The organism is Massilia solisilvae (assembly GCF_024753215.1).
Taxonomy (GTDB): Bacteria; Pseudomonadota; Gammaproteobacteria; order Burkholderiales; family Burkholderiaceae_D; genus Telluria; species Telluria solisilvae.
The window spans coordinates 1-57,671 of the sequence record NZ_JANUGV010000012.1; the positions used below are offsets into that span (position 1 = coordinate 1).

At 66.9% G+C, this 57,671-nt stretch carries 47 protein-coding genes and 2 tRNA genes (1 of these 49 running past the window's edge); 29 read left to right on the plus strand and 20 right to left on the minus strand.

The genetic code is table 11. The annotated features are described in order from the left end of the window. Positions 1-418 precede the first annotated feature (418 nt). Positions 419-1,195 carry an enoyl-CoA hydratase gene (locus NX773_RS22830; protein WP_258858534.1) on the minus strand — a complete coding sequence of 259 codons (777 nt, stop codon included), beginning with the start codon at positions 1,193-1,195 and terminating at the stop codon, positions 419-421. Positions 1,196-1,309: 114 nt separating this feature from the next. Between NX773_RS22830 and NX773_RS22835 the strand changes: the two genes are divergently transcribed. After that, positions 1,310-2,566 carry an MFS transporter gene (locus tag NX773_RS22835; protein ID WP_258858535.1) on the plus strand — a complete coding sequence of 419 codons (1,257 nt, stop codon included), beginning with the start codon at positions 1,310-1,312 and terminating at the stop codon, positions 2,564-2,566. On the opposite strand, the gene mltA is transcribed toward NX773_RS22835, so the two are convergent. Continuing rightward, entirely contained in the window at positions 2,563-3,792 is a 1,230-nt protein-coding gene (gene mltA / locus NX773_RS22840; protein ID WP_258858536.1) for a murein transglycosylase A, read from the minus strand. The genes NX773_RS22835 and mltA overlap by 4 nt on opposite strands. A gap of 18 nt (positions 3,793-3,810) precedes the next feature. Here mltA and NX773_RS22845 point away from each other — a divergent pair, with 18 nt between their 5' ends. Then, a complete protein-coding gene (locus NX773_RS22845) occupies positions 3,811-3,951 on the plus strand; it encodes a hypothetical protein (RefSeq protein ID WP_258858537.1) in 141 nt (46 codons plus the stop codon). On the opposite strand, the gene apaG is transcribed toward NX773_RS22845, so the two are convergent. After that, a complete protein-coding gene (gene apaG, locus NX773_RS22850; RefSeq protein ID WP_258858538.1) occupies positions 3,952-4,326 on the minus strand; it encodes a Co2+/Mg2+ efflux facilitator ApaG/CorD in 375 nt (124 codons plus the stop codon). A 163-nt stretch (positions 4,327-4,489) separates the two neighbouring features. Here apaG and rpe point away from each other — a divergent pair, with 163 nt between their 5' ends. The 8 genes from rpe to NX773_RS22890 all read left to right on the plus strand — a co-directional run bounded on the left by rpe (position 4,490) and on the right by NX773_RS22890 (position 11,222). After that, positions 4,490-5,161 carry a ribulose-phosphate 3-epimerase gene (gene rpe, locus NX773_RS22855; protein ID WP_258824660.1) on the plus strand — a complete coding sequence of 224 codons (672 nt, stop codon included), beginning with the start codon at positions 4,490-4,492 and terminating at the stop codon, positions 5,159-5,161. Further along, positions 5,161-5,859, plus strand: a complete 699-nt coding sequence (locus tag NX773_RS22860; protein WP_258858539.1) for a phosphoglycolate phosphatase — start codon at positions 5,161-5,163, stop codon at positions 5,857-5,859. Before rpe ends, NX773_RS22860 begins: the two co-directional genes overlap by 1 nt. A gap of 193 nt (positions 5,860-6,052) precedes the next feature. Beyond that, positions 6,053-7,549 carry an anthranilate synthase component I gene (trpE, locus tag NX773_RS22865; RefSeq protein WP_258858540.1) on the plus strand — a complete coding sequence of 499 codons (1,497 nt, stop codon included), beginning with the start codon at positions 6,053-6,055 and terminating at the stop codon, positions 7,547-7,549. Position 7,550: 1 nt separating this feature from the next. Further along, a complete protein-coding gene (locus NX773_RS22870; protein ID WP_258858541.1) occupies positions 7,551-8,114 on the plus strand; it encodes an anthranilate synthase component II in 564 nt (187 codons plus the stop codon). A gap of 134 nt (positions 8,115-8,248) precedes the next feature. Further along, positions 8,249-9,286: an anthranilate phosphoribosyltransferase gene (gene trpD, locus NX773_RS22875; RefSeq protein WP_258858542.1), complete on the plus strand. Its 1,038-nt coding sequence runs from the start codon at positions 8,249-8,251 to the stop codon at positions 9,284-9,286. A 9-nt stretch (positions 9,287-9,295) separates the two neighbouring features. Next, entirely contained in the window at positions 9,296-9,931 is a 636-nt protein-coding gene (locus NX773_RS22880) for a LysE family translocator (protein ID WP_258858543.1), read from the plus strand. Between the two features lie 8 nt (positions 9,932-9,939). Further along, positions 9,940-10,731, plus strand: coding sequence for an indole-3-glycerol phosphate synthase TrpC (trpC, locus tag NX773_RS22885; RefSeq protein WP_258858544.1), 792 nt, complete (start codon positions 9,940-9,942; stop codon positions 10,729-10,731). 200 nt (positions 10,732-10,931) lie between these two features. Continuing rightward, positions 10,932-11,222 (plus strand): energy transducer TonB, encoded by a 291-nt coding sequence (locus NX773_RS22890; RefSeq protein ID WP_258858545.1) that lies wholly within the window; start codon positions 10,932-10,934, stop codon positions 11,220-11,222. Between the two features lie 100 nt (positions 11,223-11,322). Here NX773_RS22890 and NX773_RS22895 read toward each other — a convergent pair whose 3' ends face one another. From NX773_RS22895 to NX773_RS22920, 6 genes are all read right to left on the minus strand, one after another. Continuing rightward, a complete protein-coding gene (locus NX773_RS22895) occupies positions 11,323-13,146 on the minus strand; it encodes a M61 family metallopeptidase (RefSeq protein WP_258858546.1) in 1,824 nt (607 codons plus the stop codon). A gap of 84 nt (positions 13,147-13,230) precedes the next feature. Then, positions 13,231-13,821, minus strand: coding sequence for a nucleotidyltransferase family protein (locus NX773_RS22900; protein ID WP_258858547.1), 591 nt, complete (start codon positions 13,819-13,821; stop codon positions 13,231-13,233). Between the two features lie 10 nt (positions 13,822-13,831). Then, positions 13,832-16,045 (minus strand): xanthine dehydrogenase family protein molybdopterin-binding subunit, encoded by a 2,214-nt coding sequence (locus tag NX773_RS22905; protein WP_258858548.1) that lies wholly within the window; start codon positions 16,043-16,045, stop codon positions 13,832-13,834. A 9-nt stretch (positions 16,046-16,054) separates the two neighbouring features. Further along, positions 16,055-16,513, minus strand: a complete 459-nt coding sequence (locus tag NX773_RS22910) for a (2Fe-2S)-binding protein (RefSeq protein WP_258858549.1) — start codon at positions 16,511-16,513, stop codon at positions 16,055-16,057. Between the two features lie 28 nt (positions 16,514-16,541). Next, the gene (locus NX773_RS22915) at positions 16,542-17,261 is read right to left on the minus strand and encodes a DsbC family protein (RefSeq protein ID WP_258824624.1); all 720 of its coding nucleotides are present in this window, start codon (positions 17,259-17,261) and stop codon (positions 16,542-16,544) included. A gap of 21 nt (positions 17,262-17,282) precedes the next feature. Continuing rightward, complete coding sequence (locus NX773_RS22920; protein WP_258858550.1) at positions 17,283-18,515, minus strand: UbiH/UbiF family hydroxylase; 1,233 nt, start codon at positions 18,513-18,515, stop codon at positions 17,283-17,285. Between the two features lie 110 nt (positions 18,516-18,625). On the opposite strand from NX773_RS22920, the gene NX773_RS22925 reads away from it, so the two are divergent. Next, positions 18,626-18,701: transfer RNA gene (locus NX773_RS22925), tRNA-Phe, on the plus strand. Between the two features lie 48 nt (positions 18,702-18,749). On the opposite strand, the gene NX773_RS22930 is transcribed toward NX773_RS22925, so the two are convergent. Then, positions 18,750-19,745, minus strand: coding sequence for an extracellular catalytic domain type 1 short-chain-length polyhydroxyalkanoate depolymerase (locus NX773_RS22930; RefSeq protein WP_258858551.1), 996 nt, complete (start codon positions 19,743-19,745; stop codon positions 18,750-18,752). Positions 19,746-19,837: 92 nt separating this feature from the next. Between NX773_RS22930 and NX773_RS22935 the strand changes: the two genes are divergently transcribed. Both NX773_RS22935 and NX773_RS22940 read left to right on the plus strand, forming a co-directional pair. After that, complete coding sequence (locus NX773_RS22935; RefSeq protein WP_258858552.1) at positions 19,838-21,358, plus strand: M48 family metallopeptidase; 1,521 nt, start codon at positions 19,838-19,840, stop codon at positions 21,356-21,358. A gap of 115 nt (positions 21,359-21,473) precedes the next feature. Further along, on the plus strand, positions 21,474-22,271 hold the full coding sequence (locus tag NX773_RS22940) for a mechanosensitive ion channel family protein (protein WP_258858553.1): 798 nt from the start codon (positions 21,474-21,476) through the stop codon (positions 22,269-22,271). 1 nt (position 22,272) lies between these two features. On the opposite strand, the gene NX773_RS22945 is transcribed toward NX773_RS22940, so the two are convergent. Next, the gene (locus NX773_RS22945) at positions 22,273-22,833 is read right to left on the minus strand and encodes a hypothetical protein (RefSeq protein ID WP_258858554.1); all 561 of its coding nucleotides are present in this window, start codon (positions 22,831-22,833) and stop codon (positions 22,273-22,275) included. 240 nt (positions 22,834-23,073) lie between these two features. Here NX773_RS22945 and NX773_RS22950 point away from each other — a divergent pair, with 240 nt between their 5' ends. Further along, entirely contained in the window at positions 23,074-23,814 is a 741-nt protein-coding gene (locus NX773_RS22950; protein WP_258858555.1) for a hypothetical protein, read from the plus strand. A 61-nt stretch (positions 23,815-23,875) separates the two neighbouring features. On the opposite strand, the gene NX773_RS22955 is transcribed toward NX773_RS22950, so the two are convergent. Beyond that, entirely contained in the window at positions 23,876-25,948 is a 2,073-nt protein-coding gene (locus NX773_RS22955) for a M13 family metallopeptidase (protein WP_258858556.1), read from the minus strand. A gap of 140 nt (positions 25,949-26,088) precedes the next feature. Between NX773_RS22955 and NX773_RS22960 the strand changes: the two genes are divergently transcribed. The 3 genes from NX773_RS22960 to kefC all read left to right on the plus strand — a co-directional run bounded on the left by NX773_RS22960 (position 26,089) and on the right by kefC (position 28,743). After that, positions 26,089-26,541 (plus strand): MerR family transcriptional regulator, encoded by a 453-nt coding sequence (locus tag NX773_RS22960; protein ID WP_258858557.1) that lies wholly within the window; start codon positions 26,089-26,091, stop codon positions 26,539-26,541. Next, positions 26,480-26,851 (plus strand): carboxymuconolactone decarboxylase family protein, encoded by a 372-nt coding sequence (locus NX773_RS22965; RefSeq protein ID WP_258858558.1) that lies wholly within the window; start codon positions 26,480-26,482, stop codon positions 26,849-26,851. The genes NX773_RS22960 and NX773_RS22965 overlap by 62 nt, the downstream gene beginning before the upstream one ends. Positions 26,852-26,961: 110 nt before the next feature. Then, positions 26,962-28,743 (plus strand): glutathione-regulated potassium-efflux system protein KefC, encoded by a 1,782-nt coding sequence (gene kefC / locus NX773_RS22970; RefSeq protein WP_258858559.1) that lies wholly within the window; start codon positions 26,962-26,964, stop codon positions 28,741-28,743. A gap of 12 nt (positions 28,744-28,755) precedes the next feature. Here kefC and NX773_RS22975 read toward each other — a convergent pair whose 3' ends face one another. The 3 genes from NX773_RS22975 to NX773_RS23590 all read right to left on the minus strand — a co-directional run bounded on the left by NX773_RS22975 (position 28,756) and on the right by NX773_RS23590 (position 35,563). Beyond that, on the minus strand, positions 28,756-29,937 hold the full coding sequence (locus tag NX773_RS22975) for a hypothetical protein (protein WP_258858560.1): 1,182 nt from the start codon (positions 29,935-29,937) through the stop codon (positions 28,756-28,758). Between the two features lie 150 nt (positions 29,938-30,087). Next, positions 30,088-33,819, minus strand: coding sequence for a bifunctional diguanylate cyclase/phosphodiesterase (locus NX773_RS22980; protein ID WP_258858561.1), 3,732 nt, complete (start codon positions 33,817-33,819; stop codon positions 30,088-30,090). An 85-nt stretch (positions 33,820-33,904) separates the two neighbouring features. Next, the gene (locus NX773_RS23590; protein ID WP_307728779.1) at positions 33,905-35,563 is read right to left on the minus strand and encodes a methyl-accepting chemotaxis protein; all 1,659 of its coding nucleotides are present in this window, start codon (positions 35,561-35,563) and stop codon (positions 33,905-33,907) included. Positions 35,564-36,065: 502 nt separating this feature from the next. Here NX773_RS23590 and NX773_RS22995 point away from each other — a divergent pair. Beyond that, a tRNA-Phe gene (locus NX773_RS22995) sits at positions 36,066-36,141 on the plus strand. A 72-nt stretch (positions 36,142-36,213) separates the two neighbouring features. Next, entirely contained in the window at positions 36,214-36,558 is a 345-nt protein-coding gene (locus NX773_RS23000) for a zinc ribbon domain-containing protein YjdM (protein ID WP_258824637.1), read from the plus strand. Between the two features lie 265 nt (positions 36,559-36,823). Here NX773_RS23000 and NX773_RS23005 read toward each other — a convergent pair whose 3' ends face one another. Then, positions 36,824-38,401, minus strand: coding sequence for an EAL domain-containing protein (locus NX773_RS23005; protein WP_258858562.1), 1,578 nt, complete (start codon positions 38,399-38,401; stop codon positions 36,824-36,826). Positions 38,402-38,559: 158 nt separating this feature from the next. Between NX773_RS23005 and uvsE the strand changes: the two genes are divergently transcribed. Both uvsE and NX773_RS23015 read left to right on the plus strand, forming a co-directional pair. Further along, positions 38,560-39,453 (plus strand): UV DNA damage repair endonuclease UvsE, encoded by an 894-nt coding sequence (gene uvsE, locus NX773_RS23010; RefSeq protein ID WP_258858563.1) that lies wholly within the window; start codon positions 38,560-38,562, stop codon positions 39,451-39,453. Then, the gene (locus NX773_RS23015) at positions 39,450-40,346 is read left to right on the plus strand and encodes a CAP domain-containing protein (RefSeq protein WP_258858564.1); all 897 of its coding nucleotides are present in this window, start codon (positions 39,450-39,452) and stop codon (positions 40,344-40,346) included. Before uvsE ends, NX773_RS23015 begins: the two co-directional genes overlap by 4 nt. A gap of 4 nt (positions 40,347-40,350) precedes the next feature. On the opposite strand, the gene NX773_RS23020 is transcribed toward NX773_RS23015, so the two are convergent. Next, complete coding sequence (locus tag NX773_RS23020) at positions 40,351-40,551, minus strand: DUF2905 domain-containing protein (protein WP_258858565.1); 201 nt, start codon at positions 40,549-40,551, stop codon at positions 40,351-40,353. A 166-nt stretch (positions 40,552-40,717) separates the two neighbouring features. Here NX773_RS23020 and NX773_RS23025 point away from each other — a divergent pair, with 166 nt between their 5' ends. From NX773_RS23025 to scpC, 7 genes are all read left to right on the plus strand, one after another. Then, positions 40,718-41,926 carry an ABC transporter substrate-binding protein gene (locus tag NX773_RS23025; RefSeq protein ID WP_258858566.1) on the plus strand — a complete coding sequence of 403 codons (1,209 nt, stop codon included), beginning with the start codon at positions 40,718-40,720 and terminating at the stop codon, positions 41,924-41,926. Positions 41,927-41,929: 3 nt separating this feature from the next. Continuing rightward, the gene (locus NX773_RS23030) at positions 41,930-44,365 is read left to right on the plus strand and encodes a sensor histidine kinase (protein WP_258858567.1); all 2,436 of its coding nucleotides are present in this window, start codon (positions 41,930-41,932) and stop codon (positions 44,363-44,365) included. 83 nt (positions 44,366-44,448) lie between these two features. Further along, complete coding sequence (locus tag NX773_RS23035) at positions 44,449-45,915, plus strand: amidohydrolase family protein (RefSeq protein ID WP_258858568.1); 1,467 nt, start codon at positions 44,449-44,451, stop codon at positions 45,913-45,915. Positions 45,916-45,951: 36 nt separating this feature from the next. Further along, positions 45,952-47,664: a ClcB-like voltage-gated chloride channel protein gene (locus NX773_RS23040; protein ID WP_258858569.1), complete on the plus strand. Its 1,713-nt coding sequence runs from the start codon at positions 45,952-45,954 to the stop codon at positions 47,662-47,664. An 86-nt stretch (positions 47,665-47,750) separates the two neighbouring features. After that, the gene (locus tag NX773_RS23045; RefSeq protein ID WP_258858570.1) at positions 47,751-48,851 is read left to right on the plus strand and encodes an alkene reductase; all 1,101 of its coding nucleotides are present in this window, start codon (positions 47,751-47,753) and stop codon (positions 48,849-48,851) included. A 217-nt stretch (positions 48,852-49,068) separates the two neighbouring features. Then, the gene (locus NX773_RS23050; protein ID WP_258858571.1) at positions 49,069-50,004 is read left to right on the plus strand and encodes a bestrophin family protein; all 936 of its coding nucleotides are present in this window, start codon (positions 49,069-49,071) and stop codon (positions 50,002-50,004) included. A 34-nt stretch (positions 50,005-50,038) separates the two neighbouring features. Continuing rightward, complete coding sequence (scpC, locus tag NX773_RS23055; protein WP_258858572.1) at positions 50,039-51,544, plus strand: succinyl-CoA:acetate CoA-transferase ScpC; 1,506 nt, start codon at positions 50,039-50,041, stop codon at positions 51,542-51,544. Positions 51,545-51,696: 152 nt separating this feature from the next. Here scpC and NX773_RS23060 read toward each other — a convergent pair whose 3' ends face one another. Beyond that, positions 51,697-54,219, minus strand: a complete 2,523-nt coding sequence (locus NX773_RS23060; protein ID WP_258858573.1) for a bifunctional diguanylate cyclase/phosphodiesterase — start codon at positions 54,217-54,219, stop codon at positions 51,697-51,699. 235 nt (positions 54,220-54,454) lie between these two features. On the opposite strand from NX773_RS23060, the gene NX773_RS23065 reads away from it, so the two are divergent. Further along, positions 54,455-54,853 (plus strand): group III truncated hemoglobin, encoded by a 399-nt coding sequence (locus tag NX773_RS23065; protein ID WP_258858574.1) that lies wholly within the window; start codon positions 54,455-54,457, stop codon positions 54,851-54,853. A 19-nt stretch (positions 54,854-54,872) separates the two neighbouring features. Here NX773_RS23065 and NX773_RS23070 read toward each other — a convergent pair whose 3' ends face one another. Further along, entirely contained in the window at positions 54,873-56,987 is a 2,115-nt protein-coding gene (locus tag NX773_RS23070) for a site-2 protease family protein (RefSeq protein WP_258858575.1), read from the minus strand. 2 nt (positions 56,988-56,989) lie between these two features. After that, positions 56,990-57,671 carry the end of an efflux RND transporter periplasmic adaptor subunit gene (locus NX773_RS23075; protein ID WP_258858576.1) on the minus strand. 689 nt of this gene lie beyond the right edge of the window, so the window shows 682 of its 1,371 coding nt (coding positions 690-1,371); its start codon lies beyond the right edge, outside the window — the gene reads right to left on this strand; the stop codon is at positions 56,990-56,992.

The window sequence follows — 57,671 nt, forward strand, 5'->3', positions numbered from 1 at the left end:
AACCGAAGTCGGAGTCGCTCACTCAAAATACTGACGAATCACTTCTTGCGAAGTGTTCATATTTTTTGTGAACATTTGATTTTTTAAGTAATCAGCTAACCGAAGTCAGCTGGCACCTTCATCAAACGCCCACACTTATCGACTGTTTGTTGTTAAAGAACAGGCAGATCATGCTGCCTTGCTGCATCGTGCGAATCGTTTTGTTCGTCAGCAGCAGAGAAGTGAGATTATGCAGTGTTTCGCGCTCGTCGTCAACTTCTTTTTTACATCGTGTCATTCAGACACTACCTCACAAGTCCTTCGCAACCGGTTGATTTGCTGCGTGTTTCTCGCGAGGGACCGAACTATAGCAAAGCGCCGCGGTGCTGCGCAAGGGCTTTTTTCAGGCTTGCATTCCTGGCAAGCACCGCGGCATCCATCACTTGCCCTCGAAGTTGGGTGCGCGCTTTTCCAGGAAAGCAGACATGCCCTCTTTCTGGGCCTCGGTGCCGAAGCCCGCGTGGAAGTAGCGGCGTTCGTAACGCACGCCTTCGGTCAGCGTGGTTTCGAACGCGCGGTTGACCGAATCCTTGATCGCCATTGCCACCGAGACCGACATGCCCGCGATGCTGTTAGCGATTGCCAGCGCCTCTTCCATGACCTTGTCCGCCGGAAAGACGCGCGACACCAGGCCATTGCGCTCGGCCTCGGCAGCATCGATCATGCGGCAGGTCAGCAGCATGTCCATTGCCTTGTACTTGCCGATCGTGCGCGGCAGGCGCTGGGTGCCGCCGGCACCCGGGGTGACGCCCACCTTGATTTCGGGCTGGCCGAACTTGGCGCTGTCGGCCGCAATCAGCATGTCGCACATCATCGCCAGCTCGCAGCCGCCACCCAGGGCGTAGCCGGCAACCACCCCGATCACCGGCTTGCGCACGTTCAGGATGTGCTCCCAATTGCGGCCAATATAGTTGCCCGGGTAAGTGTCGGCGTAGGTGTAGTTCGCCATGGCAGCAATGTCGGCGCCGGCGGCGAAGACCTTCTCGCTGCCGGTCAGGACGATGACGTTCACGGACGGGTCCGCGTCGAACTTGTACAGGGCGTCGCCCAGCTCGTTCATCATGTTGTCGTTCAGCGCGTTCATCGCCTTGGGGCGATTCAGGCGAATCACCACGACTTTGCCGTGGTTTTCGATCAGCAGGTCTGCGTATTGCATGGGACACCCTTTCGTAAGTTGTCGAACTAAGCGATTGTAGCGCCTCCCCTGTTAAAAAAGGCAACGCGCGCTGCTATCATTGCTCTCTTATTAACATGCGCGAGCTCCCGGCCCATGACCACCGTGACCTCTGAAGCCGATGCCGCCAACGACAAGCTGCGTAGCCGCGACTTCCGCCACCTGTGGCTCAGCAATGCGCTGACCAACTTCGGCGCCCAGATCACGATGCTGGCCCTGCCGGTCTGCGCCGCCTTGTTGCTACATGCCTCGTCCAGCCAGATGGGCGTGCTCGCCGCTTGCGAGACCCTGCCGTTCCTGCTGTTCGACCTTCCGGTCGGCGTGCTGCTCGACCGGCACCGGCGCCTCCCCGTCATGCTGTGCAGCGATACGCTGGTCGGCATTGCGCTGGCGAGCGTGCCGCTTGCGTGGTGGTTCGGCGCCCTTTCCATTCATTGGCTGTATGCCGTCGGCTTCGTGATCGGGACCGGCTATGTGGTTGGCGGCGGCGCGGAGCAGGTGTTCCTGACCTTTATCGTCGGCCGCGACAAGCTGGTGGATGCCCAGGCGCGCTTTGCATCGACTGAGTCGGCCGCCCGCCTGCTCGGCCCGGGCATCGCCGGCACGCTGGTGCAGGTGGTGGGCGCGCCGCTTGCGGTGCTGTGTAACGCAGCCGGATTTGCGGTGTCGCTCCTGAACCTGCGCATGATCCGTTCGCGCGAACCGCAGCCGGAACGCAAGGACACGCACCCGGTGCGCGAGATGATCGACGGCCTGGCTTTCGTCTGGAACCACCGCCTGCTGCGCAAGCTCGCGTGGGTGTCCGGCGGCTGGCACCTGATGTTCTTCGGCTTTAACGCGCTGCAGGTGCTGTTCGCCCTGCGCGTGCTGGGCCTGCCGCCCGGCGTGATGGGCACCGCGCAGATGCTGGGCGGCGTTGGCGTGCTGGCGGGTTCGCTGCTCGTCAAGCCGCTGACGCTGCGCTTTGGCGTGGGCCCGGTGCTGCTGCTGGGCCAGATCGGCTCGGCGATCGGCTGGGTACTGATGCCGGCGATTCCCGCGGCGCTGTGGGGCAGCGTCACCGCGACGGCCGGCGTGTATGCGGTGGCGATGTTCTGGGTGGACTTTGGCGCCACCCTGTTCTACATCCCCTACGGCGCGCTGCGCCAGAAGGTCACGCCGGACCCGATGCTGGGCCGGATGATCGCGACCATGCGCTTTTTAACCGTGGCGATGGCGCCAGTCGGTTCCATGCTCGCGGGCCTGCTGGGCGAACGATTTGGCGTGCGCACGGGGCTGGCCTGCGTTGGCGTGGGCGCGCTGGCCCTGGTGCTGGCCGCCTCGGCGGGCGACCTGCGCAAGGTAAGGGATTAAGGCTGGCGCGGGGCCGGCTGGGGCAGCAGCACCCAGAGCGAACCGCGCTGCTTCATCAGGCCCGCCTTGTCGGCCGCGCCGTCGCCAAAGCCGAAGAAAAAATCGGCCCGCACCTCGCCCCGGATGGCGCCGCCGGTATCCTGCCCCATCACCAGGCGGCGCATCGGCGCCTCGCTACCCGGCTCGGTGGTGGACAGGAAGATCGGCGCGCCAAGGGGCAGGAACTTCGGATCGATCGCCACCGAACGGGCCGGCGTGAGCGGCACGCCCAGCGCGCCCTTCGGCCCCACACCCGGGTCGGGCAGTTTCTCTTCCTTGAAGAAGATGTAGCTCGGGTTCACGTTGAACAGCTCCTGCCTGCGCTCCGGGTGCGCCGCGATCCACGCCTTGATCCCCTGCGCGGTGGCTTGCTCGACCGTCAGCTCGCCCTTTTCCACCAGCCAGCGGCCGATTGCCTTGTATGGATGGCCGTTCTGGTCGGCGTAGGCGATGCGCACCGTTTCGCCGGTGTCGTCGAGCCTGACCCGGCCCGAGCCCTGCACCTCGAGGAAGAACGCTTCGACCGGATCGTTCACCCACACCAGCTCCTTGCCGGGCAGGTTGGCGCGTTCGATCTCGGCCCGCGTGCTGTAGGGGAGCACCTTGCGGCCAGCCAGCCGGCCGCGCAGCACCCTGCCCTTCAGGTCCGGGTAGACGGCGGCCAGGTCGATGGTCAGCAGGTCATCCGGCACCTTGTAGAGCGGCGTCTGGTAGGCCCCATGCCGCTTGCGCACGCCGTGGAGCATGGGCTCGTAATAGCCGGTGATCAGGCCCGTGTCCGAACCGTCGGCGGCCCGAATCTGGTTGGGAACGAACCAGCTCTCGAAATAGCGCCGGACCGCGCCAGCGTCGCCGCCATCGACCACCCGGGCGGAGGTGCAGGCAGGACGCCACTCGGCGCGGCTGCCCAGGGCCTTGCACGAGGCCATGAACGCGGGCCAGGCCTGGCGCGGGTCGTCCTCGCGCCAGCCGGGCAAGAGCTCGAACGTGGTCGGTGTCATCAGGGGCGCCGGCTCCGGCTTGGCCGGGGTGACCTCGGGCACGGCGACCGGGCCGACCGGCGGCGGCATCGTGACCGGGGGCTTGGGCTGCGGTTGCGCAGGCTGCTGCACGGGCGTGGTACATGCGGCCAGCAGCCAGGCGACGGCGGCAAGCAAAGCGGGTAAACTGCGGCGAGTCGTCAGCATAAGACGTGAGAGAAGAATATGTGGATACTGATGTTGGAGGCTTTTGGCGCCCTGTTCCTGCTGGTGTTCATCGTCTGGTGGACGATGTTCTCGGGCCGCGAGCCCGGTGGGCGCAAAGATCGCGCCGAGCATCGCGAAAACGATACGCCCGGCAGCTGATCAGTGCAAGGTCTTGGGCAGCGACAGCACGAACTCCGGGATCGGCGCTTCGAAGCGGTGCCCGTCCTCGGCCACGAAGAAGTAGCAGCCGACCATGGAGCCGGTCGGCGTCGAGATCTGGGTGCCGCTGGTGTACTCGAACTGCTCGCCCGGCTGCAACAGCGGCTGGTGCCCGACCACACCCAGGCCCGCCACCTTCTGCACATGGTTATTGGCGTCGGTGATGGTCCAGTAGCGCGAAATGAGCTGCGCGGCGACGGTGCCGGTGTTCTTGATCGTGATGGAATAGGTGAACACAAAGTTGGTCCGGTTCGGGTCGGACTGCTCCGGCAGGTACTGGGTCCTGACCGTGACGGTGAAGTCGTAGACGGGCATCGGTTTTCCTTGTGTTATCCGTTTGCTCTTGTGTACAAGGCCGGCGATCGACACCCGGCATCGAGCCGCCATCATACAGAATGACGCGCCAGCGCGCGTTCCGCGCAGCAGGCGGCGCCAACGGCGTAAAATAACGGGTTCAGACCAACCGCACCCGCAATCCATGACCACCTACCGCATCGCCCCCAGCATCCTGTCGGCAGATTTCGCGCGCCTCGGCGAGGAAGTCCGCAATGTCGTCGCCGCCGGCGCAGACATTATCCACTTCGACGTGATGGACAACCATTATGTTCCCAACCTGACCATCGGCCCGCTGGTGTGCCAGGCGATCCGCCCTCACGTGCAGGTGCCGATCGACGTGCACCTGATGGTCAAGCCGGTGGACCGCATCATCCCCGATTTCGCCAAGGCCGGCGCCAACATCATCACCTTCCACCCGGAGGCGTCGGAGCACATCGACCGCACCCTGCAGCTGATCCGCGATAACGGCTGCAAGGCCGGCCTGGTATTCAACCCGGCCACGCCGATGCACTGCCTGGAGCACGTGATGGACAAGCTCGACATGATCCTGATTATGTCGGTGAACCCTGGCTTTGGCGGCCAGTCCTTCATTCCCGAAGCGCTCAAGAAGATCGCGATCGCGCGCCGCCTGATCGACGAATCGGGCCGCGACATCATGCTCGAGGTCGATGGCGGCATCAAGGCCGACAACATCGCCGCCGCCGCTGCCGCCGGCGCCGACACCTTCGTGGCCGGCTCGGCCATCTTCGGCAAACCCGACTACAAGGCCGTGATCGACGCCATGCGCGCGCAGCTCGCGACCGTGCGCGCCTGATGCGCCCGGGCGCAGCGGCGATCCGCGCCGCCATCATCGACCTGGACGGCACGATGCTCGACACCATGCCGGACTTCGAACTGGCCCTGAACGGCATGCGCGCCGAACTGGGCCTGGCGCCAATCAGCCAGCAGACCATCGAACCGATGGTCGGCAAAGGCTCGGAAAAGCTGATCCGCGACGTCCTCGCGCTCGACCTGCCGCCAGAGCGCGCGGCCGCACTGTACGACCAGGCAATGGCGTCGTACCAACGCCACTACCTGGCCATCAACGGCGAGCGCAGCGCGCTGTACGGCGGCGTGGTGGAAGGGCTGCAGGCGCTGCGGGCGCTTGGCCTGCGCCTGGCGTGCGTGACCAACAAGCCGATCGCCTTCGCCACCCCGCTCTTGGCGCAAAAAGGACTGGCGCCGTACTTCGAGCTGGTCTACGGCGGTGACTCGCTGCCGAAGAAAAAGCCCGATCCGCTGCCCCTGTTGCAGGTTTGCCGCGACTTCGACCTTGCGCCGCAGCAGGTGGTAGCGATCGGCGACTCCTCCAACGACGCCCAGGCCGCGCGCGCGGCCGGTTGCTTCGTATTGACGGTGCCATACGGGTACAACCATGGACGGCCTGTACACGAAATTGATTCCGATGGTATAGTAGACACGCTGTTTGACGCCGCGAAACTGATCGAAGCGCACAACGGCACTACAAACTAACCTCACAACTCCATGTTTTTCACGAAAAAACACACCGTCAACCTGACCGGCGCCCATGAGGCCTGGCTGTGGCGACGCTGGCAATCCTGGGCTAACTGACCCAACACGATTGCTGCCGGCTGTGTTCGTTCGCCGGCAGGTTTTTTGAAAAACCACCGCCACTCCCCCTCCTCGTGGCGGCCCGGAGAAAAGCATGACCGAACTCGAATTCAAATCGCTGGCCAACCAGGGCTACAACCGCATCCCTTTGATCGCGGAAGCATTCGCCGATCTCGAAACCCCGCTCACGCTTTACCTCAAACTGGCCCAGAGCCAGGACGCCGGCAAAAACACCTTCCTGCTCGAGTCCGTGGTCGGCGGCGAGCGCTTCGGCCGCTACTCGTTCATCGGGCTGCCCGCCAGGACGCTGCTGCGCAACTCGGGCAACCTGACCGAAGTGGTGAAGAACGGCGAAGTGATCGAGCGCTTCGAAGGCAATCCGCTGGAATTCATCGAACAGTACCAAGCGCGCTTCAAGGTTGCGGTACGGCCGGGCATGCCGCGCTTTTGCGGCGGGCTGGCGGGTTACTTCGGTTACGACACCGTGCGCCACATCGAGAAGAAACTGGCCGGCGGCGCACCCAAGGACGACCTGGGACTGCCCGAGATCCAGCTGATGCTCACCGAAGAGCTGGCGGTGATCGACAACCTGTCCGGCAAGCTGTACCTGATCGTGTACGCCGACCCGTCGCAGCCGGAGGCGTATGCGAAAGGTCGCCAGCGCCTGAAAGACCTGCGCATGATGCTGCGCCGGAGCGTGGACGCCCCGGTCACCACCGCCTCGGTGCGCACCGAAGCCGTGCGCGACTTCAGCCGGGAGGACTATCTCAAGGCGGTGGCGGTGGCCAAGGAATACGTGATGGCGGGTGACCTGATGCAGGTGCAGATCGGCCAGCGCATCCGCAAGCCGTACGTCGATTCGCCGCTCTCGCTGTACCGATCGCTGCGTTCGCTGAACCCGTCGCCGTACATGTACTACTACAACTTCGGCGACATGCAGATCGTCGGCGCCTCGCCCGAGATCCTGGTGCGCAACGAAGCCCTGCCCGACGGTGGCAAGAAGGTCACGCTGCGCCCGATCGCCGGCACCCGCCCGCGCGGCTCCACGCCGGAACGCGACGCCGCGCTGGCCGACGAGCTGCTGGCCGACCCCAAGGAGATCGCCGAGCACGTGATGCTGATCGACCTGGCGCGCAACGACATCGGCCGCATCGCCAAGACCGGCACGGTCAAGGTCACCGACCGCATGGTCATCGAAAAGTACTCGCATGTGCAGCACATCGTGTCCAACGTCGAAGGCACGCTGAAGGACGGCATGTCCAACCTGGACGTGCTGCGCGCGACCTTCCCGGCCGGTACCCTGACCGGCGCGCCCAAGGTGCGCGCGATGGAGATCATCGACGAGCTCGAGCCGGTCAAGCGCGGCATCTACGGCGGCGCCTGCGGCTACCTGTCGTTCGGCGGCGAAATGGACGTGGCGATCGCGATCCGTACCGGCGTGATCAAGGACGGCAACCTGTACGTGCAGGCAGCCGCCGGCATCGTGGCCGATTCGGTTCCCGAGATGGAATGGCAGGAAACCGAGAACAAGGCGCGCGCCGTGCTGCGCGCAGCCGAGCAAGTGCAAGACGGCCTGGATGGGGAGATCTGAGATGCTGCTAATGATCGACAACTACGACTCGTTCACCTACAACATCGTGCAGTATTTCGGCGAGCTGGGCGAGGACGTGCGGACCTACCGCAACGACGAAATCACGATCGCGCAGATCGAGGAAATGAATCCGGACCGCATCTGCATCTCGCCGGGACCGAAGTCGCCCAAAGATGCAGGGATCTCGGTGGACGTGCTCAAGCACTTCAAGGGCAAGCTGCCGATCCTGGGCGTGTGCCTGGGCCATCAGGCCATCGGCGAAGCTTTCGGCGGCAAGATCGTGCGTGCCAAGCAGGTCATGCACGGCAAGACCTCGCTGATTGCGCATACCGGGGTGGGCGTATTCAAGGACATCCCGAGTCCATTCACCGTGATCCGCTATCACTCGCTGGCGATCGAGCGCGCCTCGCTGCCCTCGTGCCTGGAAGTGACCGCGTGGACCGACGACGGCGAGATCATGGGCGTGCGCCACAAGGAGTACGACATCGAGGGCGTGCAGTTCCACCCCGAGTCGATCCTGTCCGAGCACGGCCACAAGATGCTGCAAAACTTCCTCGAACGCTGATACCCGTAGGGTGGGCAGCTTGCTGCCCACGCGGTGATACGCGGCTCCGATACCCCGCAAAGGCGATTCCCTGCTGAGTATCGCCGCGTGGGCAGGAGACCTGCCCACCCTACCAAACCGAAACTGGACCTGCCATGCCGATCACCCCACAAGAAGCGCTGCTGCGCTGTATCGAACACCGCGAGATCTTCCACGACGAGATGCTGCACCTGTTCCGCCAGATCATGTCGGGCGAGATGTCGCCGACCATGATCGCGGCCCTGACCATCGGCCTGCGCGTGAAGAAGGAAACCATCGGCGAGATCGCGGCGGCGGCGCAGGTCATGCGCGAGTTCTCGACCAAGGTGCCGATGGCCGACACGCGCAACCTGCTCGACATCGTGGGCACCGGCGGCGACGGCGCGCACACCTTCAACATCTCGACCGCATCGATGTTCGTGGCAGCGGCCGCTGGCGCGCGCGTGGCCAAGCACGGAGGGCGCAGCGTGTCGTCGTCCTCGGGCTCGGCCGACCTGATCGAGTCGCTCGGCGCGCACATTGACCTGAAGCCCGAGCAGATCGCGCAGTCGATCGCGCAAAGCGGCATCGGCTTCATGTTCGCGCCTAACCACCACGCGGCGATGAAGCACGCCGCGCCGGTGCGCCGCGAGCTGGGCGTGCGCACGATCTTCAACATTCTTGGGCCGCTGACCAACCCGGCCGGCGCGCCGAACATCCTGATGGGCGTGTTCCACCCCGACCTGGTGGGCATCCAGGTGCGCGTGCTGCAGCGACTGGGCGCGCAGCATGCGGTGGTGGTCTGGGGCCGCGACAACATGGACGAAGTCTCGCTCGGCGCCGGCACCATGGTCGGCGAACTGGTGAACGGCGAGATCCGGGAGTATGAGATCCACCCCGAAGACTTCGGCCTGCACATGGTCCACACCCGCAACCTGAAAGTGGCCAACGCCACCGAGTCCAAGGCCAAGGTGCTGGAAGCGCTGCGCGGCGAGCCGGGGCCGGCAACCGACATCGTGGCGCTGAACGCCGGCACCGCGCTGTATGCGGCCGGCGTGACCCCGTCGATCGAGGAAGGCCTGGCCAAGGCGCGCGCCACCATCGAGTCGGGCGCCGCACTGGCCAAGCTGGAGCAGTTCGTGCAGGTAACGCGCCAGTTGGGCGCGGCCAGCTAAGGCAGCGGCATGTTCGGCATCCACGACCTGGCGCTGTTCGTCGTTTCGGGCCTGCTCCTGAATATCATGCCGGGGCCGGACTCGCTGCTCATCATGACGCGCAGCGCCACCCAAGGCTGGCGCGCGGGCGTGGCGGCGGCGCTAGGCATCGGCGCGGGCGTGTTCGTGCACGTGTTCGCGGCTGCGCTCGGGCTGTCCGCCGTGCTGGCCACCTCGGCCACCGCGTTCACGGTCGTGAAGCTGGCCGGCGCAGCCTACATCCTCTACATGGCCGCTGGTCTTTTGATGAGCAAGAAGCGCGATGACGCGGCGGTGCGCGTCGCGCTGCCTGCCCTCCCCTACCGCAAGATCTTCGCGCAGGGCTTCCTGACCAACGTGCTCAACCCGAAGGTGGCGGTGTTCTTCCTTGCGTTCGTCCCACAGTTCATCAGCGTGGACGCGCCGAACAAGGCGCTGGCCTTCATCCTCCTGGGCTGCATCTTCAACATCAACGGCACCTTGTGGACCACCGGCCTGGCGCTGTTCACGGCCAAGGCCAGCCAGCGCGTCAAACTCGACCCCTCCCTGTCGCTGTGGCTCAACCGCGCCACCGGCGGCCTGTTCGTCTGGCTCGGCGTGAAGCTCGCGCTGGCCAAGCAACACTGAAAATCATCATGTCCGACATCCTCAACAAGATCCTCGCGGTCAAGGCCGATGAAGTGGCCGCCGCCAAGAAATACCGTGACCTGGCCAGCCTGCGGCGCGAGGCCGAGGCCAGCCTTGAGCCGGTGCGCGGCTTCGAGAACAACCTGCGCAAAAACATCGCCGCCGGCCGCGCAGGCGTGATCGCGGAAGTGAAGAAGGCCTCGCCGTCCAAGGGCGTGCTGCGCGCGGACTTCCGCCCGGCCGGGATCGCCGCCAGCTATGAAGCGGGCGGCGCATCCTGCCTGTCGGTGCTGACCGACGTGCATTTCTTCCAGGGCGCGACGGAATACCTGCAGCAGGCGCGCGCCGCATGCACGCTGCCGGTGATCCGCAAGGACTTCATCGTCGACATGTACCAGGTGTACGAGGCGCGCGCGATGGGAGCCGACGCGATCCTGCTGATCGTGGCCGCGCTCGACCATGGCCTGATGGCGGAGCTGGAAGCCTGTGCGCTGGAACTTGGCATGGATGTGCTGGTCGAATCGCATGACGGTGATGAGCTGGCGGCGGCGCTGAAGTTGCGCACCAGGCTGGTCGGCATCAACAACCGCAACCTGCGCACCTTCGAGACTTCGCTCGACACCACGCTCGGCCTGCTGCCGCGCGTCCCGGCCGACAAGCTGGTGGTGACCGAGTCCGGGATCATGGTGCCCGATGACGTGAAGCGCATGCGCGACGCGAACGTGCATGCGTTCTTGGTGGGCGAGGCGTTCATGCGCGCGCCCGATCCTGGGGCTGAATTACGACGATTGTTTGGCTGACCATGAACACGACCATCCGCACGAGCGCCTTCTCCCTCATCATTTTGGCCAGCTTGTGCGGGTGTAGTTCGGTTCAGTCCATCAGTTCGTCCACTGCGCAGCTGGCGTCGCGCATCTTCCATCCCAACGCCACGCCGGCGGCGGTTCCTCCCCCATCCCCCAGCCTTGACGCGTATAAGACGCAAGTGGCGTATCACGTCATGCAGCGCAATCCCAACCAGATCTTCAGCGGCAGGCTGCCGCCCATGCTGCCCGCAATCGTGGTGCTGAACATTACGGTGGACAAGGACGGGCAGCTGAAGGATGTGGAAGTGCAGCGCTCGCGCGACCCCGATGCGTCACGGGTGGCGGTCGATTCGATGCGGCGCAGCGGGCCGCTGCCCAAGCCGGCCAGGCTGCTGGCCGACAGCGATTCACTGACGTTTTCCGAAACCTTCCTGTTCAACGACCAGTACCGGTTCCAGTTGCGCAGCGTGGCGGGGCCGCAATAGCTTGTGTAGGGTGGGCAGGTTTCCTGCCCACGCGTTCAAACGACGTATGCGTGATCTGAACGCGTGGGCGAAAGACCCGCCCACCCTACAAGAATCACTTTTAACGCTCGCTTGGCCGCGCCAACGCTGCGCCCTTCTTGCCACCTGGCGCGTGGGACAGCGAAATTCCGGGCACCCGATCGCCCTGCAACACGACGTCAAAGCTCATCAGCTCATCGCGGCGGAACGCGTGCACGGTGACCTTGTCGCCGACCTTGTAGCGCGCCAGCAGCGTGTCCAGGTTGGACGGATTGCCCGTCACCCGAATGCCGTCGAGCGCAATCAGGATGTCGCCCGCGGACAGCCCGGCCCGATGCGCCGGCCCGCCCTCGTGCACGCCGGTGAGCCTGGCGCCGCCGGTGTCGCGGCCGACGTTGGCGTCCAGCGAAGGCTTGGTGCCCTTGCGCTCGTCCACCAGCTTGACGCCGAACGGCGCGTACAGCTTGGCCAGCGGCAGATCCTCGGTGCCACGCACGTAGCGCTCGAACATGGTGCGCAGCTTCACGCCCGACACTTCATCGAACAGCGCCTCGACCTCGCCCTCGGTCACACCGCGACCGACGGATGGGTAGAAATCGCGCCCGTAACGCTGCCACAGCGCCAGCATCACGTCGTCCAGCGACTTCGCTCCGCTGGTTTTGGCGCGGATCGTCAGGTCGAACGCGAGCGCGATCAGCGAACCCTTGGTGTAATAGCTGATGATGGCGTTGGCCGCATTCTCGTCCTGCCGGTAGTACTTGCTCCAGGCGTCGAAACTCGATTCGGCCACGCTCTGCTTGGTGCGCCCGCTGCCGCGCAGGACGCTGCCGACCGTCTTGGCCAGCAGCTTGAAGTAGGTCGTCTCGTCGATGATCCCGGCGCGCACCAGCATCAGGTCGTCGTAGTAGCTGGTGAAGCCTTCGAAGAGCCACAGCAGCGGCGTGTAGTTCTCGACCTGCAGGTCGTACGGTGCGAACACGGCCGGCTTGATGCGCTTGACGTTCCAGGTGTGGAAGTACTCATGGCTGCACAGGCCCAGGAACTTGAGGTAGCCCTCTCCCGGCTCGCTGCCCTTGGGCGTGGCGGTGCTGGGCAGGTCGGCGCGCGAGCAGATCAGCGCCGTGGATGCGCGGTGTTCGAGGCCGCCGTAGCCGTCGCCGACCACCATCGTCAGGAACACGTAGCGGTTCATCGGAGCGCGTTTGGTCTTCGGTTCGAAGAACGCGATCTGCGCCTCGCAGATCGCCTTCAGGTCGGCCTGCAGGCGCGCCATGTCCAGGTTCGGCACGCGGCCCGTGACCACGATGTCGTGCGGGACGCCGTGCGCCTTGAAGGTGGCCAGCTCGAACTCGCCCATCTCGACCGGATGGTCGATCAGTTCGTCGTAGTTGGCAGCCAGGTAGGTGCCGAAGCCGTAGCGCCTGGCGCCCAGCTCCGGCAGCGAGGTGGCCACGCGCCAGTTGGCGGCGACTGGGTCCTGCGGGGCCTGAATGTCCACCTGGTGCGGCGCCTCTTCCTTGCCGAGTGCGCGCAGGTACACGCTGGTGCCATTGAAGAAGCCGTGGGTCTGGTCCAGGTGCGCGGCGCGCACCGACAGGTCCCACGCGTACACCTCGTACCAGACCGACAGCGGGCCGCTGCACGGCGCCGCCTTCCAGGTGTGCTTGTCCAGCTTGTCCAGGTTGACCGCCTGGCCGTTCGACTCGGCACGGATGCGCACGATATTGCGCGCGAACTCGCGGATCATGTAGCTGCCCGGGATCCATGCCGGCAGCACGAACACCTGCCCTTCCGGGTCCGGCTCGGCCACGGTGACGGTGACGTCGAACAGGTGGCCGGACAGGTCGCGTGGCAGGATCGTGTACTGGACCGCGGGCGGCGCCTTCTTCTGAGGTGATTTTTTCATGGTCTGCGATGAAAGGTTTTTTTGTAGTGTAATCGCAAGAGCCCGGCAGCGGCCACTCGCGATGAACACGGGGCCGCGGTTGCGTCAGCGGTTGTCGCGTCCGCGCGAAAGGTCGGCCTGCTCGTCGATATCCTCGACCACGCCGGGGTCGTCCACCTCGACCAGCGTCACCGGATTCGCCTGCAGGATGGCACGCGCACCCTGGTCGCCTTCCAGCGCCAGCAGCGCCGCCAGGTGGGTCTTGCTGAAGCCGACCGGATTGCCGCGGCGGCCCTGGAATACCGGCGCGGCGATGTCCGCGCCCGACGCCAGCGCCGCGCACAGCGTTTTGATCGTGGCCGGGCGCACGAACGGCATGTCGCCCAGCGCGACAATCCAAGCCTGTGCCTGGGGCAGCGAATGGCGGACGGCGTGGACGAGCGAGGCCGCCATGCCCTGCCCGGCCTCGTCGCAAATGATCACCTCGCAGCCCAGCGCGCCCAGCACGCCGGCGACGTCGCCGGAATGTGGCCCCACGACGGCAAGCACGCGCGGCACGGTCGCGAGCAGATGGCGCGCGCTGCTGGCCACGACAGGTTCGCCCGAGGGCAGGCGCTCAAGCAGTTTGTTGCGCGCCCCGGTGGCGTCGAAGCGGCTGCCCCTGCCGGCCGCCAGCAAGATGCCGACAGGGGTCATGGTCGCATCCTCAGGCAGCGGTCAGGTCGAACGGCAGCTTGCGCAGCCGCTTGCCGGTGAGGCGATAGAGCGCGTTGGCAAAGGCCGGCGCCAAGGGCGGCAGGCCCGGCTCGCCCATGCCGGTGGGCGGCTCCGCCGAGGGGACGATGAACACGTCCACATGCGGCATTTCGTTCATGCGCGCCACGCGGTAGTCGTTGAAGTTCTGCTGCTGTACCAGCCCGTCCTTGAGCGTGATGGCCGCGCCGGGCAGCGTGGTGCCCAGCGCCATGAGCGCGGCGCCCTGCACCTGCGCCTCGACCGTCAGCGGATTGACGGCCAGGTTGCAGTGCACGCCGGCGGTCACGCGGTGCAGCTTGGGCGCACCCTTGTCGAGCGAAGCCTCGACCACGTACGCAACCACCGAATTGAACGACTCGTGCAGCGCCACGCCCCAGGCATGCCCTTTCGGCAGCGCCTTCTTGCCGTAGCCGGACTTGGCCACCGCCAGGTCGAGCGCCGCCAGGTGGCGCTTGTGCTCCGGGCCCATCAGCTTCTTGCGGTACGCCACCGGGTCCATGTTGGCCAGGTGCGCGGCTTCGTCGATCAGGGTCTCCATCACGAACGCGGTGTGGGTCGAGCCGACCGAACGCCACCACAGCACGGGCACGTTGGCCTTGGTGTTATGAACGGTCAGGTTCATCGGCACGGCGTACGGCTCGCCCATGCCTTCCACGCTGGTCGCATCCACGCCGTTCTTGACCATGTAGGGCTCGAACGGCGTGCCGGTGATGATCGACTGCCCGACGATGGCGTGGTCCCACGCGACGATGTTGCCCTTGGCGTCCAGGCCGATGTCGGCGCGGTGCACATAGGCCGGGCGGTAGTAGCCGCCCTTGATGTCATCCTCGCGGCTCCACATGACCTTGACCGGCTCGCCGTGGCCGGCCGCGCGCCAGGCCTTGGCCACGCCCACCGCCTCGACGATGTAATCCGAGGTGGGCACCGCGCGGCGGCCGAAACCGCCGCCCGCCATCATGGTGTTGACCGTGACCTGCTCGGGCTTCAGGCCAGCAGTGGCGGCCACCGCCGCCTGGTCCGCGGTCTGGAACTGGGTGCCGGCCCACACCGTGCAGTGGTCGGCGCGCAGGTCCACCACGCAGTTGAGCGGCTCCATCGGCGCGTGCGCCAGGTAGGGGAATTCATAGACGGCCGAAATCTTCTTCGGCGCGCCGGCCAGCGGCGCGATGTCTGCCTTTTTGGCCACCGTGCCCGGCGTTTTGGCCAGCGACGCATATTCCTGCATCAGCTTTGCGGTATCGGTCTTGGCCACCGCGCTGGTATCCCAGTCGATGGCCAGCGCGTCGCGGCCCAGCTTGGCGGGCCAGTAGCCGTCGGCGATCACGGCCACGCCGCGGCCGCCGCGGTCGGTCGGCACTTCGACCACGGCGCGCACGCCCTTGATTGCCAGCGCTTTGGCGGCATCGACGCGCGCCACCCTGGCGCCGAACACGGGCGGACGCGCGACCAGCGCCACCTTGCAGTTCTCGGGCTTGAAGTCCAGGCCGAACTGCTGGCGCCCGTTCGACTTGGCGCGCGCATCGATGCGCTTCATGGGCTTGCCAATGAAGCGGAAATCCTTGGGGTCCTTGAGCGTGACGGTGGCCGGCACCGGCTGCGCCATCGCCGCGTCGGCCAGTTCGCCGTAGCTGGCCTTCTGGCCGGCCGGGCCGAACACCACGCCGTTTGCGGTTTTGCACTGCGCCGGCTGCACGTTCCACTTCTGGGCCGCGGCGGCAACCAGCATGGCGCGAGCGCGCGCGCCGATCTCGCGGTACTGGGTGAACGAGTGCGCCACGCTGCCCGAGCCGCCGGTCATCTGCATGCCCATCAGCGGGTCCTTGAAGGCGTCGCCGGCCGGCGCCAGCTCGCCGCGCACCTGCGACCAGTCGGCATCGAGCTCTTCGGCCATCAGCATCGGCAGCGCGGTGTGCACGCCCTGGCCGAACTCCAGGCGGTTGACCATGACCGTGACCGTGTTGTCCGGTGCAATGTGCAGGAAGGCGTTGGGCGCAGACGGCGCCGGGGCCGCGCCCGCGGCGCGCGCGAAGCGGCCGGCTGTGGGAATAAAGAAGCCGAGCACCAGGCCGCCGCCAAGCGCGGCGCCGGCCTTCATGAAGCCGCGGCGCGAGATGCCGCCCTCGGGGCGCACGGGCGCCTCCTGGTTCATCCATTCGGTACGCATGTGGCCTCCTTATGCCAGGGTCTTGGCCGCGTCCTTGATGGCCGCGCGGATTCGCTGGTAGGTGCCGCAGCGGCAGATGTTGCCGCTCATGGCGCTGTCGATATCGGCGTCGGTGGGCGCCTTGTTGGTGCGCAGCAGCGCGGTCGCGCTCATCACCTGCCCGCTCTGGCAGTAGCCGCACTGGGGAACGTCATGCCTGACCCACGCATCCTGCACCGCCTTGCCGACCTTGTCCTGCTCGATGGCCTCGATCGTGGTGATCTTCTGGCCCACCGCCGCCGAGATCGGCGTGACGCAGGAACGGACCGGGTTGCCGTTCAGGTGCACGGTGCAGGCGCCGCACAGCGCCGCGCCGCAGCCGAACTTGGTGCCGGTCATGTTGAGGTTGTCGCGCAATGCCCACAGGATGGGCGTGGACGGGTCGGCGTCGACCTGCACGTCGCGCCCGTTGACGTTCAGTTGGACCATGCTTCTCCCCCAGTGATGGTTGTTTTTGTTACTTCAGCGTTGCCAGCTTGGCTTCCAGCGCTTTCTGGTCCACGGCGCCCGGGATGCGGCTGCCGTCGGCAAAGAAGATCGCGGGCGTGCCCTGGATATGCAGCTTCTGGCCCAGCGCCAGCACCTTGTCGTTCGGCGTCTGGCAGTTCTCCGGCGCGGCCGGGGCCTGCTTCCCGTTGATCATCCAGTCGTCCCAGGCCTTGGCGCGGTCGGCCGAGCACCAGATGTTCTTGGACTTGGCCACCGAATCGTCGGACAGGATGTTGTACAGGAAGGTGTAGATGGTGATGTTGTCGGTGTTCTTGAGCGTGGTCTGGCGCAGGCGCTTGCAGTAGCCGCAGTTCGGGTCCTCGAACACCGCGATCACGCGCTTGCCGTCGCCCTTGACCTGCTTGATCGCCAGGTCCAGCGGCAGGTCGGAAAATTTGATCTTCTGGATGTCCTCGATGCGGGCACGGGTCAGGTCCTGCGAGGTCTTCACGTCATAGATGTGGCCGATGACCAGGTACTGGCCGGTCTTGTCGGTGTACAGGATGTCGCCGTTGACGCGCAGCTCGTACAGCCCGGCATACGGGGTCTCCTTGACCGATTCGATCTTGGCGCCACCCAGGCGCGGCTCGACCGCCTTGCGAATGCTCGCTTCGGTCGTGTTTTCGGCGCCAACGCAGGAGGCAATCAGGCCCGTCGCCATCAATACGGCGAGCTTTCGCTTCAACATATGTATTCCTTAATGAATGAGTTACCTGCCCATCGCGTGGGCAATCAGCCGCCGCTTTACCATCGGCAATTTATCGAGCAAGTTTAACCCTAAATTGCGGATCACTCGCACTGGCTCAAGATTCGCGCCAAACAGGCGCTCCAGGCCATCGGTGGCCAGCTGCATCAAGAGCACGTCTTCCTTGCGGGCGCGGGCGTAGCGGGCCAGCACGCGCTCGTCGCCCAGGCTGCGGTGATCCTCGCGTCCGGCCAGCACCTCGAGCAGGTCCACCACGTCGCCAAAGCCCAGGTTCATGCCGTGGCCGGCCAGCGGGTGCACCGCGTGCGCCGCGTCGCCCAGCAGCGCCACGCGCGGCGCCACGATCGAATGCGGGCGAATGATGACCAGCGGGACGGCCTTGACCATCTCCGGCTGCAGCGGCTTGAGGCAACCGAGCTTGTCCTCGGCAAACTCGCCCAGGCGGATCGCCAGCTCGCCCTGCGACTCGCTCATCAAGGTGTCGGCCAGGGTGTCGGGCGCGGACCAGACCAGCGAGACGCGGTTGCCCGGCAGCGGCAGCAGCGCGACGATGCCCTCGTCGCAGGTGAACCATTGGTAGGCCACGCCGTGGTGCGGCTTTTCGCAGGAGAAATTGGCGACCACGCCGCGCTGGTGGTACGAGCGGTAATCGATGCCGATGCCGCACTGGCCGCGCACCCACGATTCGCGCCCGTCGGCGCCCAGCACCAGCTCGGCCTCGATGACCGTGCCGTCGTCAAGCCGCACGCTGGCGCCATCGTGGCGGGCCGCCAAGCTCGCCGCGCGGCCGCTGACGAGTTGCATGTTGGGCGCGAACTTGAGCGCGGCGTCCAGCGCCTGCATCAGGTTGCTGTCCTCGACGATCCAGGTCAGCGCGCCGGTGTGGGCGCTGAAGGCGTCGAACGACAGGCCGCCGGCGTTCTCGCCGTCGCCATGCACGATCATGGAATCGACCGGCGCCACGCGCGACAAATCGAGCGCGCCCCATACTTTGAGCGACGAGAGCAGGTTGTGGGCCGTGTGGTTGAGCGCATACACGCGCACGTCCCACGGACGCTCGCCGCCGCTGGCCTCTTCCTTCGGCCCCGAGCGCGCGGGCGGGACCAGCAAGGTCACGCTGTGCCCGGCCTGTGCGAGCCCGAGGGCCGTGGTTTTGGCGATGGCGCCGTTGCCAACGATGCAGACGTCGCTGCGGTACTGTGCGGAGGAAGAGGTCGAGGTAGTCATAGCGTTCATTATAGCGACTCGGCCCCGGCGGGCCGTCCGCGGGCGCGTCCCGGGCGATGAGAAAGTTTCAAGCGGGACTTGCAGAGCGCAAATCCACTGGCTATAATCATGCCTCTCTTGGCCTGGTAGCTCAGTTGGTAGAGCAGAGGATTGAAAATCCTTGTGTCGGTGGTTCGATTCCGCCCCGGGCCACCAAAGATTAAAAAAAAACGCCGACCTTCCGCAGGTTGGCGTTTTTTTTCGTCAATTTCCGCGACGCGGCGGCTGGCTGTCGAAGAACCGCCAGATCGCAGCGCTCGCGTCCAGCGCGGTCGATGCCGCTGCCTTGCCCTGCCGTACCCGGTCCGCGCCGGGCCATGAATGGCCGCCGGTGTCGGTCACGCACAGCTGGACCTGTGCCCCGCCGGCGCAATCCTGATACGCCTCGCAGTAGGCGCCGGGGACCTGCAGCACCCGCTGGGCCCTGCCGCTGCACTGGTCGCGCTGCACCCAGCCCGCAATGGTCTGCGGCACCGACACGAAATCCATCACACTGCGCTGGTCGCGAAATGCGCCCGGGCCGGCGCCGCCGTCGAACAGCACATGGTCGTCGTCGCGGGCATGGATGTGCAGTACCGAGACCGGCCGCGACGGGCTGCAACGCAGGGTGGCATCCGGCCCGGCGACCGAGGCGACCGCCCGGAACAGGTCCGCCGCCTCGCAGGCCAGCCGGTGGGCCAGCATGCCGCCATTGCTCATGCCGATGGCGAAAACACGGCGCTCGTCGATGGCATAGCGTGCCTTGATCGCGCCCACGACCGCGCGCGCAAAACCGACGTCGTCGCTGTCCTGGTCGCGCGCGTAGCCGCAGCAGGCTCCCGCATTCCAGGTTGCCAGCCGGCCGCCGGGCAGCCTGCTGGCGCCATTGGGAAAGGCGACGAGAAAGCCGCTTTGGTCGGCCTGGCCCTGCAGGCCGTACCGGGCGTCGTCGGCCATGAAGTCGGCACTACCGCCACCTCCGTGGAAGGCCAGCACCAGCGGCGCCGGGCGGGCGGGATCATATCCGGCCGGCACATGCACCAGCACCTTGCGGCCCTGCACCTGGATTTCCTGCAGACCGGATGCCGCGCCGCGGTCGGCGCGCCGCTGTTCGAGGCGATGCCGGATGTTCTCGCCCGGTTGCTCCGCCCGCGCGGCGGTGGACGCCAGCAGCGCAGATGCGACCAGGCAGTACGGCACGAGGTGGTAGCGAAACTTCATGGACGGGCTCCTTCGGTGTGTCTCCCATAAATATTACCAAGAAGAAAGTTTTTCGCAATACAATCAAGCTCTGTTCAATAACGGGGCGTGCCGTGAACGAGGAAGAATTTGGCTGGCTGGTCAAGCGCCTGGAAGCGCAGTCGGCGAACTCGCCGCAGGCGTTCCGGGCCCGGGTTCTGTTGATGAGCGTGGCCGCCTATGTGGCCCTGTTCTGCGTCCTGTTCCTCAATGCGGCGCTGCTGTATGGCGCCGTCGCCTGGTCGCGCGAGCACGGGGTGAACCGTGTCGCCATCGCCGCCGGCATCCTTGGCCTGATGGCGCTGCCGATCCTGTACGTCACGCTGCGTACGCTGGCGATGCGCCTGTCGCCGCCGCAGGGCCGCGCCATCATGCGCGCGGACGCGCCGGTGCTGTTCGAGCTGCTCGACAAGATGCAGGCAAAGCTCAAGGGACCCACCATCCACCATGTGCTGGTCGATACCGACTACAACGCCGGCATCGTGCAGCTGCCGAGCTGGGGCCTGGTCGGGCCGAGCGTGAATTACCTCGTTCTCGGCCTGCCCTTCCTGTTCGGCCACAGCACCTCGGGCATGCAGTCGGTCGTCGCGCACGAATACGGCCACCTGTGCGGCGCGCACGGGCGGCTGGGCAACTGGGTATGGCGCCAGCGCCTGATCCTGCACAAGGTGCACGAGCGGGTGGATGCGGCCTCGGAAGCATCGGTCTGGTATGGCTTGCTGCTCAAGCCGCTCGATGCCTTCATGCCCTACTTCGACGCCTGCAGCTTCGTGCTGCGCCGCCAGCACGAATACGAGGCGGACCGCACCTCGGCCAGGCTCGCCGGCGCGGACGTGGCGGCCGCCAGCCTGGTGCGCACCGAGCTGCTCGCCACCTGGTTCCACACCCAGTTCTGGTCCACCCTGTACCGCCAGGCCGACACCCGCGAACGCCCGGGCTTCATGCCGTACAAGTCGTTCGCCACGGCGCTGCGGATCAGCCACGACGAATGGGCGACACAGGAGCGCCTGAAGGGCGCCTGGCAGTACGAGTCGGGCTACGACGACACCCATCCCTGCCTGCGCGAGCGCGTGGAGGCGCTCGGCCAGCAGCCGGCGCTGCCGCAGCCGCTGGCGCGCAGCGCCGCCGTGTCGCTGCTGGGCGAGCTGGCCAACCAGCTGGCCGAGGAATTCGACCAGGCATGGTGGCGCGACCATGGCAAGGACTGGGGCGAGCGCTACCGCCGCGTGACCCGGTCGCAGGCGCGCCTGCGCGAGCTCGATGCGGCGCCGCTGTCCGCCCTGCCCCTGCACGAACTGCAGGAGCTGGCGGTGCTGAAGGTGGAGTTCGACTCGGCGCAGGCGGCCAAGCCGGTGCTGGCGCATCTGCTGCGCCAGGGCGGCGGCCCGTTCCCGAAGGCATCCTGCATGTACGGCCAGATCCTGCTGGACGAGCGCCGCCGCGAAGGACTCGACTACCTGGCCGAGGCGGCGCGCCATGACCGCCGGCTGGCCGGCGAGGCCCTGCACGCCGGCTTCCAGTTCCTGCTCGCGCACGAGGGCGAGGCGCGCGCGCACCAGTGGGTGGGACAGATCCAGCAGGCGCAGGCGGCCTGAGCGCAGGGCCCGGCGGCTCCTGGGGCTTGATGGCGAACACGGTCGACGCCGCCGAACCACGGCACGCTCGGCCGGTCGAACGATGACCGTCACCATCGAGCTCACGGAGGACGTCATGAACTCGCAGATCACCAGTTGGGGCGCTTCGCTGATGGCCTCGCTGTCCGCAGCCATGTCGCTGCTGTTTGCGGCCGTTCCGCGCATCATCGGCTTTCTCATCATCCTGGGCATCGGCTGGCTGATCGCCTCGTTGATCGAAAAGGCGATCGTGGCGCTGCTGCGCGCCGTCCATTTCGACGGCTTTGCCGACCGCGCCGGCATGGGGCCGATGGCGCAGGCGCTGAAGCGCTCGCCGTCCGGCGTGCTGGCCGGGATTGCCAAGTGGTTCGTGCGGCTGATCGCGCTGGTGGTCGCGTTCGACGCGCTGGGCGTGCCGGCGGTGTCGCAGGTGCTGCACCAGCTGCTGATGTGGCTGCCCAACCTGGCGGTCGCCGTGATCGTGCTGGTGATCGGCGGCATGGCCGCCAATGCGGTGTCCGGCATCGTGCGCGAGACCGCCGCCAAGGCCCGGCTGGAGCGTCCGGAACTGGTGGCCACGGCGGCCCGGTGGGCGGTGTGGGGCTTTGCGATCCTGGTCGCGGTGTACCAGATCGGGGTGGCCAGCACGCTGGTGGACATCCTGTTCATGGCGCTGGTCGGGGCGGTCGCACTGGCCATCGGCCTGTCGTTTGGTCTCGGCGCGCGCGACACCGCCGGGACCATCGTGCGCAATTTCTACGAGCGCAACCAGGGCGCGACCGGGCGCGTGCGGCAATCGATCAGTGCAGCCAACGAGTTGCCATACAGCGGCGTCGAGCACCGGCACGGGCTGGTGGACCGGCGCAGCGGCAACGGCCGCCGCGCGGCAACCTGAACTACGGGCCCGGGTGCGGATTGTCCGGCAGCGACGGGATCGCGCGCAGGTATTCGTACATCGCGGCCAGGTCGGCCTCGGTCTTCTTGCCGAACGTTGGCCACGGCATGACCTGCAGGATCTGGCCGGCCGGGTCCTTCGGGTTGTGGCCGCTGCGCAGGGTCTCGATGAATTCGCGCCGCGTCAGGCCGGCCGGCTTGCCGGCGTGGTCGGGCGTAAGATTCGGCGCGGTGATTTCGGGACCAAAGGTGCGCCCGCCGGACAAGTACTCGGACGCATTGATGATCTCGCGCTGGCCCTGGAACGGGTCGCCGCCGGGCAGGTACGAAGGATGGCTGTGACAATCGATGCAGCCGCTGGTGTTGACGATGTAGCTGCCCAGCCCGACCAGGGCGCGATTCTTGTCTTGCAGGTTGAGCTTGACGCCCGGCGGAACGATCTCGTAGCCGCGTTTGATCTGGTGCTCGAGGTAGTCGTCCTTGCGCATGTCATTGGCCGGCCAGGCGAACGCGGCGCTCAGGGCCAGGCACAACGCGGCGCCGATCCCCAGTACTTTCTTCATGTGGCTTCCTCCTGACGAAGAGACGTGAACCGTCGCACGGGACGGCGCCACGCCAGTCTAGACAGTTGTAGCGGAAAGTTTTCGCCCTCGGGCAGGATGCTTGAGCTTGCTCAAACGGCAACTTCCGTCAGCGCCGGCGGCGTCTCCGGCTGTCTGCGAAAACGGAGAAACATTTACGACAACCTGCCGAACGCGGCCTGCGATAATGGCGGTTTTGGGCTGTATTTACGGGATATCGCCATGATCAGAAAGACCCTCATCGCCGCGCTGTGCGGCATCGCCCTGGCGCCGCTCGGCGCCCATGCGCAGTGGCTCGACACCTTGAAGAACGCTGCCGCCCAGGCCGCCGTGGGCGCGGTGCAGAAGATGGTGGACAAGCCGGCAGCCGAGCCGCAGGAGCGCAGCCCCGCGGCCGCGCCGGCGACACGCAATGCCGATGCCCCGGCCACCGCCGGCGCGCAACGCCCTTCCGATGCGAGCGCGGCCCCGGGTTGCCGCAAGCTGAAAGGCAACGTCCTGCCGCCGGTGGGCGCCCGCCCAGCGGATTTCAAGCCCGAGGTGCTGTGGCCCGAAGAAACCCAGTGCAGCTACTACAAGTTCGCCGACCTGAAATTCGACGCGGCGCGCGACATGAAGAAAAAGTTCGAGAACGCGAGCAAGGTGCCTTGCAGCGATTGCGAGGGCGGCTACAGTTTCGACGCGTGGGCGCACTTCGCGGTGGTCAAGGGAGGCTCCAGCAAGGAGAAATTCGACGCGATGCTGCTGGCGCTCAAGCCTGGCCAGCACATCGACTGGAAAGGGGCCAAATTCCAGGGCCAGGTGCTCCTGAGCGGCGAACAGCCGGTCGCCGGCTTCCCGTGCAAGCAGTTCCACTGGATCCTGAAGGACAAGGCCGGCGCCCAGGTCGCCGAGCGCGAGGGCATGTACTGCGAATACAAGGAAGAGTATTCGACCACTGCCAGGTGGCACGAGATTCTCTGAACGCCGGACCGTTCCCGATCCGGCCGGAAGTCCGCGCGCCCCACCGGGGGGCGCGGCGTCCTTACCAGAAAATCACGCGTTGCTCGGGCGCGAGGTACATCTTGTCGCCCGGCTTGACCTCGAAGGCCTCGTAGAAGCCCGGATGGTTGCGCAGGCTGCCGTTGACGCGGAATTCTGACGGCGAGTGCGGGTCGGACTTGACCTGCGCGATCAGCGCGGCCTCGCGCGCCTTGCCGCGCCGGGCCTGGGCCAGGCCCATGAACAGGCGCTGCTCGGCCGTCATGCCGTCAATCACCGGCGCCGGCCGGCCGGCCAGGTAGATCTGGTAGGCGCGGCTGGCCATGATCGCGCCGGCATTGTCGGCGATGTTCTCGCCCAGCGTGAGCTGGCCGTTCAGCTGGTAGCCCGGCACCGGGCTGTAGCTGCCGTACTGCTCGGCCAGCAGCTTGCCCTTGGCGGCAAATTTCTCGCTGTCTTCGCTGGTCCACCAGTTGCGCAGGTTGCCGTCGCCATCGTACTGTGCGCCCTGGTCGTCGAATGCGTGGCTGATCTCGTGGCCGATCGAGATACCGACCGCGCCATAGTTGACGGCCGGTTCGGCGTCGGCATCGTACAGCGGCGACTGCAGGCGCGCGGCCGGGAACACCACCTCGTTCATCTCCGGGCTGTAGTAAGCGTTGACGGTCTGCGGGGTCATTTCCCATTCGCTGCGGTCCACCGGCTTGCCCAGCTTGCTCACCTGGAACTGGTGCGCGAACGCGCGGGCGCGCCGCACGTTGCCCACCAGGTCGCCCGGCTTGACCACCAGCGCCGTGTAATCGCGCCATTTGTCCGGGTAGCCGACCTTGACGTTGATCTTGGCCAGCTTGACCTGGGCCTGCTTCTTGGTCTCCGGCGTCATCCATTCGAGCGTGTCGATGCGCTCCTTGAACGCGGCCAGGAAGTTCTTCACCATGTCCTCGACCTGGCGCTTGCGCTCGGCCGGGAAGTACGCGTCCACGTAGGCCTTGCCAACCAAGAAGCCCATGTCGCGGTTGATCTCGGCGATCGCCAGCTTTTCCAGAGGGCGGTTGACCTTGGCGCCGGACAGCACGGCGCCGCGGAACGCAAAACTCTCGTCCACGAAGGCCTGCGACAGGTAGGGCGCGTAGGCGGCGAGCAGGCGGAACTGGAAGTACGCCTTCCAGGTCTCGACCGGGGTCTTGTCGATGAGCGCCGACAGGCCGGAAAGATAACTCGGCTGGCTCACGTTCACGGCCGCGGCCTTGCCGCCCACGCCGCTTGCCTTCAGGTAGGCGTTCCAGTCAAAGTTCGGCATCAGCGTTTTCAGCTGGGTTACCGTCATCTTGTTGTAGCCCTTGACCGGGTCGCGGTTCTCGACCGCGCTCCACTGCACGCGGGCGATCTCGGTTTCCAGCGCGACGATGCCGGCTGCCTCGCTGGCAGCGTTGGCGTGGCCGGCCAGCGCCAGCATGCGTTCGATGTGCTGCTGGTACTTGGCGCGCACGTCGGCCAGGCGCTTGTCGTCCTGCGCCAGGTAATAGTCGCGGTTGGGCATGCCCAGGCCGGACTGGTTGATGTCGGCCAGGTAGTGCGTCGAATCCTTGTTGTCCTGGTGGACCGACAGGTGCAACGGGCCGCCCGCGCCGGCGATCTCCAGCTGCGCCATCAGCGGCGCGAACCGGCGCTTGTCGCGCAGCGCGGCGATGGCGTCGAGCTCGCGCTGGAGCGGGCCCAGCCCCAGTTCGTTGCGGTGCGTCTGGTCCACGTAGCTGTTGTAGAAATCCCCCATCTTTTGCGCCGGCGAGCCGGGCTTGGCCTGCTTGTCCTGTGCCGCCTGTTCCACCAGCGTGCGGATCTGCTGCTCGACATGGTCCTGCGCGACATTGAACGCGCCCCAGCTCGAGCGGTCCGACGGGATCTCCACATCCTTGAGCCACTTGCCCTGCGTGTAGCGGAAGAAATCGTCCTGTGGGCGCACCGTGCTGTCGAAGGCGGCCACGTCCACGCCGGCGCGCTGCGCTGCGACCACCGCCGCCGGAGCGGTCGAGGCGGCAACGCTCGCCGGGCCGGCCGCATGCGTGGCGCCGGCGAACAGGCCCACGATCAAGGTACTGCACAAGGTGCGCTTCATGTTTGTCTCCTGGTTGAGCTTTTTGAACTGGCTGGATGCTAATGCAAAAGCAAAAGTGTGCCAAGGAAACATCGGTATGTATGACAGCTTCGGTACACTTGCTTGACTTCGAGCGCACTCCAACTTCTACGATTCCCACCATGACCGCCGCACTGACCATCCAGCAAGCGGCCGCAGCCTGCGGCCTTTCCGTGCACACCTTGCGTTACTACGAGCGCATCGGCCTGATCCGGCCGGTGGCGCGCCGCGCCAATGGCCACCGGCGCTACCGCAGCGAGGACATGGGCTGGATCGCGTTCCTGCTGCGGCTGCGCGCAACCGGGATGCCGGTGGAGAAAATGCAGCGCTATGCGCGCCTGCGCGAAGCAGGCCAGGAACTGGGCAGCATCCGCGAGCGCCGCCACATGCTCGAAGAGCACGCGGCGGCCGTGCAGGCCGAGCTCGATGCGCTGGCCGAGACGCTCGGCTATCTCCACCAGAAGATTTCCCTGTACGGCGACATGGAACACCAACTCACAGAAAGGGAAGAAAATGGAAACACGCTACGAACGGGGCTGGCAACGCCTGAAGGAAGTGGACGGCAAGGCCGGTGAACAGGTGGTCGCGGCGCTTGCCGATTGCTGCCCGGACCTCGGCCGCTACATCGTCGAGTTCGGCTTTGGCGACATCTACTCGCGCCCGGGCCTCACCCTGCAGCAGCGCGAACTGGCCACCATCGCGGCACTGACCGCGCTCGGCACGGCGACACCCCAGCTCAAGGTGCACATCGCCGCCGGCCTGCACGTGGGACTGTCGCGCGAGGAAATCATCGAGGCGATCTTGCAGATGAGCCTGTACGCGGGCTTTCCGGCGGCCCTGAACGGGGTGTTCGCGGCGCGCGAGGTGTTTGCCGCCCACGACTGACAGCGCGAGCGTGCCGTGCCGCGCGCTTCGATATAATCGTGGCAAGGCCGACCGGCCGGTCAGCTCGGGCAGCAAGCCGGGCGGCGGACACCCCTGCTCACAGCCAGATCATGCCCCAATTGCTGCTCACCCCGATCGTGTTCCTGCTCACCGCCGTGCTGCTGGTGCCGCTCGCGCAGCGGCTGCGTCTCGGCTCGGTGCTGGGCTACCTGGTTGGCGGCTGCCTCATCGGGCCGTGGGGCCTGGCCCTGGTCAAGGGCGTGGACCTGATCAGCCACGTGGCCGAGATCGGCGTGGTGATGATGCTGTTCCTGATCGGCCTGGAGCTGCAGCCGGAAAAGCTGCTGGCCATGCGCACCCTGGTGCTGGCCGGCGGCGCGTTGCAACTGGTGGCCTGCGGCCTGCCGCTGGCGCTCGGGGCCTGGCTGCTCGGCATGCCGGGCACGGCCGCGGTGATTGCCGGCGCCACGCTGGCCTTGTCCTCGACCGCGATCGCGGTGCAGAACATGCAGGAGCGCCACCTCGACCACACCCCGGCCGGCACCGCCGCGTTCGCGATCCTGCTGTTCCAGGACATGGCCGCCATTCCGCTGCTGGTGATCACGCCGCTCCTGGGCGACGGCGCGGCGCAGACCGCGTTCAATGCCCCGCTGGCGGCGGCCACCATCGCGGCCATCCTGGTGGCGGGCCGCTACGCGATGCCGGCGGCGTTGCGCCTGATCGCGCGCACCCGGCTGCGCGAGATCTTCACCGCCTTCGCACTGCTGCTGGTGCTGGGCATCGCCCAGCTGATGACACTGGCGCGCCTGTCGATGGGCCTGGGCGCCTTCCTGGCCGGGGTGCTGCTGGCCAGTTCCGAATACCGCAAGGCGCTCGAGACCGACCTCGAGCCGTTCAAGGGCCTGCTGCTCGGCCTGTTCTTCACCTCGGTCGGCATGTCGGCCAACCTGGGGCTGCTGGCCGAGGTGCCGGGGCAGGTGCTGCTGCTGTCGGTGGGCTTCATGCTGGTCAAGATGGCCGTGCTGGGCCTGGTGGCGCGGCCGATGCCGATCGCGCCGGCCCAGCACTGGCCCTTCGCCGCCCTGCTGTCCCAGGGCAGCGAGTTCGCCTTCGTCGTGTTTGGCGTGGCGCGCACGGCCGGCGTGATACCGGCGCGCTGGGGCGAGCTGCTGGTGCTGATGGTGGCGGTGTCGATGGCGCTCACGCCGCTGGCCGTCACGGCCGGCAACGCGCTCGGCAAGACCCTGCACTCGCCCGCCGCACCGCCGCCGGACACCATCGAGCCGGAGGGCGCGCGCGTGATCGTGGCCGGCTTCGGCCGGGTGGGCCAGATCGCGGGGCGCCTGTTGATGGCGTCGGGCATCAAGGTCACGGTGCTGGACAACGACCCGGACCTGATCGAGACCGTGCGCCGCTTCGGCTACCGCGTGTTCTACGGCGACGCCACCCGGCTCGACCTGCTGCGCGCGGCCGGGGCCGGCCAGGCGCGCCTGCTCATCAATGCGATCGACGATATGGAGGCGAACCTGGCGCTGACCGACATCGTCCGCCAGTACTTTCCGCATCTGAAGGTGATCGCGCGGGCGCGCAACCTGACCCACGTGTACGAGCTGCGCAACCGCGGCGTCGACCTGGTCGAGCGCGAGACCTTCGAGTCGGCCCTGATGCTGGGGCAATGGGCGCTGGAGCAGATGGGCGTGGAGCCGACAATGGCCGAGCGCGCCCGCCTGAAGTTCCGCGACCACAACCTGGCGACCATCGAGACCATCTACCCGCACTACCAGGACGAATCGGCGATGATCTCGATCACCCAGGCCGCGCGCGACGAGCTGGCGCGCTCGTTCGAGCAGGACCGGCTGCGCCTGCGCGAGGGCGAGGACGGCCGGGCCTGACCGCCCGGTTCATCATGGCCTCCTCGACAAGCGCCCAAGGGACGCATAGGCGTTCGACCATTGCCTGCTCCACCTTGCCGCGGCCCTGCTGGGAAGCATGGCCGCCAGCACCGCCGACGCGCGCGCGGCCAGCAGCGCGAACAGGTAGATCGCGCCGATCACCAGCGCGAACGCCAGCAAGCCGCCGGCCGAGGGCTGCGCCGCCAGCGGCAAGCCCAGCCACGCGTTGGCCAGCGCGACCGCGAACGCCATGAACGGGAATTGCGTGGCATACAGGGGCAGCCCGAGCCCGGCCAGCGCGCGCCGCAGCCGCGCCGCCGTACCGGGCCGCGCGCGCCGCCCCCGGCTGCCGTACAGCGTGGCCAGGAACACGGCAAGCCCGGCCGCCACCATCAGGTCGAGCAGCAAGCGCAGCAGCGAAACGTAGGCCGGCTGCAGCGACGCCAGGCGTGCGCCGGCCACCCGTGAAGCGAGCAGGACGGCGAACAACAGCGCGGCGCCGGCCCAGCCTGGCACGCGGCCGCGCCAGCGCGGCGCCCACGCCGCCACCGCAAGGCCAAGCAGCCACGCGGCCAGGTAGCCCAGGTAGCGCGGCGCGACCAGCACCAGCGCGGCCGCGAGCAGCGCCGCCACCGCACACCCGCGGCGCAGCCCGGACGGCCCGAACGAGAACGCGGTGGCCAGCACCACGTAGGCCCAGGCCTCGTAGGCAAGCAGGAACAGCATGGCGTTGCTGCCAAAGCCCGGAACAACGATGTCCTGCAACAGCAGCAGGTTGCCAAACAAGACAAACGGCGTCAGGTGGGTTGGCGCGGACTGGGGCAGCGCGGCATACACGCCCGACCCGGCGAACAGCGCGCCGCCGGCCACGTCGAGCAGGCCGCCCGCTGCCAGCGCCGGCACAAGCAGCAGGTAGGCCTTGCGCCCGTTGCGCCACAGGTCGGGCCGGGGATCGGCGCCGCGCCGCCACCGCGACAGCGGCAGGCCGCCGAGCAGCAGCCCGCTCAGGACCATGTAGGCGATGAAGGATTCGTGGCCCAGGCTGGTGACGAAGTAAAACAGCCGTGTCAGGATGCCCTTGTGCGCGACATGCCCATAATTGGCGAACAGCAAGAACCGGACGTGGTAGCTCACGGCGATCAAGGCGGCGAGCCAGCGCAGCGTTGCAATCCTGGAGAGGAACAAGCTGTTCACGGTCTTTCGTCCATGAGGTCGGGCCGGCGACGGCGGCCCGCATGGGTTCACGCTATCACCCGGCCTGCTCGTCTGTTTGATCCCGATAGACGTGTGCGCGTGAACTGCGGGGCCGGGCCCACAGTCAAGCCGGTTTGGCCATCGCCATTCCTAGCCAGGCAACGCCATCACAGCCATATCCTGCACAGGCAATGCCCGCTCTTCCCGAAGAAGTTGTTCGAACGCGTCCGCAGCGAGAGGCTGGCTGAAGTAATACCCTTGCATCTGATCACAGCCGTGCTGTCGCAGGTACGTCAATTGTTCCTCGGTCTCGACGCCCTCTGCAATCACTTGCAGGCGCAGTCCATGCGCAAGCGAAATGATCGAGCGCACCAGTTCGGCGCCGTCACTGTTGAGCGTGATGTCGCGCACGAAAGATTGATCGATCTTCAGCAAATTGATGGGGAAGCGTTTGAGGTACGACAGGCTGGAGTATCCAGTCCCGAAATCGTCCACAGAGAGATGCACGCCCAGTGCCTTAAGTTCACGCAACACGCCAATGGCGAACTCGACATCGGTCATCACCATGCTCTCCGTCAGCTCAATATCCAGATGCTGGGCAGACATGCCCGTGTCAGTCAAAATGGCTGCGATCGATTGCGCCAGGCCGCGATCGGCAAACTGCCGGGCAGATAAGTTGACTGCGAGGCGCAGCGCAGGCAATCCGGCAAGCTGCCAACGACGATGTTGCATGCAAGCGGTACGCAGCACCCACTCCCCGATCGGCCCGATCAATCCGATCTCCTCGGCCAGCCCGATAAAGCGAGCCGGCGAGACCATGCCAAGTTCCGGGTGCTGCCAGCGGATCAGTGCCTCCATACCGACGACCTTGCCGGTACGCAGATCGAGTTGCGGTTGATAGTGCAGCAGGAATTCGCCGCGTTCCAGCGCATTGCGCAGGTCGCCTTCGAGGCGCAGTCGCGCCAATGCCTTTTCATTCAAGGACGAGGTGTAAAACTGGAAGCTGTCGCGTCCGGCTCCCTTGGCGCTGTACATGGCGATATCGGCATGCTTGATCAAGGTCTCCGCGTCCCTGCCGTCCGCCGGATAGACTGCGATGCCCATGCTACAGGTCAGGAAGAATTCGTGGCCACCAACAATAAAGGGCGGGGCAACGACGTCCATGACGCGCTGCACAAGCGCGGTCTCAAGCGATGTGTCGGCGTGCTCCGCCAATACCAGGACAAATTCGTCGCCGCCGAGGCGGGCGACAGTGTCGGTGTGGCGAACCACGCTGCGCAGGCGCGTCGATACCTGTTTAAGCAAGACATCGCCGGCCTGGTGACCGAGCGTGTCGTTGACGAACTTGAAGCGATCGAGGTCCAGGAACACCACCCAGACCGGTGTATTGTCGCGCGCTGCGGCTGCAATGGCCTGGTTGAGCCGTTCCTGCAGCAGGTTGCGGTTGGCGAGCATGGTGAGGGCATCGTGATTGGCCTGAAGCTCGAGCTGCTCTTCATAACGCTTGGTGGTCGTCACGTCATATTTGGCGCCGACGAAGTGCGTGACTGCGCCAGTCTCGTCCCGTACCGGGGCAACGTGAACGTCGGTCCAGAACATCGATCCGTCGCGACGATAATTCCGTATTGTCACGTGCCCTTCCTGTTGCGCACGAAGGAGCCTGCGCAGTTCCTTCAATCCGGCCTGATCCTTGTCGTTTTGATGAAGCACCCTGAGGCTTTTCCCGGCGATCTCCTGGGCCGAATAGCCTGTCATGCGCTCGAACGCAGGGTTCACATACTCCACCGGATAGTGCGGCGCTGCTGCGCTGGTGATGACGATGGCGTTCGGACTCGCTTCGATGGCACGTTGACGCAGATGAAAGGCCGCCTCCGCAGCCAGCTTGGCACTGCGATGGCGCAGGAACTGCATCGCGACCGCCACCGAGTTGGCCAGCCCGGTCAGCAGATCCACCTCTTCCGCATCGAATGCATCCGGCTCGGTTGCGTACACGTTCAGCAAACCGACAGCCTGGCCGTCATGCACCAGCGGGAGCGTGATTTTCGAATTGAAGCCACGGCGTAAGGCTTGCTCTCGCCGCGGGCCGAATTGCGGGTCGGATTGCAGGTTGTTGATGATCGTCGGGCGGCCCTCGCGCAGTGTCGTGCCGATGGTGCCCGTCCCCATGACACCGGCGCGCAGCTCACCTTCGATACATGCCAGGTAACCGTCGTGTTCGCCGGCGATACCCGCCGGTTCGACGCCGCCGTCCCGTACCAACAAGCCGGACCACGCCAACCGGTATCCCTCGCGTACGACCACTTCGCAAATACCCTGCAACAGTGCGTGTTCATGCGCAGCGTTGGCCAGTTCCTTCTCGCAGGCGTGGATGGTACGCAGCGCACGGTTACTGCGACGAAGCGACTCTTCCATCTGGCGCTGCTCGGTGACATCCCGGCCGAGACAATCCACGCGCCCCGGCTTGGACAAGGTGCCTGGCACATAGTGTGCCTCATAGTGCATCCACCGCACCGCGCCATCGGAGCGGACGATTCGGTAGAGCATTTCATCCTGCCCCTTGTCAGCCAGCCTCCTGACGGCGCGGATCACTTGCCTGCGGTCGGCCGGGTGCACGCAGCGCAACCACAGGCGCGCCCTGTCGAGGAAGGACTGAACGGTGCGTCCGTAGAGTCGTTCAACCGCAGCACTGACATAGCGCACCTCGCCGGACGAGGTGTCGAACGTCCACAGCACTTCGTCAATGGATTGAACGATGTCGTTGAGTTGCTCTTCTTTCGCCTGTAAGCTCAGGTACGCCTCGCGCATGCCGGCATCGGAAGCTTGCCGCGCCACGTTGAGCGAGCGCATGAAAAAGAACGCGAGAAAGCTGAGCAGGACACCTGCCAATCCGGCGACCGGAGGCAACCAGTACTGTGAACGTGTCTGGAACGTCGGCCGCATGGTCAGGCTGAGCTCCCACGTGGTACCTCCGAACGTCAGGTCGAAGGTACGCCGTAGCGGTGCACTGGCAGCGAGCGTCGTGCCTGGAACGGCAACATCATCTGGATTATTGCTGAAAATGAGCGTTTGCCCGGCATTCCCCGATCGCGTGGCAGACATGTTCGCTTTGTCGCGGATTGCAATGTCCAGATCGTCGAGCAGCTTGGCGCCAAAGACATTGCGCAGCATTTCGTCGACCCGGATGGCAAGGAAGAAGACCCCGGACAAGGCGTCGCGGCGGCCGGCCAGGGTAGCGGGTATGTCGCCGTGGTATATCGGCATATAGAAAACGACACCATCCACATCGCCTGGTTCGACAAACAGGCGAACCCGGCGGGTCGCCGCCCACTCGCCGGTATCGCGGGCGCGCTCGATCGCTTCGATCCTGCGCGGCTCCGTTGCATGGTCAAAGGCCAGCCCGTAACGATTCCGGGCCAGCGGTTCGATCGCCTTGACGACGAAGGCGTCCGCTGTCGGCAATGGGGCCGGTGGATGGATGACGGGCGGCTGCGCAAGCTCGTGCGCATATTCCTTGCGAATCGCCTGTTCGAATGGCGCCTTGCCGGCCGGGGCAAGGCGCGTGCTGAAACCGACCGCTTGCACGGCCGGCAACCGCTCGTTCAGCTTGAGCCAGGTGACACTTTGCCTGAACGAGGCCCGGGTCGGATGAGCAGTTGCGCGATACTCGGCCTGCAGGCTGCGTAAGGCTTCCGCGTAGGCACCAAGCTGGCGTTCCAGGTTGTGCTTGGCGTCTCTTGCGCGGATATCGAGCCGGGATTGGAGTTCCTGGTTAACGAGACGAACACCTGCCCAGTAAACGACAGCGGATGCCAGCAGCCCGACGACCAGGAATACCCGCGCACGGCGCAGCGCCTGACTCGATTTCGCATCTGCTTGTTTCATCGGAATTCTCGTATCTACTGAAAATGATCACCACACGGCAGGTCGCACCTGCCACCTGGCCGGTCTGCGCCCGCGTCGCCGTCGATCATGCAGAACCCTGCGCGGCAGGCTGCAGGGCCGGCGACCGGCTTGCCGAAAGTTGCCTGCGGTTCGACTGCGGCGCTCCGCGCCTTGGTGCGGACGAACCGTCCGCGACATTGGCGCTGATCTTGAACACCGCAACGGCGCGCGCGAGGCTGTGCGCTTTTTCCTCCAGCGCGGCAGCGGCCGCGGTCGACTGCTCGACAAGGGCGGCGTTCTGCTGCGTCACCTGATCCATTTGAATGATGGCCTGGCTGATCTGGCCAATGCCCGCTGTTTGCTGATCGCTTGCCGCGGTAATCTCGGCCATGATTTCCGTTACCCGCCGTACGCTCACGACGATGTCATCCATGGTGCTGCCGGCCTGTTCAACCAGCCGGCAGCCGGCATCGACCCGCTCGACCGAATCGCCGATCAGCGTCTTGATCTCCTTGGCCGCTCCTGCCGAACGCTGCGCCAGGGCGCGCACTTCGGCCGCCACTACCGCAAAGCCCCGTCCGTCCTCGCCGGCGCGCGCCGCTTCGACAGCAGCGTTGAGCGCGAGAATATTGGTCTGGAAAGCGATGCCATCGATCACGCCAATAATGTCGGCGATCGTTCTGGCCGACTCGTTGATCGCATCCATCGTTTTCACGACTTCACCCACGATATCGCCGCCCCTGAGCGCCACGTCGGAGGCCGAGGCGGCAAGCGCGTTGGCCTGCCGCGCACTGTCCGCATTCTGCTTGACGGTCGATGTCAGCTCTTCCATCGAGGCAGCCGTTTCTTCCAGAGAGCTTGCCTGTTCTTCAGTACGTGCCGACAGATCCCGGGTACCTGCCGCAATTTGTGCCGATGCAGCCGCGACTGTGTCGGTCCCGCTGCGCACTTCGCTGACCACGCCGAGCAAGCTGGCATTCATCTCGTTCAGCGCGTGCAACAACTGCCCGGTTTCGTCGGTCGATGCATCCTCGATAACGCTGGTAAGGTCGCCGGCAGCAACCGTCCTGGCGGCGCCGACGGCGCGATTGATGGGGCTGGTAATGGAGTGCGCAATCAGGAATGCGAACCCGAGCCCGCCAATCAACGCTCCGGCACCCAGCGCCAGCATTGCCTGTACTCCCGACCCGGATGCGCTTCTCACCCCGTCCGCGGCCGCCATCGCCAGATTCTTCTGCAGATCCTTCAGTTCAAGCACCGATGCCTGCAGCTTATCGAGGATTGGAAGCGTCTCTTGCAGCATCACCTGCTTTGCTTCGTCCGGCTTGCCGTCGTCGATGAATTTGCTGACTTTGCTAAATGACGCGACATACTGCGCGCGTTCGGACTTGACGGTCGCCAGCAGCTGTTTTTCGTTTGGCGAGTACACCAGACGTTCCAGCGTCCCCAGTGCCGCAACGATGATTTTCTTGTTGGCCTCGATGTGCTCATGGGTCTTGTCCCGATATTGTTTGTCAGGAACGAGGAACAATTCCATCGTGCGTCGCGTCTGCGCGCGGATCGTCGCATTAATGGTGTTTGCCGCATCGGCTTTCGCCCACTCGATGTCGATCATTTTCGTCGTCGACGCTTCGATACCGGAAAGCCGCGTCACGCCAACCACGACCAGCAAGACCAACAAACTGAGCACGATGCCGAAACCAAGTGCCAGGCGGCTTCTGATCTTCATATTGCTGATACGCATATGTCCTCTCAAAAAATTTCTGGTTCCAATGGCACGCTCATGCGATGCTCCCTGAAGACGAGCCTGGTCCAAAGCGCACATCCGGCAGTCGGAGGACGTGATGCGAGCCACGCATCAGGGCAGCACTGGGCCGAACAATGTGAGCAACCGGGCGTTGGCGAGCTGGGCTTTGATCTGTTCGAAAGCGGGGCGGGTCTTTGGTTTTCCTGCAAACGGCCGATAATGGGCAGCGTGCTCGCCACCCGCGACGACGCGCGCGTCGGTCGATTGCGACGCTACGGCGGACAGCTTGGATGTCGTCGGTTTAAAAGATGCATTTAAAGTATATGTTATAGCCGATGTTTCCGCAAGGCTATTTTCTATCGAGCGCTCGCGACAACAACAGGTCGGGCAAGCACCGCCGGGAAGCTGTCTGGAAAGCGTGGCGTGCAGCCGGCGCCAGGGGAGTCCGCCCCACAAAAAGTTTGCCAGTTGCTAACCGTCGGCTATAATCACGCCTCCTGGCCTGGTAGCTCAGTTGGTAGAGCAGAGGATTGAAAATCCTTGTGTCGGTGGTTCGATTCCGCCCCGGGCCACCAAGAACAATAACAACGCCAACCCCTGCGGTTGGCGTTCTCGTTTCCAGCCTGCCAACTTACCAGGATATTGCCATGACCACCTTGCCACCCTGCCCCGCCTGCGGCTCCGCCCTGACTTATGAGGACGGCTCGGGTAACTACATCTGTCCCGAATGCGCGCACGAATGGCCGGTCCAGGCCGACGCGGCCGCGGAAGAGACGGCGCGGGTATGGCGCGACGCCGCCGGCAACGTGCTGCAGGACGGCGACTCGGTGACCGTCATCAAGGACCTCAAGCTCAAGGGCGGCGGCGGTGTGGTCAAGCAGGGCACCAAGGTCAAGAACATCCGCCTGGTCGAAGGCGACCACGACATCGACTGCAAGATCGACGGCTTTGGCGCCATGAGCCTGAAGTCCGAATTCGTCCGCAAGAGCTGACGCGCCCGGTCGCAGCGTGCGCTGCGTGCCGCTTTGGTCTGCAAGAAAACGCCACCCGAGGGTGGCGTTTTCGTCTGCGCAACCAAAAATCTGGTCAGTGCATGAACAGGTAGATCAGGACCAGCACGATCGCTGGGACACCCATGATCCACGCCAGGAAATACTTACCCATGATGGCCTCCCTTCCGATGAATGTCGTCACGCTTGCAGGATGCCACCCGCGGCGCTTGCCGTCCGTACGCTGATGCACAGTAAGGGACGTGCCCTAGCCGGTCTCGGGCTCGTCCTGGGTCACGTCCAGCTCGCCGTGCAGCGCTTCCAGCAAATGCTTGAACGACATCGGCTGTGCGAACAGCCAGCCTTGCGCGTAATGCACGCCGCGGGCGCGCAGGAACGCGGCCTGGGCTTCGGTCTCCACGCCCTCGGCGATCATTTCCAGCTTGAGCGCCTTGGCCATCTCGATGATGTGGTGGATCACCTGGCTGGTCGGCGCGCCGGTGTCGAGCGTATCGACGAAGGACTTGTCGATCTTGAGCAGGTCGAACTGCAGGCTTTCCAGGAACGACAGGCTCGAATAGCCGGTGCCGAAATCGTCGATGGCGATGCGGATGCCGGCCGCGCGCAGCGCATCGACGATGCCGCGCACCGTCCGCGGTTCGGCAAAGCTGCGCTCGGTCGCCTCGACCATCAGGCTGCCCGAGCGCGCGCCGGTCGCGTCCACCAGCTGGCGCAGCATCGCGATCGTCGCCTCGGACTGCAGGTCGTCCGCAGCCAGATTGATCGCAATGTGAAAGTCAGGAAATTCGCGGAACAGCACGGCCGCGTCCGTGCGCACCTGTTCCAGCACCACGTCCTTGGTCACCTGCCGGATCAGGCCGCTGTCCTCGGCAGCGACGATGAACACGTCCGGCCGCACCGCCTCGCCTTTCGGCCGGTGCCAGCGGATCAGCGCCTCGGCCCCGACCCAGCGGCCGGTGTGCAAGTCCACCACCGGCTGGTACACCATGAACAGTTCCTTGCGCCGCAGCGCCGCCTTGAGCACCGCGGGCATGGCCAGCTGCGAGCGCGCCAGCGCGACGGCGGCCCACGCCAGCAGCAGGCCCATCGCGATGCCGAAGGGCACCACGGTGCGCGCGATGGCCCAGGTGCGCTCGTTCAGCTCGCTGACCGGCAGGGCCGCCACCGCATCGACAAAATAGCGTGACGACTTGACCACCGCCACCACATAGCCGCCGTTGCGAAAGCTCGCCTGCAGGCTGCCGTCCAGTCGACCGAACCAGGCCGCGTCGATGTAGCCGCGCGCCGTCAGGATCTCGCCGCGCTCGGACAGCAGGGCCACCGACATCCCCTGCCCGGCATTGCTGACCGCGATCGGCAGACCCTTGTGGATGATCGCGGCATAGGGCGCGCGCGCCACCACGAGGAAATGCACTCCGCGCGCGAACGGCAGTTCGGCATCGGTCCAGACCGCCAGCCCGCCGGGCTGGCGCACGTCCGGCGCGCCGATGAACACCGGCTCGGCCGGGCTGGTCAGCGACGAACACAGCAAGGTGTCGCCATTGACCACGCCGATGGCCTGGATCGAGGGCGACGATACGTCGAGCTTGCGCATCAGGTCGATGTTGGCCTCGCTGCACGGGTCAAGCGAGCGGCTCGCCGCCAGGGCCCTGAACGCCGCTTCGATTTCGTCGGCCGTGGTTTCCGAGCGGTCGAGCACTTCGCGCGCGTAGCCAATGGCCCGTTGCTGTTCCTGGTCCATGCTCTGGTGCCGCGCAAGAAAGATCGAGAGCGCAACCGGCAAGGCGATCGCGAGCAGGATTCCCAGCACGGCGAGAAGTCTCATGCGCCGCTGGTTCATGGTATGCCGCGCGGCAAGCCAGGCCCGACGCGCGCGACTCAAACTGGCATTGTGTCCGACAACGCCCCACCCTGTCCAAATGTGCCCGTGCGCCACTTTGGCCGGCGACATATACTGGCCCTCTTTACCGCAACGGCTTGCTCATGACTCCCCGCCTCGGCCTCGTCTGCATTACCGCTTCCACCCAAGTGCGCTACCGCACCATCACCCGCAAGCGCCTGCTCGACCAGGCGATCGCCACACAACGCAAGCTGCTGGAAGACATCTACCGCGACAACCTCCAGTCCTTCGACGCTGCCTTGCGCTTTTGCGAGCAGGAAGGCATTGCGCTGTACCGGATTCCGTCGTCGATCTTCCCGTTCGCCGACGAACCGATCGGGCGCGAGCTGCTCGCGCAGCTGTCCGGCGCGCTCGCTCGTTCCGGCGCGCGGGCCAGTGAACAAGGCATCCGCCTGGTGATGCATCCGGACCAGTTCGTGGTGCTCAGCTCGGACTCGGCCGACGTGGTGGCCAACAGCGTCAAGATTTTGCAGATGCATGCCGACATCCTCGACCTGCTGGGGCAGCCGCGTTCGCCCTGGGCGCTGGTCGAGATTCACGGCGGCAAGGCCGCGCGCGCGGACGCGCTGGTGGCCGCCATCGGGCGCCTGCCGGACGCGATCCGCTCGCGCCTCGCACTGGAGAATGACGAATATGCGTACGGCGCTGACGAGATCGCCGCGATCTGCCGCCGCAGCGGGGTGCCGATGGTGTTCGACGCCCATCATCACATCGTCCACGACAAGCTGCCCAGCTACGACGACCCGAGCGTGGCGGCCATGCTGCATGAGGCGCGCTCGACCTGGGCGCTGCCCGAGCACCAGCTGGTGCACATTTCCAACGGCCGCGACGGGTTCAACGACCGCCAGCATGCCGACCTCATCAGCGTAATGCCATCGAGCTACGCGCACGCGCCGTGGATCGAGATCGAGGCCAAGCACAAGGAGCTAGCGATCCGGCAACTGCGCGGCTGGCTGGGCACCACGGCGGACCGATGAGAACGACGCCGATGCGCCCGCTTGCTGCGCTTGCCGGCGACCGCAACTGGCTCCTGTGCCTCCTGCTCGCCTGCGCGAGCTGCGCCGCCGCGGGCGCGCCACCCGCGCGCGAGGCCGGCCAGCTGGTCCAGCTCATCAACGACTACCGCGCGTCGCCCGGCAGTTGCCACGGGCACAAGGCCGCGCCTGCCGGTCCGCTGTCGCCCCAGCCGGCCTTGTCGGCGGTACGGGTGCGTACCGCCACCTTCCTCGAACAGGCGCTGGAAGACGCCGGCTACCCGGTCGTGCGCGCGCGGGCCGTCAGTGTCACAGGCCCGACCGACGCCGCGGCGGCGCTGGCCGCGCTGCAGGAGGCCTACTGCGATGTGCTGCTGGGGACGGATTTCAGTGCCATTGGCGCCCTGCACGCCGGCAACGAGTGGCAGGTGGTGCTGGCGCAGCCGCTGGTGCGCGCCAGCCTGCCGGACTGGCCGGTGACGGGGCAGGCGATCCTGCAACTGGTGAACCAGGCGCGCGCGGTCAGCCGCAACTGCGGCGCGCGCCACTTCGAGGCCGCGCCGCCGGTCACGTGGAACGCGGCGCTGGCCGGCGCCGCGCTCGCGCACAGCCAGGACATGGCCATGCGCCGCTACTTCAACCACCACGGCAGCGACGGCGGCACCGTGGCCGAGCGCGCGCAGCTGGCCGGCTACGCCTGGCGGCGCATCGGCGAGAACATCGCGGCCGGACAGCCGACGCCCCAGGCCGCGGTGGCCGGCTGGCTGGACAGCCCCGGCCATTGCGCCAACCTGATGGATCCCGGGTTCACCGAGATGGGCGCGGCCCACTTCGTCAACCCGTCCAGCAAGACCGCGCGGGCCTACTGGACCCAGGTGTTCGCCACCCCGCGCTGAAGCGCTAGCGGCGGAAGAGCCACAGCACCAGCGACAGCAGCACCGAGACCACCAGGCAGCTCACGATCGGAAAATGGAAGCTGAACCCTGCGCGCACGATGTGGATGTCGCCCGGCAGCCGGCCCAGCGGCAGCTTGCGCAGCCACGGCCATCCCAGACCGGCCACCACCAGGACCAGGCCCAACAGAATCAATACACGCTGCACCGCATCTCCATTGGCAAATCGTCGAGAGCGAACATGCTACCAGCGACGGGCAGGCATTGATAGCTTGCCACGCTGCCGTTTTTTTTGGCAGGAAATGTGAACTCGATTCCCCCGGGAACGGTACAATTGACTCTTTCCCGTATCGCGGGCAGAGGATTCCAGGCTTATGCTCAACAGATTTGGCGCGCTGTCCCGACGCGGCTTTGGCGCGGCGCTTTTGCTCCTGATGCTGGTGGCCGCGCCGGCCTTCGCCGCCCCCGCGACCGGCTCGCCGGTCCTGCTGGGAATCGACGGCGAATTCGGGCTCGACAATTCGACCTCGGCCCAGGCCGTCGAACTGGGCATGCGCGCGGCGATCACGGAAATCAACGACGCCGGCGGGGTGCTGGGCGGGCGCCCGCTGCAGCTGGTGATCAAGGACCATCGCTCGATCCCGGCGCGCGGCATCCGCAACATCGAGGAATTCGCGAAGATGAAGGACCTGGTCGCCGTGTTCGGCGGCAGGTTCAGCCCGGTGGTGATCGAAGAGCTCCCGGCGCTCAAGGCGACCCACACGCTGTTCATGGCGCCGTGGTCGGCCGCCGATGCGATCGTGGACAACGACATGCGCCCCAACTATGTATTCCGGCTGTCGCTGCGCGATTCGCTGGCGCTTCCCAAGCTGCTGGCTGCGGCCAAACAGCGCGGCCTGGCGCGCGTGGGCCTGCTGCTGACCAACACCTCGTGGGGGCGCAGCAGCGAGGTGGCGGCCGAACGCTACGTCGCCAGCGAAACGGGCCTGCGCATCGTGCAGACGGCCTGGTACAACTGGCGCGACACCTCGCTGGTGGACAAGTACAAGGAGCTGCTGGCGGCAGGCGCGCAGGCCGTGGTGCTGGTGGCCAACGACGACGAGGCGGCGATCCTGGTGCGCGAGGTGGCGGCGCTGCCCAGGCGCGAGCGGGTGCCGCTGCTGAGCCACTGGGGCATCACCGGCGGCGAGTTCGCCAAGCAGGCCGGCCCGGCGCTGCAGCAGGTGGACCTGTCGGTGATCCAGACCTTCAGCTTCTTTCGCGCCGACCCCGCCCGCGTGCAGCGCTTCCTGCGCAGCGCGGCCCGGGTGTCCGAGGTGCGCCGCATCGAGGACATCAAAGGCCCGGTGGGCGCGGCGCACGCCTACGACCTGACGCATATCCTGGCCCGCGCAATCGACCTGGCCGGCAGCACCGACCGCAAGGCGGTGCGCGACGCGCTCGAACGCGTCGGCCGCTACGAGGGACTGATCAAGACCTATGCGCCGCCCTTCACGGCCACGCGCCACGAGGCGCTTGGCCCGCGCGAGCTGCTGCTGGCCCGCTACCGCGCAGATGGCGTGCTCGTGCCGTCCCAGGACTGATCGATGGCCAGCCATCTCCCGTCCGGCAGCCTGTCGCGCCGTTTCGCGCGCGCCGCCGCCATTCTGGCCGCGGCCGCGGTGCTGCTCGGGTCGCTGGCCTCGTTCTGGCTGATCGACCGCCAGCGCGAAGAAGCCAACGCGCTGCTGCAGCAGCGCGAAGTGATGTTCCATGCGACCACCGTCAGCAACAACCTGCAGGCGCTTGCCTCGCGCATGGCGGACGTGGCGGGCAGCCCGATCCTGGCCACCGCGCTGGTGGACAGTGCGGGCAAGGAAACCTACCTCACGCCCTTCCTGCGCGGGCTGCGCCAGATTAACGGCATCCCGGTGCAGGTGCTGTTCACCGATTTCGAGGGCAAGCCGATCGCCGGCAACGGCAACGGCGAGTTCAGCCAGGACGACCGCGACTGGCTGCGCCAGCGCATCGACAGCGACAGCGAACTGGCCGCGATCCGCCCCGGCGCCGGCGGCGACGAGCTGCTGGGCGTGTACCTGCTGCGCTACTCGCGCACCCATACCCCCGAGGGCGCGCTGATGTACAAGGTGCGGCTGGCGGACCTGAAGCCGGTGCAGTGGTCCTCGCTGGCCATCGGCGCGGCCGGGCCGGGCAGCGCGCTGCTCAAGGGGCTGCCGCCCAGCCTGGCCCCGCTCGGGCTGGCGCTGCGCGAAGACATGCGCAAGCTGCCGGCGCCGCTGCCGTCGCCGGCGCCGCAGTACGCGCTCATCGTCGGTATCGCGGCGGCGCTGGCGGCGGCCGTGTTCCTGCTCGGCGCGCGCCTGGCGCTCGGCCTGACCGAAGACCTGCGCCGGCTGCAGGCATTTGCCGCCAGCATCGGCGACGAAGGCATCAGCACCCAGCGCGCGCCGCTCGCGGGGTCAAGCGAAGTGGTGGGCCTGGCCAACTCGATCAACCGCATGCTCGACCGGCTGTACCACCAGCACACCCACCTGGAGGCGGAGCGCCGCCGCTTCCTGCAGCTGTCGAACACGATCCGGCAGCTGGTGTTCATCGCCGAGCCGGACGGGCGCATCAGCTGGTTCAACGACCGCTGGTACGAATTCACCGGCAAGGGCCCGGGCGAGCTCGCCCCCAAGAACTGGCAGGAGCTGCACGACCCGGAGGTGCTGCCTGAAGTGCTGCGGCGCTGGCACGAAACGCGCGCGCTTGGCCAGATGGCGCAGATGACCTTCCCGATGCGCGGCGCCGACGGCCGCTTTCGCAGCTTCTTCACCTCGGTGGCGCCGCTGCACGACGCGGCCGGCAGGATCGTGCAGTGGTTCGGCACCTGCACCGACATCACCGAGCTCGAAGAGGCCCGGCAGGCCGCGCGCTACAGCGAAGAGCGCCTGCGGCAAGGCCTGGTCGCGGCGCACATGGCCGTGTGGGAGCGCGACCCGGTCAGCGGCCAACTCACTTTCGCCGCCAACCTCGAGAGCGTGTTCGGCCGGTCCTGGAACAACATCGACCAGTTCTGGGAGCTGCTCGACGCCCAGGAGCGCCCGGCCATCATGGCCGAGGTCGAGCGCGGGTTGGCCGAACGCGGCGAATTCAACGGCGTGCACCGGATCAGGCGCGCCGACGACGGCAGCACCGCCTGGGTCGAGATGCGCGGCAAGCTGGGCGCGGGCGCCGACGGCAGGCACCAGGTGGTGCACTCGATCGCGATCGACGTCACCGAGCGCAAACGCGCCGAAGAAGCGCTGCGCCTGGCGGACCGCCGCAAGGACGAATTCCTGGCCATGCTGGCGCACGAGCTGCGCAACCCGCTGGCGCCGATCAGCAGCGCGGCGGACATGCTGCGCCTGGCCTACGCGTCCGAGCCGCGGGTGCGCCAGATCAGCGAGATCATCGCGCGCCAGGTCGGCCACATGCGGCACCTGGTGGACGACCTGCTGGATGTCTCGCGCGTCACGCGCGGGCTGGTCGCGGTGGCGCGCGAGCGGCTCGACCTGGTGCGTGTGGTCGGCGAGGCGGTCGAGCAATCGCGCCCGCTGGTGGACGCGCGCTCGCACCGGCTCACGCTCGACCTGGCGCCTGCGCCGGTCACGGTCATTGGCGACCACACCCGGCTGGTGCAGGTGGTGACCAACCTGCTCAACAATGCGGCCAAGTACACGCCGGACGGCGGCGCAATCGGCGTCACGCTGGCCTGCGCCGGCGGCATGGCGCAGCTGGAAGTGCGCGACAACGGCGTGGGCATCGGGCCGGACCTGCTGCCGGCCGTGTTCGAGCTGTTCACGCAGGCCACGCGCACGCTCGACCGCACCCAGGGCGGCCTGGGGCTGGGCCTGGCGCTGGTCAAGAAGCTGGTCGAGCTGCATGGCGGCAGCGTCGAGGCGCGCAGCGACGGGCTGGGCTACGGCAGCGTGTTCGTGGTCCGCCTGCCGCTGGCCACGCCGGCCACGCGGCCGCAGGACGAGGCCGCGCGCGCAGCCTGAACGCCGGGCCGCGGCGGGGGCCGCACGGTTGCCTTGCCACAGTTTCCATGCCAGCATGTGCGTCTCAACCTTGGAGGAGTCACATGGCTGGCATTGGCAGCAAACTGGTATTGATCGCGCTGGCCGTGTGCGGCGCGGCGCAGGCGCAGACCCCGTCGGCGGAAGTGCGCAAGTTCCTCAAATTCGACCAGCCGCTGATCGCGCTGACCCACGTGCGCGTGATCGACGGCACCGGCGCCCCGGCCAGGGACGACCGCACCATCGTGCTCAGGAATGGCCGCATCGAGGCGATCACCGACGGTGCCGCGCCGCCGCCGGCAGGCGCCCACGTGGTGTCGCTCGAGGGCCGCAGCGTGATCCCGGGCCTGGTGGGCATGCACAACCACCTGATGTACACCGCCTCGATCAACCTGGACGAGGATGACAAGATCCCGCAGCCGGGCTTTCTGGTCACCGAGCTGGCGTTCTCGGCCCCGCGCCTGTACCTGGCGGCGGGCGTGACGACCATGCGCACCACCGGCAGCATCGAGCCGTACACCGACCTGAACATCCGCAGCAAGATCGACAAGCTGCAGATGCCGGGACCGCACATCGACGTGACCGGTCCCTACCTCGAGGGCGAAGGCAGTTCGTTCCCGCAGATGTCGTCGCTTGCCGCGCAGGACCACGCGCGCCGCACGGTCGCGTTCTGGTCGGGCGAAGGCGCGACCTCGTTCAAGGCTTACATGAACATCAAGGCCGACGTGCTGGGCGCCGCGATCGACGAGGCGCACAAGCACGGGCGCAAGCTGACCGGCCACCTGTGCTCGGTGGACTACCGGCAGGCCGCGGCGCTGGGCATCGACGACCTGGAGCACGGCCCGGTGTTTACCGATTCCGAATTCGTCCCGAACCGCAAAAAGGACCAGTGTCCTTCGAGCGCGGAGATCGCGGCATCGTGGGAAAAGCTGGAAGTGGACAGCAAGCCGGTGCAGGACCTGATCCGCGAACTGGTCGCGCGCAAGGTCGCGATCACCTCGACCCTGCCGGTGTTCGAGCAGTTCGTGGCCACGCGCCCGGTGCTGTCGAAGCAGCAGATGGCGATGATGTCGGCCGAGTCGCTGCGCAGCCACCTGAACGCGCGCGCGCACGCGGCGGCGGCCCCGGGCCGCGCCGCCAGGCTGGAGGCGGCGCTGAAGAAGGAAATGGCGTTCGAGCTCGCGTTCGTGCGTGCCGGCGGCCTGCTGCTGGCCGGCCCCGACCCGACCGGCAACGGCGGCGTGCTGCCGGGCTTTGGCGACCAGCGCGAGATCGAGCTGCTGGTCGAGGCGGGCTTCACCCCGGTCGAGGCGATCCGCATCGCCACCGCCAATGGCGCGCGCTACCTAGGCCAGCTGGAGCGCATCGGCACGATCGAGCCTGGCAAGGATGCGGACCTGGTCGTGCTCAAGGGCGACCCGACGCGCCGCATCGCCGACGTCGAGAACGTGGAGATCGTGTTCAAGGACGGCCTTGGCTACGATCCGGCCAAACTGGTCTCGTCGGTCAAGGGGATGGTCGGGGTGCGCTGACGCGCCACATCGCGTTTTCCGACCCGGCGACCATCGATGACCTTGGCCTCCCTCGCTTCGCTGCCGCGGCGCCTGCCGCCGGCCCACGCCATGCTGCTGTGGGCCGCGCTGGCCGGGCTGGTGGGCGCGCTGGCCACGATCGCGTTTCGCGACGGACTGGCCGCGATGCAGTGGGCGATCTCCGGGCACAGCGGTTCGTTCGTCGAAATGGCGGCGGCCCTGCCGTGGTACCTGCGGGTGGTGCTGCCGGCCGCCGGCGGCATTGCCGCCGGCCTGTTCCTGGTGCTGGCGCGGCGCTACCGCGACAGCGCGGTGCCGGACTACATGGAGGCCATCGCGGCCGGCAGCGGCGCCGTCTCGGTGCCGCAAACGCTGCTGCGCAGCGCTTCCTCGCTGTGCACGATCGCCTCGGGCGGCTCGATCGGCCGGGAAGGCTCGATGGTGCAGCTGGCGGCGATGGGCGCCTCGCTGATCGGGCGCGCGGCGCGCTTCGATCCCGAGCGCTTGCGCCTGCTGGTGGCGTGCGGCGCGGCGGCCGGCATCACTTCCGCCTACAACGCGCCGATCGCAGCCGCGTTCTTCGTCGGCGAAATCGTGCTCGGGCCGCTGCTGATGGAAAGCCTGGCGCCGATGATGATCGCCTCGGTGGTGGCCAACATCACCATGCGCCGCCTGCCCGGCTACCACCCGACCTACGAGATGCCGGCCTTCCCCGACATCGCCAACCTCGAGGTGCCGCTGTTTGCCGCACTCGGGATCCTGGCGGGGCTGGCCGCGCCGCAGTTCCTGCGCCTGTTGGGCTTTGCCCGGCGCCGCTTTGCCAGGAGCGCGCTGCCGCTGCCGCTGCGGCTGGGCGTGGCGGGGCTGGGCGTGGGCGTCATCTCGGTGTGGGTGCCGCAGGTCTGGGGCAACGGCTACAGCGTGGTCAATTCGCTGCTGCACGAGCCGTGGGTGTGGTCGGCGGTGCTGGCCATCCTCGTGTTCAAGGTGCTCGCCACGCTGCTCACCGCGGGCTCGGGCGCGGTGGGCGGCATCTTCACGCCCACGCTGTTCGTCGGCGCCGCGCTCGGCTACCTGTTCGGGCTCGCCGGCCACGCGCTGTGGCCGGGCCTGGTCACCGCCGCCCCTGCCTACGCGATCGTCGGCATGGGCGCCTTCCTCGCTGCCGCCACCGGCGCGCCGCTGATGGCGATCCTGATGATCTTCGAGATGACGCTCAGCTACCAGGCCATGCTGCCGCTGATGCTGGCCTGCGTGCTGGCGTGGTTCGTGGCGCGCGGCGTGGGCGGGCCGTCGATGTACGAGATCACGGTGCGCCGCCAGCGCGAAGAGCAGGAACGGCTGCGCCTGCGCGGCACCCAGATGCGCGAGCTGGTGAAGCCAGCCGAGACGGTGCTGCCGCTGGACGCGCCGCTGGCCCGGCTGTCCGCCACGTTCCGCGCGCACCCGGTCAAGTACGTCTATATCGTTGACGCAGACGGGCGCTACCAGGGCGTGGTGGCGCTGCGCGACCTGGCCGCCGCGCTGGAGGACGACCAGGCCCGCGACAAGCTTGCCGCCGACCTGCTGCGGCGCGACGCGCTGCCCCTGGTGACGCCCGAGATGACGCTGGCCGACGCGTTCGAACAGTTCCTCGCGCACCACGGCGAGCGGCTGCCCGTGGTGCAGAGCCTGGCCGACCCGCTGCTGCTGGGGGTGGTGTACAAGACGGCGCTGCTGGATGCCTACGCGCGGCTCGGCCGCGATTAGCGCGCCCCGCGCACTGTTACATCGGCATTTGACGCACTTAACCTGTTTTCCTAGACTGGGGAGCCAGCGTCAGGGAGGCACGGATCATGAACGCAACCGCAGAGCAGATCGACCTGCTGAGCCCCTACCGGCTCGGCAGTTTGCAACTGAAGAACCGCATGGTGATGCCGGCGCTGACCAGGAGCCGCGCCGGCGCCGGCAACGTACCGTCCGACATGGCGGCCACCTACTACAGCCAGCGCGCCGGCGCAGGGCTGATCATCACCGAAGCGACCCAGGCCGCCCCGCACGGCCAGGGCTACATCGCCACGCCCGGTATCCACAGCGACGCGCAGGTGGCTGGCTGGAAGCAGGTCACCGACGCGGTGCACGCGCAAGGCGGCGTGATCTTCATGCAGCTGTGGCACGTGGGGCGCATCTCGCACCCGGATTTCCTCGATGGCCAGCTGCCCGTTGCGCCCTCGGCCATTGCGCCGCGCGGCGTGCAGACCTACACCGCCACCGGGCTGAAGGACATTCCCACCCCGCGCGCGCTCGAAACCGGCGAAATCCCCGGCATCGTGGAAGAGTTCCGGCGCGCGGCCGAGAATGCGCAGCGAGCGGGCTTCGATGGCGTGGAGGTGCACGGCGCCAACGGCTACCTGCTCGACCAGTTCCTGGAAGACGGCACCAACCAGCGCCTTGACCAGTACGGCGGCAGCGTCGAGAACCGCGCGCGCCTGCTGTTCGAGGTGATCGACGCGGCCTGCTCGGTCTATGACAAGGATCGCGTGGGCGTGCGGCTGTCGCCCGGCGGCACCTTCAACGACATGTGCGACTGCCATCCCGAGCAGACCTTCAGCTACGTGGTCAGGCGCCTGGCGCCGATGGGTTTGTCGTACCTGCACCTGATCGAGCCAATGCCGCCGCAGGGCGAGCATCCGATGCCGGACCTGTCGGCGCGCCTGTTCCGTCCAATGTACCCGGGCACGCTGATCGTGGCCGGCGGCTACACGCTGGAGCGCGCCAACGCCGTGCTCAACGAGGGCCTGGCGGACCTGGTCGCGTTTGGCCAGCTGTTCATTGCCAACCCCGACCTGCCCGAGCGCTTTCGCCGCCACGCGCCACTGAACCAGCCGGACCGGCAAACCTTTTATGGCGGCGGCGCGCACGGCTACATCGACTATCCGGCGCTGGCCGGGGCTTGAGCCGCTTTGTTACGCCAGGCGCCTTGATGTTTGTTCATGATTCACCATGGGGATGACGGACATTCGCACTCTGAATTAGAAATCTTCCCGTGCTTGCGTGCACAATCAAAGTCTTGCCCGGAGCAGCCGCATGATACGGCCGCTCCGTGCAATTACGTCAACTGGAACGCATGACCGATCGAAGACATTTTGCACGGGCGCGCGCGCGGGGCCGCGCATGATTGTCCGCGACCGCCCGTCCGGCCTGCGTCTGTTCCTGGTCATGCGCGGCTCGATCCTGCCGTCCATCAGAAACAGCCTGATCGTCACCACCCTGCTCGCGCTCGTCGTCACCTGGACCGACGGCGCGCTGTGGCACCACAAGATCACCCTCACCAGCATTCCGTTCACGCTGATGGGATTGCCGCTGGCGATCTTCCTCGGCTTTCGCAACAACGCCGCCTACGACCGCTACTGGGAAGGCCGCAAGCAGTGGGGCGAGCTGGTGCTCATGTCGCGCAACCTGGCGCGCCAGTGCCTGACCCTGATCGACCCGCATCTTCCTTACGCGCGCGACCCGGCCGACCTGCGCGCGCGCATGGTGCGCCGCGCGATCGCGTTCGCCTACGCGCTCAAGCACCGGCTGCGCGGCTCCAGCGCCGACGCCGAGGTTGCGCCCTTCCTCGACCCGGCCGAATGGCAGCGCCTGCAGCGCGGCGCCAACCTGCCGCACCTGCTCATGCTCGAGATGGGCGCGGACCTTGCGCGCGCCGCGCGCGAGGGCCGGCTCGAACACTGCATCGTCCCCGCGCTCGACGCCACGCTCGCGCACATGACCGGCACGGTCGCCGCCTGCGAGCGCATCCGCAACACCCCGATCCCGTTCTCGTACACGCTGCTGCTGCACCGGACCGCCTACCTGTACTGCTTCCTGCTGCCGTTCGGCCTGGTCGATTCGATCGGCTACATGACGCCGTTCGTGGTGGCGATCGTGGCCTACACCTTCTTCGGCCTGGACGCATTGGGCGACGAGATCGAGGAGCCGTTCGGCACCTCGGCCAACGACCTGCCGCTGGATGCGCTATGCCGCACCATCGAGATCGACCTGCGCGAATCGCTCGGGGACGACGACATTCCGGCGCCACTGGCGCCAACGGGCTACTGCCTGAACTGAAGCACCAAACCATTTATCACAACTAGAGACATCCATGAAAGACAACTACGAAGACCGCATCCGTTGCCCGCGCCTGATGCAACGCGTGACCAGCCCGCAGGAGGCAGCAAGCTGGATCCGGGACGGCATGACCGTCGGAATGAGCGGCTTTACCCGTGCAGGCGATGCCAAAGCATTGCCCGCCGCACTGGCCGAACGCGCACGCCACGAGCCCCTGCGCATTACGTTGTTGACCGGGGCATCGCTCGGCAACGACACGGACAAGCTGCTCACCGAAGCGGGCGCGCTGGCGCGCCGCATGCCGTTCCAGGCCGACCCCGTGCTGCGCGCGGCAATCAACCGCGGCGAAGTGATGTACATCGACCAGCACCTGTCGGAGACGGTGGAAACCCTGCGTTCGCGCCAGATGAAGCCGGTGGACGTGGCGATCATCGAAGCGGTCGCGATCACCGAGTCCGGCGCCATCATCCCCACCACCTCGGTGGGCAACAGCGCCAGCTTCGCGATCCTGGCCGACAAGGTGATCGTCGAGATCAACCTGTCGCAGACGCCCGACCTCGAGGGCCTGCACGACATCTGGATTCCCAAGGCGCGCCCGACGCGCGAAGCGCTGCCGGTGGTGTCGGTGGACCAACGCGTGGGCGTGCCCTACATCGACATCCCGTTCGAGAAGATCGTGGCGGTGGTCATCACCGACCAGGTGGACAGCACCTCGTCGATCCAGCCGCCCGACAGCGAGACGGCCGCGATCGCCGGCCACCTGGTCAAATTCTTCGAGAACGAGATCGAGGCCGGCCGCCTGACGCGCCGGTTGCTGCCGCTGCAGGCCGGCATCGGCACCATCGCCAACGCGGTGATGGCGGGCTTTGCCGACAGCCCGTTCGAACACCTGACGATGTATTCGGAGGTGCTGCAAGACTCGACCTTCGACCTGTTCGACGCCGGCAAGCTCGATTACGCGTCGGGCTCGTCGATCACCCTCTCGCCTTCCAAGAGCGCGCAGGTGTTCGGCGACTTCGGCCGCTACAAGGACCGCCTGGTGCTGCGCCCGCAGGAAGTGTCGAACCACCCGGAGGCGATCCGGCGCCTTGGCATCATCGCGATCAACACCGCGCTGGAAGCGGACATCTACGGCAACGTCAACTCGACCCACGTGCTGGGCACCCACATGATGAACGGCATCGGCGGCTCCGGCGACTTTGCGCGCAACGCCTACCTGTCGGTGTTCGCGACCAAGTCCATTGCCAAGGGCGGCAAGGTGTCCTCGATCGTGCCGATGGTGACCCACGTGGACCACACCGAGCATGACGTGGACATCATCGTCACCGAACTGGGGCTGGCCGACCTGCGCGGGCTGGCGCCGCGCGAACGCGCCGACGTCATCATCGCCAACTGCGTGGCCGCGCCCTACCAGGACATGCTGCGCGAGTACGTGGCCGAAGCCAAGCAGCGCGGCGGGCACACCCCGCACGTGCTGGAGAAGGCATTCGACTGGCACAACCGCTACCGCGAGACCGGCAGCATGCTGCCAGCCGCGTAACGCAAGCTGAGGCCGCACCGTTTCCCGTAGGGTGGGCAGGTCTTCCTGCCCACGCGTTCGACACGAGCGTGCGGCGACGCGGTGCAAACGACGCTTGGACGCGTGGGCAGGAAACCTGCCCACCCTACAACGGCAACGACCCGAAGCGCCGTTTACGCCAGCCACTGGCGCGCAAATTCCTCCGCCGGCACCGGCTTGCCGTAGTAGTAGCCCTGCGCCTCGTCGCAGCCCAGAGCGAGCAGCGCTTCGGCCTGGGCCGGCTGCTCCACCCCTTCCGCGATCACCTTCAGCCGCAGGTTGCGCGCCATGCCGATGATGGTGTTGACGATGGTGTAGTCGTGGCGATCGGTCAGCATCTCGCGCACGAACGAGATGTCGATCTTGAGCTTGTCCGCGGGCAGGCGCTTGAGATAGGCCAGCGACGAGTAGCCGGTGCCAAAGTCGTCGATCGCGATCGAGAAGCCGGCCTCCTTCAGCGTGCCCATGATGCCGATCGCGCGCTCGACGTTGGCCATCAGGCCGCTTTCGGTCAGTTCCAGCTCCAGGCAGTCCGGCTCGACCCCGGCTTCGCCGGCGATCTGCTGGATGCGCTCGGCAATGCCGGCCTGCTCCAGCTGCTGTGCCGCCAGGTTGACCGACAGCCGCCCCGGAAAGCGCAGGCCGTGCTGGCGCCAGCTGCCCAGTTGACGGCACGCCTCGCGCAGCACCCAGCTGCCGAGCGCGCCGATCATGCCGCGCGCCTCGGCGATCGGGATGAACACCGAAGGGCTGACCCAGCCGCGCTCGCGGTCCTGCCAGCGCACCAGCGCCTCCGCGCCCACCAGCTCGCCGCTGTCCAGGCTCACCTGGGGCTGGTAGTACAACTGCAGCTCGCCCTGGTTGAACGCCCGCATCAGGTCGCGCGCCAGTTCCATGCGCTCGGCCAGGCCCACGCTCATCTGCGGCTGGTAAAACAAGTGGCCGCCGCCGCCGGCCTTGGCGCGGTACATCGCAATGTCGGCGCAGCGCAGCAGGTCGTCGATGCTGGCCCCGTCCTCGGGATAAATCGAGATGCCGATCGACAGGCCGACCGAGAAGGTGTGCCCGCGCGCGCCGACCGGCTCGGCCAGCGCGTGTTCGAGCCTGCCAGCGATCGCGGCCGCGGCGTGGCGGCCTGCCGCCTGCGCGATCACCACGAACTCGTCGCCGGCCAGGCGCGCCAGCGTTTCGTGCTCGCGCAGCGCGCCCTGGAAGCGGCGCGCCACCTTGACCAGTACCTCGTCCCCGACCCCGTGGCCCTGCGTGTCGTTGATTTCCTTGAAGCGGTTCAGGTCGATGAACAGCACCGCCAGCTCGCCGCCTTCCCTTGCCGCCGCGGCCAGCCCCTGGCTCAGCCGGTCGGCGAACAGCGAGCGGTTCGGCAGGCCGGTCAGCGTGTCGTACAGGGCCAGCGTGCGAATGCGCTCGTCGCTGGCTTTGCGCTGGGTGACGTCGGTATTGATGACCAGGAAGGACTTGGGCTCGTTGTCCTCGCCGCGCACCAGCGTCCAGTGGCCCTCGACCGTGAGCACGCTGCCATCCTTGCGCCGCTGTTCCAGCTCGCCGCTCCACTCGCCCGATGCGAGCGCCGCGTCGGCCGCCAGCGCCGAGCCGGCGCCCGGCGTCGGGTAGAGCAACGGGTCGGACTGGCGCCCCAGCACTTCGTCCGCGCTCCAGCCGTACATGCGCTCCGCGCCCTTGTTCCAGAACTGGATGGTCCCGTCCATGCCGCGCACCACAATCGCGTCGCGCGCCTTGTCCAGCAGCGCCGCCTGGTCGCGGTGGCGCGTTGCGTGCTCGCGTGCCTGCTTGCGCAGTCGCTGTTCGGCCGTCACGTCCTCGGCCACGATCAGCACCCGCCTGCCGTCCTCCAGCACGACGCCCGTCATCGCGAGCCGCAGCCACTTGTCGCCGAGCCGCAGTTCGATGCCATGCGAGGTGCCGCCGCGTTCGAGCATGTCGCGCGCGCGCCGCGCCACCGCTTCCTGCGGCAGCACCGTGCCGATGGGCAGGCCGCGGATGTCGTCCGCGCCCACCAGGCCCAGGATCTGGTGGATGACGTCGTTGGAACCCACGACGCGCAGCATCTCGTCCAGGATCAGCAGTCCTGCCGGCAGGCTGGCGATGATGGTCTCGGCGTTGCGGCGCACCGTCACCAGGGTGTTGCGGTCGGTGATGTCGGTCATTGCGCCTGCGAAGCGCAGCGCGCGCCCGTCCGCCGCACGCCGGGTATGGCCGCGCGCGCGGAACCAGCGGAATTCGCCGCTGCGGCAGCGCAGCCGGCACGCTACATCATATGGCGTTTGCCCGCTGCGGTCCTGCACGTGCGCGCGGAAGGCGTTGAGCGTGGGTTCCAGGTCCTCCGGATGCAGCCGCGCGAGGAGGCTGCCCAGCACGTTGGGGAACTCGCGTTCGTCGCGAAACCCGAGCAAGTTCCTGAACTGTTGCGACCACCAGAACGGCGTGGCAGGGTCGGTCAGGCGCGCGGGGTCGGGACCGACCTCGGCGTCCCACAGGCCATCCGAGGTGGCCTGGCAGATGAGGTCAAAGCGCGCCCGCAGGCGATCGACCTGCTCGCGCTCGACCTTCCGGCTGCGCTGGCGCACGCCACGAGGCGCCGCTGCGCGCTTGCTGAATGCGCCGAACGAAGTACTCATGTGAAGCGACGCGGCCGGGCTCGTCCCCGGTGTGGCCGCGGTATTCGAAAGCTGTCCATCTCGTGTGTCGCAGTGCGCGGATCAATGTATCCGCCGGGAAACACGGATTGTCGCACAGAAATGATGAGCGAGCAGCCGTTTGTTCCGCATCCTCGCATAAAACATACATTTGCTTTGTTGATTTAAGCGTGCCCGAGGAGTAGCATTCAGTGATCATCTTTTACTGCACTGCACCATGTCCTCGCTGCCGCTGAACCGCTCTTCCATCCATACCCTGGTCCACGAGTTTTATGACGACGTACGCGCCGATGCCGTGCTCGGCCCCGTGTTCGACAAGGCCATTGGCGATCGCTGGGACGCGCACCTCGAGCGCATGGTCGAGTTCTGGTCAACCGTGATGCTGGGCACCCACAACTTCCAGGGCAACGTGTTCGGCACCCACATGGCGCTGTCGGGCGTGGAGCCGGACCACTTCCGCCTGTGGCTGAGCATGTTCTTCAAGACCACCGAGCGCCTGTTCGAGCCGCCCGTGGCGCATGAGTTCCAGCTGGTCGGCAAGCGCATCGCGGCCAGCCTCCAGTACGGCTACTTCGGCAAGGTGATCGTGCCGGACGCGCCGCCGGCCACCGCCTGATCGCCAGCGGCGCGGCCGCTCAAAACCCGGCTTCGCGCCACACCAGCGCCGCGAGTGCACGCACGAAGCGTGCGCCCGGCGCTTCCCATTTCGCGTCGATCACGGCCTTGCCGCGCCACGCATGCCCGGCCAGTTCCTGCGCCGGCTCGTCCACCCGGAAGGTGACGCGGTACACCGCGTGCTCGGGATACCACTCGCCCTGCCTTTCGCGCGCCGGCACGGTTCCGCCCTGCTGCGCGGACCACAGCCCGCTGGGCAGGGTGCGGCTGGCGTCGCGGTCGATGCCGGTCACGGTCAGCCTCAGTGCCGGGCCGGCCAGGCCGTCGGCGTAGAAGCGCGCGCTGTCGCCCACCGCTACGCGCCGCACCGTATCCTCGTCCAGGTAGCTGCTCGCTTCGTGCGCGCGGTCGCTCACCAGCACCGCAACGCGCTCGCGCTTGCCGACCCAGACGCCGCTCGCCAACTCCGGTTGCACGTCGCGCAGCGTGCCGTCGAACGGCGCCGCCGGCTTGTAGCGCGCGGCCTCGTCATCGAGCACCTCGAGCTGGGCCTCGACCGTGGCCAACTGCTCGCGCAGCACGCCGCTCTGCGCGCGCTGCTCGGCATCGAAACCGGAGGCGCCCAGCTGCCAGCGCAGCCGCTCGGCCTGCGCCTGCAGTGCCTCGCGCCGGCTGCTGGTTTCGGGCGCGGCGAACTGCACCATCACCTGCCCGGCCTTGATCCGGGCGCCTTCGTGGAACGGCAGCACGACCACCTGGGCATGCTCGGGCGCGTGGATCGGGTACACGTCGGCCGGGCGCAGCACCGCGCCAGACTGCACGCGCGTGGGCCACGGCACCACGAACAGCAGCGCAACCAGGGCGGCCAGCGCGGCGCTGCGGCGCGCGCGCGGGCTGCGTTTGAGGGCGGGCCAGAATGCCGACCACTCGCGCAGTTCGGCAAAGATCGGACGCAGTACGAACCAGCTCATCTCGACGCAAAAAAGGAAAATGCCAACCAGCTTGATAAAGAAGTGATACACCAGCACCGCGATGCCGAGGAACAGGACCAGGCGGTACAGCCAGACCGCCCATGCGAACAGCACCAGGCCCCAATGCCGCCGCTTCGGGAAAAATTCGGGCGGCGGCCCGCCCAGCGCGAACAGCCACTCGCGCAGCTGCCAGCGCGCGAGTGCGAACGCGCGCCCATGCAGGTTCGGCATGTCCAGCCAGTCCGAGACGACGAAATAGCCGTCGAAACGCATGAACGGGCTGGCGTTGATCGCGAGCGTGGCGATCCAGGTGGTGGTGGCCAGCGGGAACGCGACCGAGCGCAGCACGCCATCGGGCAGCACGGCCCACGCCAGCGTGGCCCACACCGCGACCGTCAGTTCGGTCATCACCCCGGCCGCCGCAACCCGCAAGCGTTGGCGCTTGTTCGACAGGCGCCACACGTCATTGGTATCCGTGTACGGCACGGGCCACAGCACCAGGAAGGCGACGCCCATCGCCGGCACGCGGCAGCCGTAACGCTTGGCGGTCAGCGCGTGCCCCATCTCGTGCGCGCACTTCACGAACACGACCGCCAGCGCATAGGCCAGCAGGCCGCTGGTGGTGAACGAACCGGCAAGGGTGCTGGCGAATTCGTCCCACCGCCGCCACACGAGCGTGCCGCCAATCAGGAATGCGAGCAGCGTCAGGTGCATGAAGGCGCCCGAGAACAGCCACGCAAACGACGGCGCCACGCGGGTGAGCCAGCGGTCCGGCTTGACCAGCGGGATGCGGAAGAACAGGTAATGATGCAGCAGTTGGGTGGTCCACTTGCCCTGCGCGGCCTTGTGGCGCGCGGCCATGGGCTTGACCGAGCCGAGCGGGTCCGGCTGCACCAGCTGGTTGTCGACCAGGAAGCGCAGCACCGATTCGACCTGGGCCGCGCCAAGGTCCAGCGGCGTGGCGGCGCGCAGCGACAGCAGGATGTCATCGGGGTTGCCGAGCGACCAGCGCTTGAGGATCTCGAACGTGACCCAGTCGATGCGGAAGAACTGGTTGCGCACCGGGTCCTCGAGCGTGTGGCTCGGCTCCCCGCTGGCAAGCGTGGGCCCGGCATGCAGGCTGAGTTCCTCGCGCAGCGGCGGCAGCCGCGACGCTTGTTCCATCGTTACCATCCCAGCGCCTGGCGGACCGTCGCCAGCGGACGGCGCAAGATCCAGTACGCCACCGGCACCCGGCCGCCGGACAGCTTGGCCGTGCCTTTCAGCCCCACCCTTTGGCCACTCGGCGCGTCGAGCGTCGCGCGCACGCGGTAGGCGTAGCTGCCGTCGGGACGGGCCACCGCCTCGTAGCCCACGTAGCGCACGCGCGCATCGACTGCGTCGAGCGGGCCGGAAGCCAGGTACAGGCTCACCGGCGCGCCAGGTTCAAGCGGGATCGCGTCGCCCACCGCGAGCCATGCCTCGACCTCCACGTCGCGCGGTTCGGCGACGCGCATGATGCGTTCGCCCGTCATCACTGGGCGGCCCACCCACTCGCTCGGGTCGTCGAACAAGGCAATGCCGTCGCGCGGCGCGGTCACGCGCGCGCGCGCGGCCTGGCCCTGCAGATAGTCGGTTTCGGCGCGCCGTTCCTCGATCTTGCCCTGCAAGGTGGCCAGCTGCGCCTTCGACTTGCCGTCGGTGAGCGCCTGCTGCAGCGCCTGCCGGTATTCCGCCTCGGCGGTGGCGAGCGCCTGCGCCGCAACGGCCGCGCGTGACTGAAGTTCGGCTTCGTCGAACTCGAACAGCGGCTGGCCCTTTTTCACGAAGTCGTTCGGCTTGACGTCAAAGCGCGCGATCACGCCTTCG

Bases quoted from the DNA above. Each gene is read 5' to 3' on its own strand.
- NX773_RS22880 (WP_258858543.1), top strand. From the start codon at position 9,296: ATGTTCGGCATCCACGACCTGGCGCTGTTCGTCGTTTCGGGCCTGCTC.
- NX773_RS23030 (WP_258858567.1), top strand. From the start codon at position 41,930: ATGGCCAGCCATCTCCCGTCCGGCAGCCTGTCGCGCCGTTTCGCGCGC.
- NX773_RS22960 (WP_258858557.1), top strand. From the start codon at position 26,089: ATGACCGCCGCACTGACCATCCAGCAAGCGGCCGCAGCCTGCGGCCTT.
- NX773_RS22905 (WP_258858548.1), bottom strand. From the start codon at position 16,045: ATGCGTACCGAATGGATGAACCAGGAGGCGCCCGTGCGCCCCGAGGGC.
- NX773_RS22910 (WP_258858549.1), bottom strand. From the start codon at position 16,513: ATGGTCCAACTGAACGTCAACGGGCGCGACGTGCAGGTCGACGCCGAC.
- kefC (WP_258858559.1), top strand. From the start codon at position 26,962: ATGCCCCAATTGCTGCTCACCCCGATCGTGTTCCTGCTCACCGCCGTG.
- NX773_RS22920 (WP_258858550.1), bottom strand. From the start codon at position 18,515: ATGAACGCTATGACTACCTCGACCTCTTCCTCCGCACAGTACCGCAGC.
- NX773_RS22860 (WP_258858539.1), top strand. From the start codon at position 5,161: ATGCGCCCGGGCGCAGCGGCGATCCGCGCCGCCATCATCGACCTGGAC.
- scpC (WP_258858572.1), top strand. From the start codon at position 50,039: ATGAAAGACAACTACGAAGACCGCATCCGTTGCCCGCGCCTGATGCAA.
- NX773_RS22980 (WP_258858561.1), bottom strand. From the start codon at position 33,819: ATGAAACAAGCAGATGCGAAATCGAGTCAGGCGCTGCGCCGTGCGCGG.
- NX773_RS23065 (WP_258858574.1), top strand. From the start codon at position 54,455: ATGTCCTCGCTGCCGCTGAACCGCTCTTCCATCCATACCCTGGTCCAC.
- NX773_RS23050 (WP_258858571.1), top strand. From the start codon at position 49,069: ATGATTGTCCGCGACCGCCCGTCCGGCCTGCGTCTGTTCCTGGTCATG.
- NX773_RS22965 (WP_258858558.1), top strand. From the start codon at position 26,480: ATGGAAACACGCTACGAACGGGGCTGGCAACGCCTGAAGGAAGTGGAC.
- rpe (WP_258824660.1), top strand. From the start codon at position 4,490: ATGACCACCTACCGCATCGCCCCCAGCATCCTGTCGGCAGATTTCGCG.
- NX773_RS22950 (WP_258858555.1), top strand. From the start codon at position 23,074: ATGATCAGAAAGACCCTCATCGCCGCGCTGTGCGGCATCGCCCTGGCG.
- NX773_RS23025 (WP_258858566.1), top strand. From the start codon at position 40,718: ATGCTCAACAGATTTGGCGCGCTGTCCCGACGCGGCTTTGGCGCGGCG.
- NX773_RS22835 (WP_258858535.1), top strand. From the start codon at position 1,310: ATGACCACCGTGACCTCTGAAGCCGATGCCGCCAACGACAAGCTGCGT.
- NX773_RS22900 (WP_258858547.1), bottom strand. From the start codon at position 13,821: ATGACCCCTGTCGGCATCTTGCTGGCGGCCGGCAGGGGCAGCCGCTTC.
- apaG (WP_258858538.1), bottom strand. From the start codon at position 4,326: ATGCCCGTCTACGACTTCACCGTCACGGTCAGGACCCAGTACCTGCCG.
- NX773_RS23590 (WP_307728779.1), bottom strand. From the start codon at position 35,563: ATGCGTATCAGCAATATGAAGATCAGAAGCCGCCTGGCACTTGGTTTC.
- NX773_RS23015 (WP_258858564.1), top strand. From the start codon at position 39,450: ATGAGAACGACGCCGATGCGCCCGCTTGCTGCGCTTGCCGGCGACCGC.
- NX773_RS23045 (WP_258858570.1), top strand. From the start codon at position 47,751: ATGAACGCAACCGCAGAGCAGATCGACCTGCTGAGCCCCTACCGGCTC.
- NX773_RS23040 (WP_258858569.1), top strand. From the start codon at position 45,952: ATGACCTTGGCCTCCCTCGCTTCGCTGCCGCGGCGCCTGCCGCCGGCC.
- NX773_RS22890 (WP_258858545.1), top strand. From the start codon at position 10,932: ATGCAGCGCAATCCCAACCAGATCTTCAGCGGCAGGCTGCCGCCCATG.
- mltA (WP_258858536.1), bottom strand. From the start codon at position 3,792: ATGCTGACGACTCGCCGCAGTTTACCCGCTTTGCTTGCCGCCGTCGCC.
- NX773_RS22955 (WP_258858556.1), bottom strand. From the start codon at position 25,948: ATGAAGCGCACCTTGTGCAGTACCTTGATCGTGGGCCTGTTCGCCGGC.
- trpD (WP_258858542.1), top strand. From the start codon at position 8,249: ATGCCGATCACCCCACAAGAAGCGCTGCTGCGCTGTATCGAACACCGC.
- NX773_RS23005 (WP_258858562.1), bottom strand. From the start codon at position 38,401: ATGAGACTTCTCGCCGTGCTGGGAATCCTGCTCGCGATCGCCTTGCCG.
- trpC (WP_258858544.1), top strand. From the start codon at position 9,940: ATGTCCGACATCCTCAACAAGATCCTCGCGGTCAAGGCCGATGAAGTG.
- NX773_RS23060 (WP_258858573.1), bottom strand. From the start codon at position 54,219: ATGAGTACTTCGTTCGGCGCATTCAGCAAGCGCGCAGCGGCGCCTCGT.
- trpE (WP_258858540.1), top strand. From the start codon at position 6,053: ATGACCGAACTCGAATTCAAATCGCTGGCCAACCAGGGCTACAACCGC.
- NX773_RS22930 (WP_258858551.1), bottom strand. From the start codon at position 19,745: ATGAAGTTTCGCTACCACCTCGTGCCGTACTGCCTGGTCGCATCTGCG.
- NX773_RS22915 (WP_258824624.1), bottom strand. From the start codon at position 17,261: ATGTTGAAGCGAAAGCTCGCCGTATTGATGGCGACGGGCCTGATTGCC.
- NX773_RS22945 (WP_258858554.1), bottom strand. From the start codon at position 22,833: ATGAAGAAAGTACTGGGGATCGGCGCCGCGTTGTGCCTGGCCCTGAGC.
- uvsE (WP_258858563.1), top strand. From the start codon at position 38,560: ATGACTCCCCGCCTCGGCCTCGTCTGCATTACCGCTTCCACCCAAGTG.
- NX773_RS23000 (WP_258824637.1), top strand. From the start codon at position 36,214: ATGACCACCTTGCCACCCTGCCCCGCCTGCGGCTCCGCCCTGACTTAT.
- NX773_RS22870 (WP_258858541.1), top strand. From the start codon at position 7,551: ATGCTGCTAATGATCGACAACTACGACTCGTTCACCTACAACATCGTG.
- NX773_RS23035 (WP_258858568.1), top strand. From the start codon at position 44,449: ATGGCTGGCATTGGCAGCAAACTGGTATTGATCGCGCTGGCCGTGTGC.
- NX773_RS23070 (WP_258858575.1), bottom strand. From the start codon at position 56,987: ATGGAACAAGCGTCGCGGCTGCCGCCGCTGCGCGAGGAACTCAGCCTG.
- NX773_RS22830 (WP_258858534.1), bottom strand. From the start codon at position 1,195: ATGCAATACGCAGACCTGCTGATCGAAAACCACGGCAAAGTCGTGGTG.
- NX773_RS22845 (WP_258858537.1), top strand. From the start codon at position 3,811: ATGTGGATACTGATGTTGGAGGCTTTTGGCGCCCTGTTCCTGCTGGTG.
- NX773_RS22895 (WP_258858546.1), bottom strand. From the start codon at position 13,146: ATGAAAAAATCACCTCAGAAGAAGGCGCCGCCCGCGGTCCAGTACACG.
- NX773_RS22940 (WP_258858553.1), top strand. From the start codon at position 21,474: ATGAACTCGCAGATCACCAGTTGGGGCGCTTCGCTGATGGCCTCGCTG.